Here is a 56,007-nt window from a genome sequence, read left to right as displayed (position 1 = left end):
TCGTCGGCCGCAACGGGGCGGGCAAGACGACCCTGCTGTCGATGGCCACCGGGCTGCTGCGCCCGACCGCCGGCACGGTGCGGGTCGCCGGGGCGGACGTGTGGCGGGAGCCGCGGCGGGCCAAGCAGCTGATGGGCGTGCTCCCGGACGGGGTGCACCTGTTCGACCGCCTCACCGGCCGCCAGCTCGTCACCTACTCCGGGCTGCTGCGCGGGATGGACCGGGCGACCGTGGCCGAGCGCACCGAGGACCTGCTGCGGGCCATGGACCTCCTCGGCGACGCCGGCACCCAGGTGCAGGACTACTCCGCGGGCATGACCAAGAAGATCGCCCTGGCCGGTGCGCTGATCCACGCCCCGAGCCTGCTCGTGCTCGACGAGCCGTTCGAGTCGGTGGACCCCGTCTCGGCCGCCAACATCCGCGCGATCCTGCACGGGTTCGTCGACGGCGGCGGGACCGTCGTCGTCTCCAGCCACGTCATGGACCTCGTCCAGCGGATGTGCGACCACGTGGCCGTGCTCGACCGCGGCCGGGTGCTCGCCGCCGGCACCGTCGACGAGGTCCGGGCCGGGGCCTCCCTCGAGGACCGCTTCGTGGACCTCGTCGGCGGGCGCGCCGACGGGGGAGAGGGGCTGTCGTGGCTGCGCCCGGAGTGAGCCCCGCCCCCGCCCCCGCCCCCGTGCCGGAGCCCGGCCCCGCGGCCGGGAGCCGGCCGGCGCTGCGCCTGGTCGGGCTCAAGGCCCGCATCCTCGTCAACACCATGACCCGCAGCACGTGGGTGCTCGTGGGCACGGTCCTCGGCGCCGCCTACTTCCTGTTCCTGCTCGGCACGGTCGTGGTCGGTCTGGTCGTGCTGGGCGGACAGCCCGCCGAGCTCGTGCGCACGGTGCTCGTGCTGGCCGGCTCCGCGCTCGTGGCCGCCTGGTGGCTGGTCCCCGTGCTCTCCTCCCGCGCCGACGCGACCCTGGACCCGGCCCGGCTGGCCCTGTTCCCGCTGAGCACCGGCCAGGTCCAGTGGGGCCAGGCCCTGGGCGCCCTCGTCGGGGTACCCGGGGTGCTGACCGTCGTGGCGCTGCTCGCCGCGACGGCCTCCTGGCGCTCCTCGCCCGCCGCGCTCGCCGCCGCGCTGCTGTGCCTGCCCCTCGCCCTGGCCCTGCTCGTCGCGGGCTCCCGCTGCGTGACCGCCCTGGCCGTGGGGCTGGGCCGGCGCCGCCGGGTCACCGAGGCGCTGTCCCTGGCCGCGCTGCTGGGCCTGGTCCTGCTGGGCCCGGTGTTCTCCGGGCTGATGAGCGGGCTCGAGCAGGTCTGGGACCGGCTGCCGCAGTGGGCCGGGGTGCTCGCCTGGACCCCGGTCGGCGCCGTGTGGGCCGTGCCCGCCGACGCCGCCGCCGGGCGCTGGGCCGACGCGGGACTGCGCGCCGGGCTCACGGCGCTCACCGTCGCCGCCCTCGTGCTCGCGTGGCGGGCCGTGCAGCAGCGCGCCCTGACCTCCGTGGTGACCGAGCGCACCGCCGCCGGGCGCGCCGGGTCCGGGGCCGGCCTGCTGGACCGGGTGCCCGAGCGTGCCTGGGCGGCGGTGGCCGCCCGCTGCCTGGTCTACTGGGTCCGCGACCCCCGCTACTCCGGGGCCCTCGTCGTCGTGCCCGCCATCGCCGCGGTCGTGTGGTTCTCCAGCGCCCAGACCGGCGCCGGGTTCCTCTTCTACGCCCTCGGACCGATGTTCGCGGCCCTGCTCGCCTACCAGATCTCGGGGGACGTCTCCTTCGACAACACCGCGGTCTGCCTGCACCTGCTCACCGGCGTGCGCGGGCGCGACGACCGCGCCGGGCGGGTGCTCGCGCTGCTGGTGATCGCCGTGCCGCTGTCCGCGTTCGGGCTGCTGCTGCCCTTCGCCCTCCAGGGCCGGTGGGAGCTGCTGCCCGGCCTGGCCGGGACCACGCTGCTGGCGCTGCTCGGCGGGGCGGGGCTGTCCTCGGTGATGTCGGCCCGCTACACCTACCCCGTGGCCGCCCCCGGGCAGTCGCCGTTCAAGACCCCGCAGGGCTTCACGGTGCTCAACGTGCTCGTCCAGTTCGTGGCCCTGGGCCTGATCGTCGTGCTGGTGCTGCCCGCGGCCGTCCCGGTCCTCGTGCAGGTCTACACCGGCGAGCCCGCGTGGGGCTGGGCCGCGCTCGCCGTGGGCGCCGTCCTGGGGCCGCTGCTGTGCTGGGGCGGGATCGTCCTCGGCGGGCGCTGGTACGACCGGCGCGCCCCGGAGCTGCTGCAGGAGGTCGCGCAGTTCCGCTGAGCCGCGGCACCGGGACGCCGGGTCCGGCGCGGGCCGGCGCCGGGCGGGGGTAAACTGGCCCGCATGGACCTCATCCCAGCGTCGACCACCGGCACCCCGACCAGCGGGCTGGACGACAGCCCCTACGGCACCGATCCGGCACGTCCCGCGGGCGGCACCTCGACCATCGAGCGCGAGGAGACCCGGGAGCTGCAGGAGCCCGGGGACCACGAGCGGTTCGCGCACTACGTGCGCAAGGAGAAGATCATGGAGTCCGCCCTCTCGGGCGAGCCCGTGATCGCGCTGTGCGGCAAGGTCTGGCTGCCCGGGCGCGACCCGAGCCGCTTCCCGGTCTGCCCCACCTGCAAGGAGATCTACGAGGGCCTGCGCCCCGGCAAGGACGACGACGAGGGCTGAGCCGGGTCCGCCCGCCGAAGCGCCCGCCGCCGGCGGGCGCTTTTGCGTGGCCCCCGGCGCTGCGGCCCCGCGGGTCCCGTCCGGCGGCCCCGTCCGACGGCGCCGCCCCGGGGCCGCCCGCACCGCCCCCGGCCTGCCCCCCCCGGCGCTCCCGGACCCGGGTCCCCGGCGCCGGGAACCTTGCGCCGGGAACCTTGCGCCGGGAACCTTGCGCCGGGAACCTTGCGCCGGGACCCCCGCGCCGGGCCCCTCCCGGAACCCCCGCACCGGCCCCCAGCGCGCGGCCCCGCCGCGCGACGACGAACGAGCGAGAGGACGTCGCAGCGTGTCCCACGACGACCAGCTGTCCCTGTTCGGCGGCACCGCCGCCGCCGACCTGCCCCCGGCCTACCCCGACCGCGCCGCGTGGGGCACCGCCCCGAAGCTGCGCGCCTGGCAGGCCGAGGCCCTCCAGCGCTACTTCGACACCCAGCCCCGGGACTTCATGGCCGTGGCGACCCCCGGGGCCGGCAAGACCACCTTCGCGCTGCGGGTCGCGAAGGAGCTCTTCGACCGGGGCACCGTCAACCGGATCACCGTGGTGACCCCCACCGACCACCTCAAGCGCCAGTGGGCGGACGCCGCCGCCCGGGTGGGGCTGGCCATCGACCCGAGCTTCAAGAACGCGGACGGCTCCCACGGTCGCGACTACGTGGGCGCGGCCGTGACGTACTCGCAGGTCGCGATGAAGCCGCTGCTGCACCGGGCCCGCACCGAGGCCGGGCGCACGCTCGTGATCATGGACGAGATCCACCACGCCGGGGACTCCCTGACCTGGGGCGACGGGCTGCGGGAGGCGTTCGACCCGGCGGTGCGCCGGCTCGCGCTCACCGGCACCCCGTTCCGCTCCGACACCGCGCCGATCCCGTTCGTGCGCTACCGGGAGGACGCCGACGGGGTCCGCCGCTCGACCTCCGACTACACCTACGGCTACGGCGACGCGCTCAAGGACCACGTGGTGCGCCCGGTGATCTTCCTGGCCTACTCCGGGCAGATGCGCTGGCGCACGAGCGCGGGCGAGGAGATGGCCGCCGAGCTGGGGGAGGGCTTCACGAAGGACATCACCGCCCAGGCCTGGCGCACCGCGCTGGACCCGGAGGGGCAGTGGATCCCCTCCGTCCTGCAGGCCGCCGACCAGCGGCTGACCGAGGTGCGCCGCACCGTCCCGGACGCGGGGGCCCTGGTCATCGCGACCGACCACCAGGACGCCAAGGCCTACGCCGCGCAGCTGCGGCGGATCACGGGCTCGAGCCCCACCGTGGTGCTCTCCGACGACAAGGCCGCCTCGGACAAGATCGACGAGTTCGCCGCGGGCGAGGACCGGTGGATGGTCGCCGTGCGGATGGTCTCCGAGGGCGTCGACGTCCCGCGCCTGGCCGTGGGCGTCTACGCGACCTCGACCTCGACCCCGCTGTTCTTCGCCCAGGCGGTGGGCCGCTTCGTGCGCGCCCGCAGGCGCGGGGAGACGGCCTCCGTCTTCCTGCCCTCGGTGCCCGCCCTCATGGGCCTGGCCAACGAGATGGAGGCCGAGCGGGACCACGCCCTCGACCGCCCCGCCGCCGAGCCGGAGGGGCTGCCGGCCGACCTCACGGAGGAGGGCTGGGACGACGACCTGCTCGAGGCCGCCAACCGGGAGGAGAAGGCCTCCGCGTCCCTGGCCCAGGGCCGCTTCGAGGCGATCGGCTCGGACGCCTCCTTCCACGGGGTGCTCTTCGACGGCGGCGCCTTCGGCGGCGGGGTCGCGGTGGGCTCCGAGGAGGAGGCCGACTTCCTCGGCATCCCCGGGCTGCTCGACGCCGACCAGGTCTCCGAGCTGCTGCGCGAGCGCCAGCGCGAGCACGCGCGGCGCCGCTCCGCCCGGGGTCCCGCCGCCCCGGAGCCGGCCGTCCCGGACCACCGCCGGCTCAAGGAGCTGCGCGCGACGCTGTCCAAGAACGTCTCGGCCTGGGCGTCCCGGACCGGGACCCCGCACGGGGTCGTCCACAACGAGCTGCGCCGCGTGTGCGGGGGCCCGCCCGTGGCCCAGGCCAACGAGGCCCAGCTGCAGGCGCGCGTGCAGAAGCTGCAGGACTGGTTCATCGGGCGCAAGTGAGCCGCCCGCCCGGGCGCGGCCGGGACGGGTGGTGCGGGCCGCGCGGGGGATCGCTCAGGGGCCGACGAGCTCCACGCCGGCCGCGGCGAGCTCCTCGAGGGCACGCTCCGTGGTCCCCGGGGCCACGCCCGCGGTGAGGCCCACGAGCACCCGGGTCTCGTAGCCGGCCTCGACGGCGTCGAGGGCGGTGGCGCGCACGCAGTGGTCCGTGGCCAGGCCCACGATCTCCACCGCCTCGATCTCCTGCTCCCGCAGCCAGTCGTCGAGGCTGACGTCCTCCTCCTCGACGTCCTCGTCGTCGCCCATCGGCACGTCGGCGTCGGGGGCGAGCAGGCCCTCGAAGCCCGAGTACGCGGCGGCGTGCTCGCCCTTGCGGAACCACGCCCCGATCCAGTCGGTGTCCAGGTCCGGGTGCGGCTGGGCCCCGCGGGTCCCGGCCACGCAGTGCACGGGCCACGAGCGCACGAAGTCCGGCGTCTGCGAGAAGTGCTCCCCGGGGTCCACGTGCCAGTCCTGCGTGGCGGCCACGGCGGCGTAGTCGGGGTGGTGGTCCTCGAGGTGCTCGGAGATCGCGGCGGCGACCTCGGCCCCGCCCTCGACGGGCAGGGAGCCACCCTCGCAGAAGTCGTTCTGCACGTCGACGACGATCAGTGCGGTCCTCATGGCGTTCCTCCTCTGTGCGGTGCTGGTGCGGCGGGGTCGCTCAGGCCCCCGCGCCGGGGCCGAGGACGGTGGGCAGGACGGGCTCGCCCTCGCTGAGCCGGCAGGCCGCCGGGGGCAGCTCCGCGACGGAGGCCGCGTGGCGCTCCCGCGCGCGCACGACGCCCTCCGGGCCGGTCCAGCCCTCGAGCAGCTCGCCGTCGCGCACGAACTCCTGCAGCAGCGGCCGGTCGTCGCCGTCGTCCTCGGGCATGGCCCCGATGCCGACCAGCTCGTGGGTGGCGCGCCCGTGCTCGTCGCGGCGGCGCAGGGCGTGCTTGCGCCCGCCCACCGAGGCCTTGCCCTTCGCGGCCTTCGCGACCGGGCGCAGCCGCCCGGAGCCGTCCTCGCGCGCCACGAGCTTGTAGACCATCGACGACGTCGGGGCGCCCGAGCCCGTCACGACCCGGGTGCCCACGCCGAACGCGTCGACGGGGGCGGCGTTGAGCGAGGCGATCGCGTACTCGTCGAGGTCCGAGGTGACCGTGATGCGCGTGCGGTGGTTGCCCAGGGAGTCGAGCAGCTCGCGCACCCAGGCGGCCTGGGCGACCAGGTCGCCCGAGTCCAGGCGCACCCCGCCCAGCTCGGGCCCGGCCAGCTCCACGGCCCGGCGCACGGCGGTCTCGACGTCGTAGGTGTCCACGAGCAGCGTCGTGCCGAGGCCCATCGACTGCAGCTGGGCGCGGAAGGCGTCCTCCTCGGAGTCGTGCAGCAGCGTGAAGGAGTGCGCGGCCGTGCCCACGGTGCGCAGTCCGTAGCGCAGCCCCGCCTCGAGGTTCGAGGTCGAGTCGAAGCCGCCGATCACGGCCGCCCGCGCCGCCGCGACCGCGGCCTCCTCGTGCGCCCGGCGCGAGCCCATCTCGATGCAGGGCCGCCCGGCGGCGGCCCCGACCATGCGGGAGGCGGCGGAGGCGACCGCGCTGTCGTAGTTGAGCACCGACAGGAAGTAGGTCTCCAGCACGCAGGCCTCCGCGAACGTGGCCTCGACCACGAGCAGGGGGGAGTGCGGGAAGTAGGCCTCGCCCTCGGCGTAGCCGGAGATCGAGCCCGTGAAGCGGAAGTCGGCGAGGAAGCCCAGGGTGGCGTCGTTGACCACACCCGTGCCGGCCAGGAAGCGCAGCTGCTCGTCGCCGAAGCGGAAGGAGGACAGCCCCTCCAGCAGCCGGCCCGTGCCCGCGACGACCCCGTAGCGGCGACCGGCGGGCAGGCGGCGGGCGAAGACCTCGAACACGCTCCGGCGGTGGGCGGTGCCCGAGTGCAGGGCGGCCTGGAGCATGGTCAGCTCGTAGTGGTCGGTCATCAGGGCCGTGGGCGGCGGGGCCCACGCGTGGGTGCGCTGGTTCACGGGGACCACTCTAGCCACGCCCGGTGCCCGCCCCGCCCGTTGTGGCTACGATGGGACCACCATGCCTGAGCTCCGCACCCCGCCCGCCCCCGTCCTCCGGGCGCCCGCCGCCGCCGCGGCCACCGTCCTGCCGGGCACCGAGACCGAGGGGACCACCGGGCTCGCCCCCGACCTGCCCTGGAACGTGGTGGTGTGGGACGACCCGGTGAACCTCATGAGCTACGTCACCTGGGTGTTCCGCTCCTACTTCGGCTACCCGGAGGAGCGGGCCCGGGCGCTGATGCTGGAGGTCCACCACAGCGGCCGCTCCGTCGTCGCCAGCGGCTCCCTCGAGGAGGCGGAGACCCACACCGCGGCGCTGCACGGGTTCGGGCTGTGGGCGACGTTCGAGCAGGCGGGGGGCCGCTGAGATGGCCCAGGGCTTCCGCGCGACCCGCCGGGGCATCACCGCGCGCCTCGAGCCGGCCGAGAAGCAGGTGCTCGGCAAGCTCTTCGCCGACGTCGCCGAGGCGCTGGCCCCCGACGAGCACCCGCAGGACCCCCTCGAGCGCATGCTCGGGGTCTCCGCGGACGCCTCGGCCCCCGAGGACCCCGCCGTCCGCCGGCTGCTGCCCGACGCCAGCACCGAGCCCGAGCGGGCCGCGGAGTTCCGCCGCTACACCGAGCGCGGGCTGCGCGAGGCCAAGATCGGTGCGCTGCGCCAGGCGGCGCTCGCCCTCGAGGCGGAACCGGTGCGGCTGGACCCCGAGCAGGCCGGGGCCTTCGGGCGGGCCCTCAACGACGTCCGCCTGGTCCTCGCCGACCGGCTCGGGATCCGCAGCGAGGCCGACGCCGAGCGGATCGGCGCGCACGACGACTGGTCGGCGGTCGAGGACGTCGAGACGTACATGTCGCTGCTGTACAACTTCGTCTCGTGGCTGCAGGAGACCCTCGTCCAGGCCCTGCTCCAGGAGCTGCCGCGCGAGTGACCCCCTCCCGACCAGCGCCGACGCGGGGGGCCGCGCCGGATCCGCCGCGCGGTGACCGGCATCACGCCCGCCGGTGCGCCGCGGGGTTTGGGCCGGGGGTCCGGGCGGGACTACCCTCTTGTCGATATGCAGGATGACGACGTCTCGGGGGCCGGCGCCCCCACCGCGGCCGGGCCCAACCCGGGCTCGCCCATCGGAGTGTTCGACTCGGGCGTCGGCGGGCTGACCGTCGCCCGCGCCATCATCGACCAGCTGCCCCACGAGCGGATCGTCTACGTGGGGGACACCGCCCACGGCCCGTACGGCCCCCTGCCCCTGGCGGAGGTGCGCGCCCACGCGCTGCGGATCATGGACGAGCTCGTCGACTCCGGGGTGAAGCTGCTCGTCATCGCCTGCAACACCGCCTCGGCCGCCGTGCTGCGCGACGCCCGCGAGCGCTACACGCGCGTCTACGGGATCCCGGTCGTGGAGGTGATCCAGCCCGCCGTGCGCCGGGCCGTGGCCTCCACCCGCAACGGGCGGATCGGGGTGATCGGGACGGAGGCCACCGTCGGCTCCCGCGCCTACGACGACACCTTCGCCGCGGCCCCCCACCTGCGGCTGCACTCCGTGGCCTGCCCCGCGTTCGTCGACTACGTCGAGGCCGGGGTGACGACCGGCCCCGAGCTGCTGGCCACCGCCCAGGGCTACCTCGACCCGCTGCGGGACGCGGAGGTGGACACCCTCGTGCTCGGCTGCACCCACTACCCGCTGCTGACCGGCGTGATCTCCTACGTGATGGGGGACGCGGTCACCCTCGTCTCCAGCGCCGAGGAGACCGCCAAGGACGTCTACCGGGCGCTCGTGGGCCACGGCCTCGAGCGCGAGCCCGGGCTGCCCGCCGAGCACGAGTTCCTCGCCACGGGCGACGCCGAGGCCTTCGAGGTCCTGGCCCGCCGGTTCCTGGGGCCCGAGGTCGCCCGGGTGCGGCACACCAGCTCCGTGGCCGAGCAGTACCCCACCGGCTCCCTGGCCCGGATCACCCCGGAGATGGCCGCCGGCCCGCACCGCCCCTGAGCCCCCGGCGGCAGCCGCCGCCCTCCCACCGGTCCCCTGGAAGGCACCCCGCCCATGAAACTGACGATCATCGGCTGCACCGGCTCCTTCGCCGGCCCGGACTCGCCGGCGTCCTGCTACCTGGTCAGCGGCGAGGACGCCGGGGGCCGGATCTGGCGGGTGCTGCTGGACATGGGCAACGGCGCCCTCGGGGTCCTGCAGCGCCACATCGACCTGCACCAGATCGACGCCGTGCTCGTCAGCCACCTGCACCCGGACCACTGCATCGACCTCGCCGGCCTGCACGTGGCCGTCAAGTGGGACCCGCGCGGGTGGGACGCCCCCCGGATCCCGCTGTGGGCCCCCGAGGGCGCCGACCGGTACCTGGCCTCCACCCACGGCCTGCCGGCCGACCCCGGCATGCACGGCGAGTTCGACTTCCACGCCTGGCGGCCCGAGCGGCCCGTGCGGATCGGGCCGTTCACCGTGACCCCCTACCTCGTGGAGCACCCGACCCCCGAGCCCTACGCCCTGCGCATCGACTACGACGGGGTCATGGGCCCGAGCACCCTGGCCTACTCCGGGGACACCGACGCGTGCGAGGGGCTCGTGCGGGCGGCGCGCGACGCCGACGTCTTCCTGTGCGAGGCCGCCTACCACGAGGGCCGCGACGACGCCCTGCGCGGCATCCACCTCACGGGCCGCCGTGCGGGGGAGGCCGCCCGGGACGCCGGGGCCCGGAAGCTGCTGCTGACGCACCTGCCGGTGTGGAACTCGCCGACCCGCGCCGTCGAGGAGGCCGAGGCCGTCTTCGCCGGGCCGATCGGGGTGGCCGAGCCCGCCTACACCTACCGCGTCGTCCGCCGCACCCCGCCCCGCACCGGACGCGCCGGCGGGGCCGCAGCGGCGGGCGCCGCCGGGCAGGGTGCGGGGTAAGGTGGGGGGCATGCAGAACCCCGCCGAGTCCGCCGCGCCGGAGCCCACGACCCCCGGGACGGCCAGGGCCGACGGCCGCACCCCCGACCAGCTGCGCCCCATCACGATCACCCGCGGCTGGTCCCAGCAGGCGGAGGGCTCCGCGCTCATCGAGTTCGGCAGCACCCGGGTGCTGTGCACCGCCTCCGTGACCGAGGGCGTCCCGCGCTGGCTCAAGGGCGAGGGCCGCGGCTGGGTGACCGCCGAGTACGCCATGCTCCCGCGCGCCACCTCCACCCGCTCGGCCCGCGAGTCCGTCAAGGGCCGGATCGGCGGGCGCACCCACGAGATCTCCCGGCTCATCGGCCGCTCCCTGCGCTCCGTGATCGACCTCACCGCCCTGGGCGAGAACACCGTGGTGCTGGACTGCGACGTCCTCCAGGCCGACGGCGGGACCCGCACCGCGGCGATCACCGGCGCCTACGTGGCTCTCGCCGAGGCCGTGGGCTGGGCGCAGGCCGAGGGGCTCGTGGCCCGCCGGGCCCGCCCGCTGACCGACACCGTCGCGGCCGTGTCGGTCGGGATCATCGACGGCGTGCCGATGCTGGACCTGCCCTACGTGGAGGACGTGCGCGCCGAGACCGACATGAACGTGGTCGTCACCGGCTCCGGCGACTTCGTCGAGGTGCAGGGCACCGCCGAGGGCGCCCCGTTCGACCGCGCCGAGCTCGACGCCCTGCTCGACCTGGCGCTCGCGGGGTGCGCCGAGCTCACCCAGATCCAGCAGCGCACCCTCCGGGAGGCCGGCGGTGCCTGAGCCCGACGGCGCCCGTGTGGTGCTGGCCACCCGCAACCCCGGAAAGCTCGCCGAGCTGCGGGCCCTGCTCGCCGAGGCGCTGCCCGGCGCCGACGTCGAGCGGCTCGTGGTCGACGCCGCGGCCGTGGGGGCCCCCGACGTGGTCGAGGACGGGGTCAGCTTCGAGGCCAACGCCCTGCTCAAGGCCCGCTCCGCGGCCGCCGCCTCCGGGCTGGTTGCCGTGGCCGACGACTCCGGGCTCGCCGTGGACGTCCTGGGCGGGGCGCCCGGGATCTTCTCCGCCCGCTGGGCGGGCGGCCACGGCGACGACGCCGCGAACCTGCGGCTGCTGCTGGACCAGCTCGCCGACGTGCCCGACGCCCACCGCGGGGCCGGGTTCGTCTGCGCGGCGGCGCTCGCGACCCCGGACGGTCACGAGCACGTCGAGCGGGGCGAGCTGCGCGGCACCCTGCTGCGCGAGCCCGTGGGCGAGCACGGCTTCGGCTACGACCCGGTGCTGCGCCCCGAGGGGGAGCAGCGCTCCCTCGCCCAGCTCGAGCAGGCCGAGAAGAACGCCATCAGCCACCGCGGGCGGGCCCTGCGGGCGCTGCTGCCCCACCTGCTGGCGGTCCTCGACCCCGTGCCGCGCGCCGCCGCGGACCCCGACTGAGCCCCGAGCCGAGACGATCCCGATGCCCTGGTCCTCCCTCCAGCACCTGCCGTTCGCCCGAGCGGTCGAGGCCGTCCTGGCGGAGGCGGGGATCACCGCCGACCGCGGGGACTGGGAGGTGCACGCGGGCGGCTCCGCCCACGTGGTCGTCAACGTCGGGCACGTGATCTCGGTGCGGATCGCCAAGAACCCCACCTCGTGCGCCCACGTCGAGCGGCGCACCGAGGTGCTGCGGCGCCTGCCGCGGTTCTCGTTCGCCACGCCCCGCCCGCTCACCGGGGTGGTGCGCTCCGACGGGTACACCGGTGTGGGCCTGACCTGGGTGCCCGGGGTGCCCCACCCGCCGGGGCACGTGGACCCCGCCGTCCTGCACCGGGTGCTCACCGAGCTCGCCGGGGTGGACGCCTCCGGCTTCGCCCGCCACCTCGACCGCCCCGGCCAGCACTGGGGCGGGCACCGGCGCCGGCACGTGCTCCTGGACGAGGTGATCCCGCGGCTGCTGCCCCGCAACCGGGACGCGGCCCGGCACGCCGTCGCCGAGCTGGCGGCCCTGCCGACCGTGGCCCCCACGCTGGTGCACGGGGACCTCATGGGCCACAACATGCTCTGGAACGGGACCGAGCTGACGGGCGTGATCGACTGGGACCACGCGTGCCTCTACGACCCGGCCCACGACGCCGCCTCGCTGGGGCTGTGGTACGGGTGGGACGCCCTGCGCGCGGCCGTGTCCGAGGGCGTCTACGAGCGCGCTCGCCTGCACGCCCGCACCTTCCCGCTGCAGGCGGTCGCCTACGCCCTGCACCACGACCTCGACACCGCCCAGGTCAACCAGGCCGTGGCCCGGGCCGACGACTGGATCGAGGCGAACCTGCGCGTGCCCTCCGCCTGAGGCGGGCCCAGTAGGCTGGTGCGGTGCCTTCCCCCACGACCGCCCCCGCCGCCGCGCCCGCCCGCACCGCGGGCGGACCGTCCTTCACCGCGATCGACTTCGAGACCGCCAACCGGTTCCCCGGCTCCCCGTGCGCGGTGGGCCTGGTCCGGGTGCGCGGCGGGGTCGTCGTCGAGGAGCGCTCCGCGTACATGCGCCCGCCCCGGACCCGCGACGGGTTCGACCCCGGCAACGTGCGCGTGCACGGGATCACCGCCCGCACCGTCGCCGGGCACCCCCGCTTCGAGCAGCTGTGGCCGCGGATCGAGGCGTGGATCCTCGCGGAGGACCCGGCGGAGCTGCTCGTGGCCCACAACGCCCGCTTCGACATGGGCGTGATCCGGGCCGCGTGCGCCGAGACGGGCACCCCGCACGCGCCGCTGTCCTACGCGTGCAGCCTGGCCCTGGCCCGGCGGGGCTACGAGCTGACCTCCTACGCCCTGCCCCGGGCGGCCGAGGCCGCGGGGGTCCCGCTGGGCCGTCACCACGACGCCCTCGAGGACGCCCGGGCCTGCGCGGGGGTCGTCGTGGACCTGGTCCGCCGGGCCGGGGCGGTCACGGTGGCCGAGGCGCTGTCGGGGGCCGGGCTGGCCGTCAGGCGGCTGGAGCCGCTCCCACGGTCCTGAGCCAGCGGCCGGCGAGGTCCTCGACGGCCTCCCGGGCGTCGAGCCGGGCGAGCAGGTCCGGGGGCAGCGCGGCCGTGCCGTGCGCGGCCGCGAGGACCGTCCCGGCCACCGCGCCCGCCGCGGACGGGGCGCCGGTGCGCGACGCGGCGGCCACGGCCCGGCGCCACGCGTCCTGCGGTCCGTCCGCCCGACGCTCCGCGTCCAGGGCCGCCCGCAGCCCGGCCGCCAGCACGGCCGGGGCCGCGTCGCCGTCCCCGGGCGGGGAACCGGCCGCGGTGGCCACCGCCTCGTCGAGCAGGCGGCGGGTCGTGCCCGCCGGGCGGGTCAGGTGCCCGGCCGTGGTCCGGGCGGCCTCCACCGCGGCGGCGACCGGGCGGGCGAGGCCCTCCTGCCGGGCGCGCACGGCGGCCTGGACCGCGAACGCGTGGACGGCGGCCGCGGACTGCTCCTCCGCTTCGCCGTGGGTGAGCGCGGCGCCGTCGACGGCCAGCTGCGCCAGCGTGCGCCACCCCACGTGGGGCAGCAGACCGAGCGGCGCCGAGCGGGGCACGCTGCCCGCGTCCCCGGCCCCGGGCAGCACGGGCCGGCGCACCTCGCCCATCCGCCCCGTGCGCAGCGCGGCCAGGGCCGTGGTGGCCGTGTCCCGGCGCTCCAGGAGCACCGGGTGGTCCTCGAGGGGCCGGGCCGGCGGCTGCGGTGCCTCGGCGGGAAGGGCCCCGTCCTGGCCGCGCAGCCAGCGCAGGTAGGACAGCCACAGGCAGGCCGTGCCGTCGGCCGCGAGGCCGTCGGCGGCCCACTCGAGCACCTCCAGCAGGCCGTCGAGGGTGCCCAGGGTCAGCTGGGTGGTGGAGGAGATCCGCAGCTGCCCGGCGTCGTCGGCGCTCCCGGCGGGGGCCGCCGGGCGGACCGCGGCGCCGAGGGCATCGCCGAGGGCTCCGCCGAGCAGGGCGGCGCGCACGGAGTCGGCGTAGCCGGGGTGCATCGGGTCCGGGCCGGCGTCGGGCTGCAGCAGAGGTGCGGACATGCCGCCAGTCTAGGCCGCGTCCGCGCCAGCGCCGCCGGGCGGGCGCCGCACCCCCCCCGCGCCCGCCCGTGCGTCGCATCGTGACGGGCCCGGCCGCCGGCGCGGTCTACCCTGGGTACCGCGTCCCACCCCACCCGAGGACCCGGAGGAGGCCCGTGCCCAGCACGTCCGCGCCCCAGCTGCTCGGGCGGCTCTCCACCGCCGCCCGCAGCCCGCTCGCCGACTCCCGGCGGCTGGCCGCTGCCGGCGGCGCCCTGTACCCGGTGCTGACCCTGCTCGTGCGCCTGCCCCAGACCATGGTCCCGCTGGGCGTGCTCACCACGGTCGCGCTGGCCTCCGGATCCCCGGCGCTGGGCGCGCTGTGCGCCGCGGCCGTGACGGTCGGCTCGGCCCTGTGCGGGCTGGCCATGGGGGCGGCGGCGACCTGGCGGCGGCGCTGGCCCGGGCTGCTGCTGGTCGGGGTGCTCAACCCCCTCGCGGTCTGGTGGCTGCTGCGCGTGCTGGACGCCCAGGGCGCGGAGCCGGCCGCGCTCCTCCCGGCGTGCCTGCTCACCGGCCTCGTGCTGCCCCAGATGGGGGTGGTGTGCCGGCTGCGCTGGCAGTCCCTCCTGGCGGGCTCCGACCGGGGGGACCTGCTGGAGCCATCCCAGCGGCACGAGAGCGTGATGGACGCCGTGGGCACGGTCCTGGCCGCCGGGCTCGCGGGGCTGCTCGCGGAGCGCCTGGGCCCGGCCGCGGTGCTGGCCGTGGCCGCGGCGCTCACCGTGGTCTCCGTCGCGGTGCTGCTGATGCACCCCTCCGCGCGGCTGCCGCCCGTCCTGGTCCCGTGGGCCCCGGGCACACCGCCCGCACCGACGCACGCCGCGCGGCAGCGCCGCCGCCGGCAGAGCGAGCTGCGGCTGCTGCCCGTCGTGGGGGCGGTGGGCCTGGGCGCGCTGGTGGGGTCGGTGCTGGGCGCCGTCGTCGTCTTCGCGTCCTCGGTGGACGCCGTCGTGTCCGTGAGCTGGCTGTACGCGGTCGCGGGGCTGACCTCGGCGGCGGCGGCCGTGCTGGCCTCCGCGCCGGTGGGCGCGGGACGGCTGCGCAACCGGTGGGTGGTCACCGCCGCGGCCTCCGTGCTGGCCGCGATGCTGCTCTCCGTCCCGGACGACGCCGCCGGGATGGTGCTCGTGCTCGCCCTGGTGGGGCCGACGGTCGGCCCCGTCCTCGTGGCCGTCCACGGCATCGCGGACCGGGCCGCGCAGCGGCCGCGGGCCACGGTGCTCACGACGGTGACGACCTCGGCGATGAGCGTGGGGATCGCCGCCGGACTCGTGCTCTCGGCCTGGTCGGGGGAGCAGTGGGGCTACCGCACGGCCGCCCTGTGGCCCGTGCTCTCCGCCTCGGTCGTGCTCGCCGCCGCCCTGCGCTACGTGCACCGGTGGCAGCGCACCGCCCCCGGGGCGGGGCGCTGACCGGACCCGGCCGGCAGCGCGCGGGACACGGCGACGCCCCCGAGGCGACCGGGTGGGCCGGCTCCCTCGGGGGGCGTCGCCGCGGTGGTGCCGGCGGCTCAGTGGCCGCGGTCGATCCACTCCTGCAGGTGCGGGGCCTCGGCCCCGATCGTGGTGGTCTCCCCGTGGCCCGTGAGCACCTCGGCGCCCTCGGGCAGCACCAGCAGCTTCTCCCGGATCGAGTCGATGATTGTGGGGAAGTCGCTGTAGGACCGGCCCGTGGCCCCGGGCCCGCCGGCGAAGAGGGTGTCCCCGGAGAACAGGATCCCGTGCTCGCCCAGGTCCGCGGCCCAGAAGCACACCGAGCCGGGGGAGTGGCCGGGGGTGTGCAGCACGGTCAGGGCCGTGCCGGCGGCCTGGATCCGCTGCCCGTCGGCGAGCTCGCGGTCGAAGCCGGTCTCGGGGTAGACCTGCTGCCACAGCACGGTGTCGGCCGGGTGCAGGTGCACCGGGGCGCCGACCTGGCCGGCGACCTCGCGCACGGCGCGGATGTGGTCGTCGTGGGCGTGGGTGAGCAGGATCGCGGTGACCTCCCGCCCGCCCACGGCCTCCACGACCGCGGCCGGGTCGTGGGCGGGGTCGACGACCACGACCTGCTCGTCGTCGCCGATCAGCCAGACGTTGTTGTCGACCTCCCAGGTGCCCCCGTCCAGGGAGAACGTCCCGGAGGTGACCAGGTGCTCCACGCGCACCCGCCCGCCGTCGCCGCCGCGCAGCGGCTCGGCGCTCATCGGGCGGCCCCCGTGGACGCGGCGCCGGGGGCGGGGGCGATCTCGACGACGGAGCGCAGGACCTTCCCGGCGAGCATCTTCGCGAAGGCGGGCTCGACGTCCTCGAGCCCGATCCGCTCGGAGACGAAGCCGTCGAGGTCCAGCCGGCCCAGCCGGTACTGGTCCACGAGCATGGGGAAGTCCCGCGAGGGCAGGGTGTCGCCGTACCAGGCGGACTTGATGGCCCCGCCGCGGCCGAAGACCTGGTCCAGCGGGGCCTCCCAGGTGGTGCCCGGGGCCGGGACCCCGACCAGGACCAGGCGCCCGGCCAGGTCGCGGGCCTCGAAGGCCTGGGCGAAGGTGGGGGCGATCCCCACCGCGTCGACCACGACGTCGGCGCCGTGCCCGCCGGTGAGCTCGCGGATCGCGGCCACCGGGTCGGTGTCCTTCGAGTTGACGGTGTGGGTGGCGCCGAACCGCCGGGCGGTGGCGAGCTTGTCGTCGTCGAGGTCCACGGCGACGATCGTGGTGGCCCCGGCCAGGGCGGCCCCGGCCACGGCGGCGGTGCCGACCCCGCCGCAGCCGATCACGGCCACGGACTCCCCGCGCCGGAGGGCCCCGGTGTTGAGGACCGCGCCGATGCCGGCCATGACCCCGCAGCCGAGCAGGCCCACGGCCGCGTACTGCTCCGGGGCCAGCTCGGCCTCGATCTTCGTGCACTGCCCGGCGGCCACCAGGGTCTTCTCGGCGAAGGCGCCGATGCCCAGGGCGGGGGTCAGCTCGGTGCCGTCCTCGAGGGTCATCTTCTGGGTGGCATTGTGGGTGTCGAAGCAGTACCAGGGCTCGCCCTTGCGGCAGGCCCGGCACTGCCCGCACACCGCCCGCCAGTTCAGGATCACGGTGTCGCCGGGGGCGAGGTCGGTCACCCCCTCGCCGACGGCGGAGACGACCCCGGTGGCCTCGTGGCCGAGCAGGAACGGGAAGTCGTCGCCCACGGCACCGACCTGGTAGTGGTGGTCGGTCTGGCACACCCCGCAGGTGATGACGTCGACCAGGGCCTCCCCGGGCCCCGGGTCGGGGACCAGGATCGTCTCGACCACGGCCGGTTCGTTCTTCGCCTTCACGACGACGGCTCTGACCTCGTGCACGGGAAACCCCTTCCGTTGAGCTTCTTCGGTGGCGGCCGCCGGTGGGCCGGCGGCCGTGCCCGGCCCGCGGGCCCGGCTCCGGGGCCAGTCTAGGCATGCCCGCAGGGCGCCCCGGGCCCGGCCGGGCGGGCGGCGCGGCGGGCGGTGCTCAGGAGCCGGGGCCGCGGGCGAAGAAGGCCGCGGCCGCGCGGCGGGCCGCCCCGGCCGTGAGGACGTCCACGTGCCCGCGCCCCGGCACGAGGAGCACCTCGGTGGGGGCCCCGCTCGTGCGGCGCAGCCGCGCCAGGGCCTGCGGGTCCGCCCACGGGTCGGTCCCACCGGCCAGCAGCAGCGCCGGCTGCGGCGGCACGGCGGCGGCCGGGTCGAAGGGCTCGGCGCCCACGGCCCCGGCCAGCGCCGCCCACCGGGAGGCGGCGGAGGGGTCGGGGGCCGTGTGCAGCAGGAGGGCGGCCAGGGCGGCGGCGGAGTCCGGGGCGTGCGCCGGCCCGCCCGCACGCCCGGGCGCGTGCTCGGGGACGGCGGCACGCCCGGGACCGGCCGCCGCGGGGGTGTCCGCGGGTCCGCCCCGGCCGGGCGGAGGGGCCCGGAGGGCGTCGGCGAGCGCCGGCAGGCGGTCGCGCACGCCCAGGCCGCCGAGCACGAGCGGGCCGACCGCGGGGGAGGCGGCGGCCGCCGCCCAGACGAGCTGGGCGCCCAGGGAGTAGCCGGCGAGGGGCACCGGTGCGCCCTGCGCGCGGGCGAGCGGCTCCACGAGGCGGACCAGCTCGGCCACGAGCCCCGAGCGCGTGGTGCCGGGGACGGGGCCGGGGGCGGCGCCGTGGCCGGGCAGGTCGGGGCCCAGGGGCCGCAGGCCGGCCCGCTCCAGCTCCCGCACCCAGCCGGTGCGCGCCCAGCCCGCACGCGCGGCGGCGGCGAGGCCGTGGACGAGGACCACGGGCCGGCCGCCGCCGCCCTCGCCGAGCTCGAGCAGCTCCACGCGGGGCGCCGGGCTCAGGAGGTGCGGTCCGCCCGGGCGTCGTCGTGGTCGTCCCCGCCGCCGGAGTAGTCCAGGTGCTCGTGGCGCAGGCGCAGCTTCCGGCCCTGGTCGACGAGCTTCTCGGTCCTCTCCTCCAGCTTGTCGATCTGGCGGGTGTCGCGCGGCGGGAGCTGGATGGACTCCTCGGCGCGCAGCCCGCCCTGCAGCTCCCGGCCGCGCTCGAGCTCGGCGTCGATCTCCGCCCCGAGCAGCAGCACGTTGTTCATGATCCACAGCCCGAGCAGCAGCACGATCACCGAGCCGATGATGCCGTAGGTGGCGTTGTAGGAGGCGAAGTTGCTGACGTACCAGGCGAAGCCGAGGCCGGCCACGGCCATCACGACGAGCGCGATGATCGAGCCGAGGCTGATCCAGCGGAACTTGGGCTGCTGGACGTTGGGCGTGAAGTAGTACAGGACGGCGATGAGCACGACGGCCAGGGCGACGACGACGGGCCACTTGGCGATGTTCCACACGGTCACCGCGGTGCTGCCGAGGCCGATGAGGTCCCCGACGATGCGGGCGAGGTCGCCAGAGACGACGACCATGACCATGATCAGGGCGACGATGACGACCAGCATCAGGGTCACGAGCACGTTCATGGGCCGCAGCTTCCAGATCGGCCGGCCCTCCTCGACCTCGTAGATGCGGTTCATGGCCCGGCCGAAGGCGCCCGTGTAGCCGGAGGCCGTCCACAGCGCACCGAGGATGCCCGTGAACAGGGCGAGCCCGGCGCCGGTGCTCGTGGTGAGGTTGGCGATCGGCCCCTCGAGGAGGGTCACCAGCTCGGCGGGGGCGTACTGGTCGAGGAAGTCGGTGATGGCCTGCGCGGTCGCCTCGCCCTGGCCGAAGACGCCCAGCAGGGACACGAGGGCGAGCAGCGCCGGGAAGAGGGAGAGGACGGCGAAGTAGGTCAGCGACGCCGCGAGGTCGGTGCAGTCGTCCTTCGAGAACTCCGCGACGGAGCGCTTGAGCACGTACCCCCACGAGGGCTTGCTGATCTCCGTGATGCTGTCGGGCTTGCGGTCGCTCTCCGGGTGCGGTGCGGTGCGCTCCTTGGAGCGGGTGTCCTGGTCGGTGTCCTGGCTCATCGGTCGTCCTTCGGGTCGGCCGGCGGGCCGGGTGCGGCCGGCGCCGCCGGGGGGAACGTGCGGGCGAACTCTCAGGCATCAGTGTACTGATGGAATGCGCCGGCCGGGGACGCCGGCCCGGGACGACCACCGGGCGGCGGGGGAGCGGCCCCGTGCGGGCCGGGCGGCTCAGAGCTCGCCGACGGCCTCGCGGAGCCGGTCGGCCAGTCGGGTGAGGATCTTCAGCTCGTCGGCGTCGAGGCCGGCGGACATCAGCTCGTGGACGTGCCGGCGGAACTGCTCGGCGATCTGGCCCTGCATCGCCCGGCCGCGGTCGGTGAGCCGGATCCGCAGCCCGCGCAGGTCCTGCGGGTCCTGCCAGCGGTGCACGAGGCCCTTGAGCTCGAGCCGCTCCAGCATGCGGCTGAGGCTCGACTGGGTGAGCAGCACGTACTCGTTGAGCTCGTTCAGCCGCATCCCCGCCTCGTCGGCGCGGGAGAGGTTGAAGAGCACGTCGTACTCGCGGGCGGAGAGCTCCGCGAACTCGGGGTGTCGCTGCAGACGCCGCATCACCGCCACCTGGGCCCTGTAGAGGGCCTCCCAGGCGTCGGCGCTGATCTGCACTCGATCTGTCTCTCTGCGGGGCACACTCACATGCTACGGGTGCGTTTCATGGACGTGTTCGCCCCCGGTGTCCCCCCTTCGGGGGCCCCTCCCGGCCCGTGCGCCGGTGCCCGGCGGGCACCGGGGGCCGGATCCCGGGGTGACCAGGAGCGACACCGCCGCGGGGGCCGCGGGCCGGCCGGGGGGGACGGTGGTCACGTCCACGAAAGAGCGCACGGAGCGCCGGCCTTCCCTCCTGCGCCCCGGCCCGGACCGGAGGCCCCGACGGCGGCGCCGGACGGGGCGACCCCCGACGGCGGCGCCGGACCGGCGCGGTGTGCGGGGGCTCAGCGGCCCTGCCGGGCGGCGGCCAGCCGGGTGATGCGCTCCTCGCGGCGGGCGGCCCGGCGCTGCTTGCCGGCCTCCACGAGGCGGTAGAGCACGGGCACGAGCACGAGGGTCAGCAGCGTCGAGGAGACGAGCCCGCCGATCACGACGACGGCGAGGGGCTGGGAGATGAAGCTGCCCCGGCCGGTGAGCCCGAGCGCCATGGGGATCATGGCCAGGACGGTCGCCAGGGCGGTCATCACGATCGGGCGCAGGCGCCGGGCGGCGCCCTTCTCGATCGCCTCCTCGAGGCCCATCCCGTGCTCCGGGCCGCGGTACCGGTTGATGAGGTCGATGAGCACGACCGCGTTGGTCACCACGATGCCCACGAGCATGAGCACGCCCACGAGCGAGGCCAGGCCCAGGGGCACCCCGGTGGCCAGCAGCGCCAGGACGGCGCCGGTGGCCGCGAAGGGGATGGACACGAGCAGGATCAGGGGCTGGACCAGCGACTTGAACGCGGCCACGAGCACCACGTAGACGATGGCGACGGCGGCGAGCACGGCCAGGCCGAGCTGGCGGAACGTGGTCTCCTGCTCGGAGGCGGCCCCGCCGAGCTCCGCGGCGGCCCCCTCGGGCAGCCGCGCGCCGGCGAGGGCCTCCGCCACGGCGGCGCTCGTCGCGCCGAGGTCGTCGCCGGCGGGGGTGACGGACACGGTGGCGGTGCGCCGGTCGCCGCTCGAGGTGATCTCCTCCACGGAGAGGACCTCCTCGACGTCGGCCACCTCCTCGAGCGGGACGGCGCCGCCGCCGGCGGGCACGGGCAGGCGCCGCAGCTCTGCCACGTCCTCGACGTCGCGGCCCTCCCCGACGGTCACGGGCACGGTGTCCGCGTCCAGCTCGACCGAACCGGCGGGCAGGGGGTTGACGGTGCCGGCCAGCGCGCCGGTGACCTGCTCCTCGCTCAGCCCGCGCGCGGCGGCGGCCGCGCGGTCGACGGTGACGACCACGGTGGGCTGGGTCGCGGCCAGGTTGGAGGAGACCTGGGCGGCGGCGTCCACGCCCTGCACGGCCTCGACCACGGCCCGGTCGGCGGCCTCGAGGCCCGCGCGGTCGGGCGCCGTGACCTCGATCTCCACGTCGCTGCTCGTGAAGCCCTGGGCCCCGCGCACGGTGAACTCCCCGGCGCCCTCGAGGGCCGCCAGCCGCTCGCCCACGGTGCGGCGCAGCTGCTCCTGGTCGCGCTCGGCGTCGGTGGTGATCGAGTACGTGGCGGAGTTCGGGCCGCCGCCGGGCAGGAAGGCGGAGAGCCCGCCGCCGGTGCCCATCGTGACCTGGACGTCCTCGATCCCCGCCGTGTCCGCGAGCACCTGCTCGGCGCGGGCGGCCTGCTCGGAGGTGACCTCCAGCGCCGTACCGGCGGGCAGGTCCTGGTCGACCGTCATGGTGTTCTGGCCGGTGTCGCCGAGGAGGTTGGTGGGCAGCACCGGGAGCAGGGCCGCGGTGCCGGCCAGCAGCAGCACGGAGACCGCGAGCGTGGCCCACGGCCGGCGCTGGGTGGCCCGCAGCACCGGCAGGTAGCCGCGGGCCAGGCGGGTGGGGGCCTCGGCCGTGCTCCCGGCCCAGGGGGCGGGTCGGGGGACGGCGCGGCGGCGGGCCAGCCGGGGGTCGCGCAGGAACCAGTAGGCGAGCACGGGCACGATCGTCAGGGAGACGACGAGGGAGGACAGCAGCGCGATGGTCGTGGTCAGGGCGAACGGGCGGAAGAGCTCCCCGGTGACGTCGCCCACGAACGCGATGGGGACGAACACGGCCACGGTGATCAGCGTCGAGGCGGTGATCGCCCCGGCGACCTCCCGCACCGCGGTCAGGATCGCCGCCCGCTTCGCCCCGGCCCCGGCCGTGAGGTCCACGAGGCCGTAGTGGCGCTTGATGTTCTCGATCACCACGATCGAGTCGTCCACGACGCGCCCGACCGACAGGGTGATCGCGGCGAGGGTCAGCAGGTTGAGGGAGTAGCCCAGCGCACCGATCCCGATGAACGTCGCGAGCAGGGACAGGGGGATCGACACGGCGGTGACGAGGGTCGAGCGCAGCGACGCGAGGAAGACCAGGATGACGAGCACGGCGAAGCCCAGGCCGAGCAGGCCCTCGACCGTCAGGTCGTGGATGGACTGCTCGATGTAGGGCGCCTGGTCGAAGACCACGGTGATTCGCGCGCCCGCCCCGAGCTGCTCCTCCAGCCGCGGGATCATCTCCCGCACCGCGCGGGAGATCGTCACCGTGTCCCCGTCCGGGGTCTTGGTCACGGAGATCGCGAGGGTGGGGGCGCCGTTGGTGCGGGTGATCGAGGTCGCCTCGCGGTCCTCGAGGCGGACCTCGGCCACCGCGCCGACGGTCGCCGGGGCGGCGTCCTGCGGGGCCTCCGGCGAGCGCGGCAGCGGCACCGCCGCCACCGCATCGAGGGAGTCCAGGGGCGAGCCGGCCTGTACGGGGACGCTCGTGCGACCGTCCTCGACCGTGCCCACCGGCACCAGCCCGCCGCTCTCCTCGAGGGCGGTGCGGATGTCCGCGGGCCCGGCGCCGGCGCGGGCCAGCGCGGCCGGGTCCGGCAGGATCGAGACGACCTGCTCCGGGGCGCCGCTGACCTCCGCCGAGCGCACGCCCTCGATCTCCTGCAGGTCCGGGACGGTGAGCCGCTCGAGGTCGGCGCCCAGGGCGCTGAGGCCCTCGTCGGAGGCGACGGCGAGGTAGACGATCGGCAGGTCCGCGACGGACCCGGCGAACGCGGTCGGCTCGACGTCCTCGGGCAGCTGCGGCCGGACGTTGGCGATGGCCCGCTCGACCTGGTTGCGGGCCCGGTCCAGGTCGGTGCCGTACTCGAAGCCGAGCCGGAGGCTCGAGAGCCCGCCGCGGGAGGTCGAGCTCGAGCTCTCCAGCCCCTCGACGATGCTCAGGGCGCGCTCGAGCGGGCGGCCCACCTGCTCGTCGACGACCTCGGCGGAGGCGCCGGGCATGGCGGCCACCACGCTGATCGCGGGGATCTCGAGGGAGGGGATCAGCTCCTGCTTCATGGACCGCAGGCTGAGCACCCCGAAGAGGGCGACGAACAGCGTGATGAGCACGATCAGGGCGCGGTTGGCCATGGACGTGCGGGCGAGCTGGAACACGCGGGCTCCTCGGCGGCAGGCAGGGCGCCCGGTGCGGGACCGGGCGCGGACGCGTCCCAGCGTAGCGCTCCGCCCCGACAGCCCCGCGGCCGGGGAGGCTCCCGGGGACGACGACGGGGCCCGGACCGCGCGGCCCGGGCCCCGTCGGGCACCCGCCGCGGGCGCGGCGGGGCGGGGCGGTCAGCCGATGCCGAGCACCCGGGCGGTGTGGCCCGTGACCTCGTCGGCCAGCTGCGGGTTCTCGTCGAGCTTGACCCCGTAGGAGGGCACGAGCTCCTTGAGGCGGGTCTCCCAGCCGGGCATGCGCGCCGGGAAGGCCTTGGCGAGCAGGTTGAGCATGATCGGCACGGCCGTCGAGGCGCCGGGGGAGGCCCCCAGCAGGCCGGCGATGGAGCCGTCGGCGGCGGTGATCAGCTCGGTGCCGAACTGCAGCACCCCGCCCTTCTTCGGGTCGCGCTTCATCACCTGCACGCGCTGGCCGGCCTCCACGAGCTCCCACTGGGAGCCGTCGGCGGTGGGGTAGAACTGCTGCAGCGCCTCGACGCGGTCGTTCTTGGACTTCGCGAGCTCGCTCAGCAGGTACTTGACGAGGTCGAGGTTGGCCAGGCCCGCCCGGGTCATGGGGTAGAGGTTGTGGGCCTTCACGGAGCGGGGCAGGTCCAGGAACGAGCCCTGCTTGAGGAAGTTCGGCTTGAACCCGCCGTAGGGGCCGAAGAGCAGGGCCCGGCGGCCGTGCTCGAAGCGGGTGTCCAGGTGCGGGACGGACATGGGCGGGGCGCCCACGGAGGCCTGCCCGTAGACCTTGGCGTTGTGCTGGGAGGCCACCGCCTCGTCGGTGTTGCGCAGCCACAGCCCGGAGACGGGGAAGCCGCCGAAGCCGCGGACCTCGGGGATGCCCGACTTCTGCAGCAGCGGCAGGGCGCCGCCGCCGGCGCCCACGAAGACGAACCGGGCCCGCACCAGGCGGTCGTCCTCCTTGTTGAGCCGGTTGCGCACCCGAGCGATCCAGGTGCCGTCGCCCTGGCGGTCGAGGTCCACGACCTGCTGCCCGTACCGGACCTGCCCGCCGCGGGAGACCAGGTGGGCGACCTGCTGGCGGGTGAGCTCGCCGAAGTCCACGTCCGTGCCCTCGGGGGACCACGAGGCGGCCACGCGGCCGGCGCCGCGGCCGTGCATGGTCAGCGGCGCCCACTCGGCGATGCGCTCGCGGTCCTCGGTGAACTCCATGCGCTCGAAGAGCTTGTGCGGCTTGAACGCCTCGTGGCGGCGGCGCAGGTACTCGGCGTGGTCGTCGCCGAAGACGAGCGACATGTGCGGGACGGGGTTGAGGAAGGTGCGCGGGTCCTGCAGCTTGCCCTCGGAGACGAGGGTGGCCCAGAACTGGCGGGAGACCTGGAACTGCTCGTTGATGCTCAGGGCCTTGGCCGGGTCCACCGAGCCGTCGGCGGCCTGCGGGGCGTAGTTGAGCTCGCACAGGGCGGAGTGACCGGTGCCGGCGTTGTTCCACACGTTCGAGCTCTCGGCGCCGACCTGGTCGAGGCGCTCCAGCAGGGTGATGTCCCACTCCGGCTCGAGCTCCTTGAGGAACACGCCGAGGGTGGCGCTCATGATCCCGCCGCCGATGAGCAGGACGTCGGTCGATTCCGTGGTCTGAGGTGAAGTCACAGTTCGTTGCTCCCGTTGAACGACCGGCGCCGCGGTGCGCCGGTGGTGGTCGGCACTCACCCTAGCGCCCGGCCCGGACGATTCCCGAATGCGCGCCGCCCGCCGCCCGGGGGCGCTCAGCCGCCGTCCCCGGCCGGCTCCGCCGGGGAGGCGCTCCCGGTGCCGTCGGGGCCCGCCGGGTGCAGGCGCACGTCGTTGAACTCCTCGTAGCCCGTGGAGGTCAGCGGGAACGAGGCCACCGAGCCGGCCACGGCCACGGCGGAGACCGGGTGGGCCAGGGGGACGGCCGGCAGCAGCCGCGTCACGCGGTCGTTGAGCCGGGCGTAGGCGCGGGCCCGGGCCTCGCCGTCGGGCATCGCCGCGGCGTCGTCCACGGCGGCGAACAGGGAGGGCCGGTCCAGGCCGAACTCGCCGTGGGCGGCGCCGAAGAGCGGGGCCATGAAGTAGTCGGGGTCGCGGTGCCCGCCGTTCCAGCCCAGCAGGTGCAGGGCGTGGTCGCCGTCGGGGTTCTGGACCTTCTCGACGTAGCCGTCCGACCACGCCACGGGAACGGGCTCGACCGTGAACCCGGCCCGCACCAGCTGCGCGGCGATGTCGGCGTAGACCTTCTCCGGCTCCTGCATGTAGGGCCGGGAGGTCTCGCGCGGGTAGTAGAACCGCAGCGGCTCGCCGTCGTAGCCGGACTCGGCCAGCAGCTCCCGGGCCCGCTGCGGGTCGTAGGCGGGCAGGGCGGCCTCGGTGCCGTCCATGGCGAAGCGGGCCGGGAGGAAGTCGTCGGCCACCCGGGTGCCGTCGGGGTAGTGCTCGCGCACGATCATCGACCGGTCCACGGCGGCCGCGAGCGCGGTGCGCACCTGCGGGTCGTCGAGCGGCGGGACGGCCTGGTTGATGCCGAGGTAGGAGACCGAGTAGGGGTCGCGCTGCAGCACCTGGATCCCGTGGCGGGCGAGGGGGACGAAGGACTCCAGCCCGACCTGGTCGTAGCCGTCGACCTCTCCCCGCCGCAGGGCCACGTAGCGCAGCTGCGCCTCGGGGACGGTGCGGAACTCGAGCGTGCCGATCTCGCCGAGCTCGCCCCAGTACCCGTCGTGCGCGCGCAGCACCAGGTGCCGCCCGTCCCCGGACTCGTAGCGGAACGGTCCCGTGCCCACCGGGTGGGTGCCCTGGGTGCCCGCGGCCAGGGCCGCGGGGGAGGCGATGCCGAAGGCGGGCTGGGTCAGCGCCCGCAGCGTCGGGGTGTGCCGCCGGGCCAGGTCCAGGGCCACGGTGCCGGGGTCCTCCGCGGTGCAGCCCTCGTACACCGGGTCCGTGCCGGGGGTGTTGGTGCGGAAGACCGTGTCGAAGGTCGTGCGCCCGGCCCCGGCGCCCAGGCCGGCCCACCGCTCGAAGTTGGCGCACACGGCAGCGGCGTCGAGCACGGTGCCGTCGTGGAAGCGCACGTCCCGGCGCAGCTCGAAGACGTAGCTGCGCCCGTCCTCGGAGACCTCCCACGAGGTCGCCAGCGCGGGCACCGGTTCGCCGGTGGACGGGTCGGCCCCCACGAGCCCCTCGAGGACCTGGGCGGCGATCCGCGAGGTCTCCAGGGTGCTCGGCAGGGCGGGGTCCAGCGTGGGGGCGGCGGCGGCGTTGGCGAAGACGAAGCGGCGCTCGGGGACGGCGGCCGCGTCGTCGGGCTCCTCCGCCCCGGCGCAGCCCGCGAGCGTGCCCAGCGCCGCGACGAGGAGCAGGGCGGCCGGGCCGCGGGGGGAACGCCAGGGGATCATCGGGTGCTTCGCCGCCTCGCGGGAACTCGGTGGTGGGACGGTGCCGGGCGCCGCGGGCCCGGCGGGCCCGCGGCGGTGGTGCGCGAGGCGGGACTCGAACCCGCACGCCGGTCAGGGCACAGGAACCTAAATCCTGCGTGTCTGCCAGTTCCACCACTCGCGCCGGGGCCCCGGCGGGCCCCCGTCATCCTAGCGCCCGTGCCCGGCTCAGGGCTGGAGGCCGAGGTCCCGGCGCAGCTTCGCGACGTGGCCGGTGGCGCGCACGTTGTACTGGGCGAGCTCGACGGTGCCGTCGGGACCGACCACGACCGTGGAGCGGATGAGCCCCTCGTAGGTCTTCCCGTAGTTCTTCTTCTCCCCCCACGCCCCCCAGGCCTCGGCCACGGCGTGGTCGGGGTCGGAGAGCAGCGGGAAGTCCAGGGACTGCTCCTCGGCGAAGCGGGCCAGGGCCTCGGGGGCGTCCGGCGACACGCCGAGCACCGCGAAGCCCTCGGCGGTGAAGCGGGCGAGGCTGTCGCGGAAGTCGCAGGCCTGGGTGGTGCACCCCGGGGTGGAGGCGCGCGGGTAGAAGTAGACGATGGTGCGCCGGCCGTGGTGCTCGGCCAGCGAGACGGGCCTGCCCGTGGCGTCGGGCAGGGTGAAGTCGGGGGCCGGCCGGCCGGGTTCGAGGCGTGCTGCCAAGGGGGTCCTCCGCGGGGTCTCGGGCGGCGTGCGGCGCCGCGCAACGGGTCGTGCTCCGCACCCTACCGGCCCCGCGGCTGCCCCGGCGCGCCCACCGCGGGCGCCCCGGGGCGGCCCCGGCGCCCCTCCTCCGGTGCGCCGCGGCGGGGGAGCGGGGGAGGTCCGCCCGCGCCCCGGGACGCGGGCCGGACGGCCCGCCCGGGAGCCCGGGTCGGCGGGGCCGGGGCGTTCACGGGCGGTGAAACAATCCTAAGGTTGCTTAGCAGGGTGCTGATTTGCGACTGATGAATCGGTAGACTGCTGGCCATGCCTTTCACCACTCAATGGCCGACCAACCGACTGCTCTCCACCGCGGCCCGGCTCGTGGAGCACGCGTGGAACGAGCGGCTGGCCTCCCTCGGCGTCACGCACGCCGGGGTCATGGCCCTCGACGTCCTGCGGACGGCGGGGAGCATGACCCAGGCCCAGCTGGCCCACCGCGTGCGCGTCCAGGCCCAGACCATGGGCAAGACGCTCCACCGCCTCGAGCTGCACGGGCACGTGACGCGCTCGAAGAACGTGCGCGACCGGCGCAGCCACCTCGTGTCCATCACCCCCGAGGGCCAGCGGGTCCTGGAGGCCGCCACCCAGCTCGAGGACGAGCTCGTGGGCGACGGCCTGCTGACCGACGAGGACCTGCGGCGCACGCTCGCCGACATCATCACGACGCTGGGCGGGGCCCGCTGGAAGCTGCGCGTGCAGCCGGACGGGACCGTCACCGACGCCGGCTCGCCCGACGCGACGACCCCCGAGGAGGTCCGCGGGGCCGCGGCCGACCCGGCCTCCTGAGCGCGGCCCGCCGCCCCGTGGCCGCCCCGCGGGCGGGGCCGGGGCGGGCCGGCGGCGTGGTGGGGGACCTCCGCGGTCCCGAAGGGCAGCCCGGGGCGCCACAGGCGTCCCGGGTTCTTCTGCGCCCCGGGTCGGTCGGGGGCTGCGCGGCGACGGCCCTCCCGTCCGGGTCCGGGCGACCCCCGGGGCGGAGCGGGATCCTGGCTGCAGCGGGGCCCTGCTCGGGGCCGGGCCGGGGGCTCGGCCGGCTGCGGGCACGACGACGACGGGCCCCTCACCGATCTCGGTGAGGGGCCCGTCCGGCGGGTGCGCCCCCTGGGACTCGAACCCAGAACCCATTGATTAAGAGTCAATTGCTCTGCCAATTGAGCTAGAGGCGCTCTCTCGTGCGGCAAGAAGACTAGCACGCCCCGGTCCCGGACCGAAATCCGGGCGGGTGCCGTGCCGGGCGGCCGTGACCGCCGCTGCCTGCGCAACGAGAGACCACTCTACGCACGCCCGCCGCGGCTGTCCACCCGGGGCCCGTCCCGGCGGGGGCGGGCCCGCGGTGGCCGCATGCCGGGTGGCCCGTCTCACATCCTGGGACGGGGCGTCCGGCAATTGACACGCCCGTCCGCGCCGCGGAGCATGGGACCATGCAGCTCAGCCACGGTGTCGTCCAGCTCACGGTACGCGTCCTCGTCGGACGCGGGGCCTGAGCCGGCGCACGGCCGAGCGCACGGGCCCCGTCGCACCCCCGGTGCAGCGAGGGCCCTTTTTCCTGCCCGACCGCTCCGGGACCCAGGTGCCGGAGCCGGGACGGAACCGCCGAGAACACGAAGGACTGCTGACATGAGCAAGGGACAGCCGATCAGCCCGGCGCTGATGGCCACCAAGCGCGCGGAGACCGCCGCGGACCACCGGCCCCCCGGGGCCCCGGAGCCGGCCGTCCCCGCCGCCCCGTCCGTCATGGGGCCGGGCAACACCGTGGCGCCCGTGGAGATGACCGGCTCGCAGGCCGTCGTCCGCGCCCTCGAGGAGCTGGGCGTCACCGACGTCTTCGGCATCCCGGGCGGGGCGATCCTGCCGACCTACGACCCCCTGATGGACACGGAGCGGATCAACCACATCCTGGTCCGGCACGAGCAGGGCGCCGGCCACGCCGCCGAGGGCTACGCCCTGGCCTCCGGCCGGGTGGGCGTGTGCATCGCAACCTCCGGCCCGGGGGCGACGAACCTCGTGACCGCCATCGCCGACGCCCACATGGACTCGATCCCCGTGGTGGCCATCACCGGGCAGGTCTCCTCCAAGGTCATCGGCTCGGACGCCTTCCAGGAGGCGGACATCGTCGGCATGACGATGCCGATCACCAAGCACTCCTACCTCGTGACCCGCGCCCAGGACATCCCGCGCGTGCTCGCCGAGGCGTTCCACCTGGCCTCCACCGGCCGGCCCGGCCCGGTGCTCGTGGACATCGCCAAGGACGCCCAGCAGGACACCATGACGTTCTCCTGGCCCCCGCGCATGGAGCTGCCCGGCTACCGGCCCGTCACCCGCGGGCACGCCAAGCAGGTCCGCGAGGCCGCCCGGCTCATCGCCGCGGCGCAGCGGCCCGTGCTCTACGTGGGCGGCGGGACCGTGCGCGCCGAGGCCGCCGCCGAGCTCAAGGAGCTCGCCGAGCTCACGGGCGCCCCGGTCGTGACCACGCTGACCGCCCTCGGCGTCTTCCCCGAGTCCCACGAGCAGCACCTGGGCATGCCCGGGATGCACGGCACGGTCCCGGCCGTCTACGCCCTGCAGCAGGCCGACCTGCTCGTGACCCTCGGCGCCCGCTTCGACGACCGCGTCACCGGGCACCTGCCGACCTTCGCACCGACCGCCAAGGTGATCCACGCGGACATCGACCCGGCCGAGATCTCCAAGAACCGCACCGCCGACGTCCCGATCGTGGGCGACGTCAAGGAGATCATCCCCGACCTGGTCGAGGCCGTGCGCCAGGAGACCGAGCGTGCCGGGACCCCGGACCTCTCCGCCTGGTGGAGCACCCTCAGCAGCCTGCAGGCCACCTACCCCCTGGGCCACACCCGGCCCGCCGACGGCCTCGGCTCCCCGCAGCACGTCATCGAGCGGCTCTCCGCGCTCACCGGCCCCGAGGCCGTGTACGTGGCCGGGGTGGGCCAGCACCAGATGTGGAGCGCCCACTTCGTGGACTACGAGCGGCCCCGCCAGTGGCTGAACTCCGCCGGCCTGGGCACGATGGGCTTCGCCGTGCCGGCCGCGATGGGCGCCAAGGTCTCCCAGCCCGACCGCGTGGTGTGGGCCATCGACGGCGACGGCTGCTTCCAGATGACCAACCAGGAGCTCGCCACCTGCGTGATCAACCGGATCCCCATCAAGGTGGCGGTGATCAACAACTCCTCGCTGGGCATGGTCCGCCAGTGGCAGACCCTGTTCTACGACGGCCGGTACTCGAACACCGACCTCAACACGGGCCACGACACCGTGCGCGTGCCCGACTTCGTCAAGCTCGCCGAGGCCTACGGCTGCGCCGCCCTGCGCTGCGAGCGCGACGAGGACGTCGACGACGTCATCCGCCGTGCCCTCGAGATCGACGACCGCCCCGTGGTGATCGACTTCGTGGTCTCCGCCGACGCGATGGTGTGGCCCATGGTGCCCGCCGGCGTGTCCAACAGCCAGATCCAGATCGCCCGCAACATGACTCCCGACTGGGACGAGGAGGACTGACCCGTGAGCCGACACACCCTCTCCGTGCTGGTCGAGGACAAGCCCGGCGTGCTGACCCGCGTCGCGGGCCTGTTCGCCCGGCGCGCCTTCAACATCGACTCGCTCGCCGTGGGCCCCACCGAGCTCGACGGCGTCTCCCGCATCACCGTGGTGGTGGACGCCGAGGGCGAGCTGCTCGAGCAGGTGACCAAGCAGCTGAACAAGCTGATCAACGTCATCAAGATCGTCGAGCTCACCCCCGAGTCCTCGGTGCAGCGCGACCACATCATGGTCAAGGTGCGCGCCGACGCCGCGACCCGGCTGCAGGTCAACCAGGCCGCAGACCTGTTCCGTGCCACCGTTGTCGACGTCTCCACCGAGTCGCTCGTCATCGAGGCCACCGGCGCCCCCGACAAGCTCCGCGCGCTGCTGGACGTCCTGGAGCCCTTCGGGGTCCGGGAGATCGTCCGGGCCGGTACGCTGGCCCTCGGACGCGGACCGAAGTCGATGAGCGACCGCGCCCTGCGCCACTGACCGCCCCGCGGTCGGCGCGGGCGCCGGACCGCACGTTCCCACCCCACCCGCGGCGGAGGACCCGCCGCGCCCACCTGCTCCAAGGAGACAACCCCATGGCAGAGATCTTCTACGACGACGACGCCGACCTGTCGATCATCCAGGACCGCTCCGTGGCCGTCATCGGCTACGGCTCGCAGGGCCACGCCCACGCGCTGAACCTGCGCGACTCCGGCGTGGACGTGCGCATCGGCCTGGCCGAGGGCTCGACGTCGCGCGCCAAGGCCGAGGCCGAGGGCCTGCGCGTGCTCACGGTCGCGGAGGCCGTCGAGGAGTCCGACGTCGTCATGATCCTCACCCCCGACCAGGTCCAGCGCCACGTCTACGCCGAGTCGATCGCCCCGAACCTCAAGGACGGCGACGCGATCTTCTTCGCCCACGGCTTCAACATCCGCTACGGCTACATCGAGGCCCCCGAGGGCGTCGACGTCGTCATGGTCGCCCCCAAGGGCCCGGGCCACACCGTGCGCCGCGAGTTCGAGGCCGGCCGGGCCGTGCCCGCGCTCGTCGCCGTGGAGAAGGACGCCTCCGGCCAGGCCCTCGCCCTCGGCCTGTCCTACGCCAAGGCCATCGGCGGCACCCGCGCCGGCGTCATCAGGACCACCTTCACCGAGGAGACCGAGTCCGACCTCTTCGGCGAGCAGGCCGTGCTGTGCGGCGGCATGTCCCACCTGGTCCAGTACGGCTTCGAGACCCTCGTCGAGGCGGGCTACCAGCCGGAGATCGCCTACTTCGAGGTGCTGCACGAGCTCAAGCTCATCGTCGACCTCATGGTCGAGGGCGGGATCGCCAAGCAGCGCTGGTCCATCTCCGACACCGCCGAGTACGGCGACTACGTCTCCGGCCCCCGCGTGATCAGCCCGGCCGTGAAGGAGAACATGAAGGCCGTGCTGGCCGACATCCAGGACGGCACCTTCGCCAAGCGCTTCATCGAGGACCAGGACGCCGGGGCGCCCGAGTTCCGGAAGCTGCGCGAGAAGGAGGAGCAGCACCCGATCGAGGTCACCGGCCGCGAGCTGCGCAAGCTCTTCGCCTGGACCTCGCCCGACGCCGACTACGTCGAGGGCACCGCGGCCCGCTGAGCCGCCCGTCCCGCCCCGAGGGGCCGCGGAGGGCACGGGACGCCCCGTGCCCGCCGCGGCCCCTCGCCGCGTCCGGGCCCGGACGGGCCCGGCGCCCGCGCGTCGCGGCGGATCGGTAGAGTGGAGGCCGTGACTTCCTCCGACCGCACCCCGTACTACATCACCACGGCCATCTCGTACCCCAACGGCGCCCCGCACATCGGCCACGCCTACGAGGTCATCGCGACGGACGTGCTGGCCCGGTTCAAGCGGCTGGACGGCCACGACGTCCGCTTCCTCACCGGCACGGACGAGCACGGGCAGAAGATGCAGCAGACCGCGGAGCGGGAGGGGCTCACCGCCCGGGAGCTCGCCGACCGCAACGCCGCCCGCTTCCGGGCGATGGACGACGCCCTGAACATCTCCTACGACCGGTTCATCCGCACCACCGATCCCGACCACTACGCCGCGTCCGCGGCGATCTGGAAGCGCATGGAGCAGGCCGGGGACATCTACCTCGGCACCTACGCCGGCTGGTACTCGGTGCGCGACGAGGCCTACTACGCCGAGGAGGAGACGGAGGTCGGCGAGGACGGTGTCCGCCGCTCGACCGGCACGGGCACCGAGGTCACCTGGACGGAGGAGCAGTCCTACTTCTTCCGCCTCTCCGCCTACCAGGACCGGCTGCTGGAGCTCTACGAGCGCGAGGGCTTCGTCTTCCCCGAGACCCGGCGCAACGAGGTCGCCTCGTTCGTGCGCTCGGGGCTGTCCGACCTCTCCGTCTCGCGCACGACCTTCGACTGGGGCGTGCCCGTGCCCGGCGACCCGGACCACGTGATGTACGTGTGGGTCGACGCCCTGACGAACTACCTCACCGGTGTGGGCTTCCCCGACACCGACGGCGAGCTGTTCCGCACCTACTGGCCCGCCGACGCCCACGTGATCGGCAAGGACATCGCCCGCTTCCACGCCGTGTACTGGCCGGCGTTCCTCATGTCCGCCGGGCTGCCGCTGCCCCGGAGGGTCTTCGCCCACGGGTTCCTGTTCAACCAGGGCGAGAAGATGTCGAAGTCCGTCGGCAACGTCATCGACCCGCACGCCCTCGTGGCCGAGTACGGTCTCGACCAGCTGCGCTTCTTCCTGCTGCGCGAGGTGCCCTTCGGCCAGGACGGCAGCTACTCCCACGACGCGATCCGCAACCGGATCAACTCCGACCTCGCCAACGACCTCGGCAACCTCGCCCAGCGCTCGCTGTCGATGGTCGCCAAGAACTGCGCCGGGCGGGTCCCCGGGCCGGGGGCGCCCACGGCCGAGGACCGGGAGCTGCTCGACGCGGCCGCCGGGCTGCTCGAGCCGGTGCGCGCCGCCTTCGACGAGCAGCAGTTCCACCGCGCGCTCGAGCTGATCTGGCGCACCGTCGCCGACGCCAACCGCTACTTCACCGCCATGGAGCCGTGGAAGCTGCGCAAGACCGACCCGGAGCGGATGGCCACGGTCCTGTGGACCACCCTCGAGGTGGTCCGCACCGTGGGCGTGCTGGTCCAGCCGGTCATGCCGGACTCCGCCGCGCGCCTGCTGGACCTGCTCGGCCTGCCCCAGGGCCCGGCCCGCGACTTCGCCGCCCTCGGCGAGCGACTGGCGCCGGGCACCGAGCTGCCGGCCCCGCAGGGCGTCTTCCCGCGCTACGAGGAGCCCGCCGCGCTGCGCTCCTGACCCGCCACCGGCGCCCGCCGGTGTCCGCCATGCGAGACGACCGTCCGCACCGTGGAGGAAGGGGGCCGGGCGCTCCTATCCTGGCGGCATGACCGAACAGCGCGCCGCAGCAGCCCCCGACCACCTGAGCATCGCCGTCGTCCCCGGCGACGGCATCGGCCCGGAGGTCGTGGCCGAGGCCGAGAAGGTCCTCGACGCCGTGACCTCCGCCGCGGGCGTCACCGTGGCCAAGGAGCGCTTCGGCCTCGGCGCCGAGCACTGGCTCGCGACGGGGGAGACCCTCACGGACGAGACCCTCGATCGGCTGCGCTCCTTCGACGCCATCCTCTTCGGCGCCGTCGGCGCCGCGCCGGGCGACCCCCGCGTGCCCTCCGGGATCCTGGAGCGCGACGTCCTGCTGCGGCTGCGCTTCGCGCTCGACCACTACGTCAACCTGCGCCCCTCGAAGCTCTACCCCGGCACCACGAGCCCGCTGGCCCGGCCCGGGGAGATCGACTTCGTCGTGGTGCGCGAGGGCACCGAGGGCCCCTACGCGGGCAACGGCGGCACGCTGCGCGCCGGCACGGACGCGGAGATCGCCACCGAGGTCTCCCTCAACACCGCCCACGGCGTGCGCCGGCTCGTGCGCTACGCCTTCGAGCTCGCCGCGCGCCGCGAGCGCAAGAAGCTCACGCTCGTGCACAAGCACAACGTGCTGGTCAACGCCGGACGGCTCTACGCCCGGCTCGTCGAGGAGGTCGGCGCGCAGTTCCCGCAGGTCGAGGTGGACTACCTGCACGTGGACGCGGCGACGATCTTCCTGACCACCGATCCGGCCCGCTTCGACGTGATCGTCACCGACAACCTCTTCGGCGACATCCTCACCGACCTGGCCGGGGCGGTCACCGGCGGGATCGGCCTGGCCCCGGCCGGCAACATCAACGCCGACCGCACCGCCCCGTCGATGTTCGAGCCCGTCCACGGCTCCGCGCCGGACATCGCCGGGCAGCAGAGGGCGAACCCGGTGGCCGCGATCCTGGCCACCGCGATGATGCTCGACCACCTCGGCCACCCCGCGCTGGCCGCCAGGGTGGAGGCCGCCGTCGAGCGGGACCTCGCCGCCCACGGGAACGAGCAGCGCACCACGGCCCAGGTGGGCGACGCGGTCGTCGCCGCCCTGGGCTGAGCCCCGCGCCCCGCCGCACCGCCGCCGGCGCGGCGGGGGATAGGCTGGGGGCGAACGACAAGCTACGCCCCGCGTGCCGGTCGCCACGGGGTCGACCTCGCAGGGAGACGCAGTGACCACTCAGCCCACGACCTTCGCCCACCACCTCACCCAGGACCCCGTCCCGGAGGAGGTCCGGGCGGCGATCCTCGCCGACCCGGGCTTCGGCACGAACTTCACCGACCACATGGTCAAGATCGACTGGTTCGGCGACGTCGTGGCGGGCACCGGCCGCTGGAACGACCCGCGGATCGAGCCCTACGGGCCCCTCGTGCTGGACCCCGCGGCCGCCGTGCTCCACTACGGCCAGGAGATCTTCGAGGGGCTGAAGGCCTACCGGCACGCGGACGGGTCCGTGTGGACCTTCCGCCCCGAGGCCAACGCCGCCCGCCTCAACCGCTCCGCCCGCCGCCTCGCCCTGCCCGAGCTGCCCGAGCAGCTCTTCCTCGACTCCCTCCGGGAGCTCGTGGCCGTGGACGAGCAGTGGGTGCCGGACGGCGAGGGCGAGTCGCTCTACCTGCGCCCGTTCATGATCGCCACCGAGGCGTTCCTGGGCGTGCGCCCTTCCCGGCAGGTGCTCTACTCGGTCATCGCCTCCCCGGCCGGCAACTACTTCGGCGGGCCCGTGCAGCCGGTCGACATCTGGCTCTCCCGCGACTGGGCCCGCGCCGGCCGCGGCGGCACCGGCGCCGCCAAGTGCGGCGGCAACTACGCGGCCTCGCTGATCGCGCAGATCGAGGGGGAGGCCCACGGGTGCCAGCAGGTGCTCTTCCTCGACCGCGACCGCGGGGACGCCGTCGAGGAGCTCGGCGGGATGAACGTGTTCTTCGTCCACGACGACGGCACCCTCGTGACCCCCGAGCTCACCGGCACGATCCTCGAGGGCGTCACCCGCAGCTCGATCCTCCAGCTCGCCCGCGACCGCGGGCTCACGGTCGAGGAGCGGCGCTTCACCCTCGACGAGTGGCGCGAGGGCTGGCGCAGCGGGCGGATCACCGAGGCCTTCGCCTGCGGCACCGCCGCCGTCATCACCCCCATCGGCCGGCTGGTCAGCACGGAGGGCGCCATCGGCGACGACGACGCCCGGCCCGGGCCCGTCACCATGGACATCCGCCGGCAGCTGCTGGAGATCCAGACCGGCCGCGCCGAGGACCCCCACGGCTGGCTCACCCGCCTCGTCTGAGCCCTGCCCCCGGTGCGGGCCCGCACCCGCACCGGGGGCCGGGACACGGGGCGGCCGTGGGATAGCCTGGGGGACATGCGCATTGCCAGGTTCACGGTCGACAACGAGATCCACTTCGGCACCGTCCAGGGGGAGCCCGGCGACGAGACGGTCACGGCCCTCGCGGGGGACCCCTTCTACACGGGGATCCACCCGACCGGCCGGACCCACCGCCTGGCCGACGTCCGGCTCCTGGCCCCGGTGATCCCCCGCTCCAAGATCGTGTGCGTGGGCCGCAACTACGCCGACCACGCCGCGGAGCTGGGCAACGAGGTGCCGGCCTCGCCGATGCTCTTCCTCAAGCCCAACACCTCGGTGGCCGGCCCCGGCGATCCCGTCACCCTCCCACCGTGGACCGAGGAGGTCTCCTACGAGGCCGAGCTCGCCGTGGTCATCGGGCGGATGTGCAAGGACGTCCCCGTGGAGCGCGTGCCCGAGGTCGTCTTCGGCTACACCTGCGCCAACGACCTCACCGCACGGGACGTCCAGCGCACCGACGGACAGTGGGCCCGCGCCAAGGGCTTCGACGGCGCCTGCCCGCTCGGGCCGTGGATCGAGACCGACCTCGACACCTCCGCCGTGGCCGTGCGCAGCCGCGTCAACGGCACGACGAAGCAGGACGGCAGCACCCGCGACATGGTCTTCGACGTCCCGGCCCTCGTCTCCTACGCCTCCCAGGCGTTCACGCTGCTGCCCGGGGACGTGCTCCTCACCGGCACCCCCGCCGGCGTCGGCCTCGTCGACGAGGGCGACCGCCTCGAGGTCGAGGTCGAGGGCATCGGCGTCCTGCCCACCCTCCTGCGCCGCTGAGGACCCCGGTCCCGCCCCACCCGCTCCCGCCCGCCGATCCCACCGAAAGAGCCATGACTGCACAGCCCCTGACCCCGGCCGTCCCCGATCCCGCCGCCACCCCGGTGCGCGTGCGCTTCTGCCCGTCGCCGACGGGCACGCCCCACGTGGGGCTGATCCGCACCGCCCTGTTCAACTGGGCCCACGCCCGCCACACCGGCGGCACCATGGTGTTCCGGGTCGAGGACACCGACACCCTGCGGGACTCCGAGGAGAGCTACCAGCAGCTGCTCGAGGCGCTGCACTGGCTCGGCATCGACTGGGACGAGGGCGTCGAGACCGGCGGCCCGCACGGGCCCTACCGGCAGTCCGAGCGCCTGGGGATCTACGCGGACGTCACCGCGCGGCTGCGCGAGCACGGCGCCGTCTACGAGTGCTACTCGACCCCCGAGGAGGTCGAGGCCCGCCACCGCGCCGCCGGGCGCGACCCCAAGCTGGGCTACGACAACTTCGACCGGGACCTCACCCCCGAGCAGGTCGCGGCCTACCGGGCCGAGGGCCGCGAGCCGGTGCTGCGCTTCCGGATGCCCGACGAGGACATCGTCGTGACCGACATGATCCGCGGGGAGATCGTGTTCCGGGCCGGGTCCATCCCCGACTTCGTGGTGGTCCGCGCCAACGGCCAGCCCCTCTACACCCTCACCAACCCCGTCGACGACGCCCTCATGGAGATCACCCAGGTGCTGCGCGGGGAGGACCTGCTCTCCTCCACGCCCCGGCAGATCGCCCTGTTCCGGGTGCTCGTGGAGCTCGGCATCGCCACCTGCGTGCCCGAGTACGGCCACCTGCCCTACGTCATGGGGGAGGGCAACAAGAAGCTGTCCAAGCGCGACCCCGAGTCCAGCCTCTTCCACCTCAAGGACAGCGGCTTCGTCCCCGAGGGGCTGCTCAACTACCTGGCCCTGCTCGGCTGGTCGCTGTCCGCCGACGAGGACGTGTTCACCGTCGAGCAGCTCGTGGCCCACTTCGACGTCCACGACGTGCTGGCCAACCCGGCCCGCTTCGACCTCAAGAAGGCCACGGCCATCAACGGCACGCACGTGCGCATGCTCGACCCGCAGGACTTCCGCGACCGTCTCGTCCCGTACCTGCGGGCCGCCGGCGTGGTGGGGGAGAGCCTCGACGAGCGCGAGAACGAGATCCTCGACCGGGCCGCGCCGCTGGTCCAGGAGCGGATGAACCTGCTCGGGGAGGCCCCCGAGCTGCTGTCCTTCCTCTTCGCCGGCGACGACGGGATCGAGATCGCCGACGACGCCCGCAAGCAGCTCAAGGACTCCGCCGGCGAGGTCCTGCGGGCCGCGCTGGCCGCCCTCGAGCCGCTGACGGAGTGGACCGCTCCCGCGCTGGAGACCGCCCTGCGGGAGGCCATCGTGGACGGGCTGGGCATCAAGCCGCGCCTGGCCTTCGGGCCGGTCCGCACCGCGGTGTCCGGACGGCGGATCTCCCCGCCGCTGTTCGAGTCGATGGAGATCCTCGGCCGGGAGTCCTCCCTGACCCGGCTGCGCGCGCTGGCCGCCGAGCTCGGCTGAGCCGTTCCCGGTCCGCGGCGCCCCCGAGTTGCCGAGTGCCCGGCAGCCCGGTATAGTCTTCTTGCGTTGCGCCGGTCGGTGCGGGAAGCCGCAGGACCGGGGACAGCAGTGGGATATGGTGTAATTGGCAACACTACGGTTTCTGGTACCGTCATTCTAGGTTCGAGTCCTGGTATCCCAGCTCTGCTCCGCCAGGAGCAGGACGGCCCCATCGTATAGCGGCCTAGTACGCCGCCCTCTCACGGCGGTAACGCGGGTTCGAATCCCGCTGGGGTCACCGTCCCGAGAACCCCCGGACCACCACGTGGTCCGGGGGTTCTCGCGCGTCCGGGCCCGGCTCGGGCGGGCGGGCCTCCCGTCCGGCAGGGCCGGCCGGATTCGGCGGCCCGCCGCGGGTCTGCTACAGTGTTCCAGGCCGGTGCGGGGGAACCCCGGGACCGGCACGGCACGGCCCCATCGTATAGCGGCCTAGTACGCCGCCCTCTCACGGCGGTAACGCGGGTTCGAATCCCGCTGGGGTCACCACCACGAGCCCCCGGACCACCAGGTCCGGGGGCTCGTCCCGTTGCCGGGCCGCCCTGCCGGGACGCGGCGGACGCTCAGGCCAGCGCCGCGTCCAGGGTGATGTCCACGGACAGCGCCTGCGAGACCGGGCAGCCGGCCTTGGCCTCCTCCGCGATCCGGGCGAAGTCCTCGGCGTCCAGGCCGGCGACCTCCGCCCGCACCACGAGCCGGATCCCCGTGATGCCCTCCCCGGCCACGAACGTGACCTCGGCGGAGGAGTCCAGGCGGGTCGGCGGGGTGTCGTTGCCCGCGAGCATGTTCGACAGCGCCATCGAGAAGCACGTGGCGTGGGCGGCCGCCAGGAGCTCCTCGGGGCTCGTGCGCTCGCCCGCGCCCTCCTCGGCGCGGGTCTTCCAGTCGACGTCGAACGGGCCCAGGCCCGAGCCCTCCAGGCGCGTGCTGCCCGAGCCGGAGAAGAGGTCTCCGTTCCAGACGGTGCTGGCCGTGCTGACGACGGGTTTCGGCATGGTTCCTCCTGTGGGTCCACGGCACGCGGGCGCTCCGCCTGCCGGCGCCGGTGGCGCTGCCTGTCACGCTAGCCGATGACCGCCCGCCACGCCGGGGCGATGCGGCTCCGCGGCGGGCGCGCAGGACCCGGATCGGCTATCGTGGTGTTCGAACACATGTTCGACGACGGGCGGCGTGGCACCCGCACCGGACCGGCACCGGGTGCTCTGACGGGAACCGGGCACCGGGGGCGCCGGGCCCCGCCGCGAGGATCCAGGAAGGAGGGCGCCGTGGGCCGATCCCTGCGCGTCCCCGCGATCGGGCTGGCCGTGGCCGGACTCCTCCTGGCCGCCGTGCTGTCCGTGGGCACCACCTGGCTCCTGGTGGCCACGGGACGCTGGGACGCGGCCGCCTGGGGCGTGCTGGCGGAGGCCTGGCGGGCGGTCGCGGCGTTCATCCCGGCCGCCGTGGTCCTCGTGGCCTTCCAGGTCTACCGGGCCGACCAGTGGTGGAAGCGGGTCGAGTGGGCCCTCGACGCCGCCTCCGACGACGAGCACCCGGTGCGGCAGCTGGCCGGCCTCACGGCCCTCAACGAGCTGCGCCGCCCCGGGTCGTGGCGCCCGCCGCGGCAGGACGACCGGATGTTCCGCGCCGTGGGGGCGGCGCTGAGCCGCCACCTGGCGCGGCGCTGGGACGAGGACGGCGGCCCGGGCGCGGACACGCGCGGCGGCGCGGAGTAGAGTGGGGGCACAGTCCGTTCCCGTCGGGCTGCCGCCGGAGAGGAGCCTGCCGATGAGCGAGTTCGCGCAGCGAACCGTTCCCGGCGCCGCCTCCCACCGGGCGGCCAAGAAGCGACGGCGCCGGGAGGCCCAGGACGCTCCCTCGCGGGCGGCCGGGGCGGTGCCCGGGGCCGGCCGGGACGGGGCCGTCGAGGTCGGCGGCCGGACGCTCTACCGGGTCACCACCGCGGACGGCCGCGAGGTGCTCGTGGGCTCGAGGCTGCGCCGGGAGATCCTCGAGCAGGCCGCCCGGCTGGCCTCCGGGGACTGAGCCGGCCCGTCACCGGCGGGCCCCGGTGCGGCCGCCGCGCCGTCCGCCGCGGGGCCGGGTGCAGCGGGCACGGGACGGTGCATCACCACGGACTCCAGCGGCCCCGCCGTGCGCTCCCCGCGGGCCGTCAGCAGGCGGAACCCCCTCCGGTCCCAGTGGGCGCGGGCCTCGTGGTGGCGGGCCACGACGGAGAGCATCAGCTGACGGCAGCCGCCGTCCCGCGCCTCCTGCTCGGCGTGCGCCAGCAGGGCGGCGCCGACGCCGGCCCGCCGCCGCCGCGGGTGCACGTGCACCAGCCCGAGGTAGGCCGTCTGCGGCGTGGGCCAGCCCAGCACGCGGTCGAGCAGTCCCACCAGCACGCCGTCGTCGAAGGCCCCGACGAGGGCGTGGCGGTGGCGGCCCGGCCCGTAGCCGGCCGAGGAGAGCAGGTCGTCCGCGTCCGCGGGCACGGGGTCGCGGTCGAAGCACGTGCGGGCGTGGGCGGGGTCGGCCAGCAGGAAGGCCACGACCGCCGCCCGGTCGCCGGGGTCCAGGGCGCGCAGGGTCAGCACCGGGACAGGATAGGGAGCGTTCCTGGGAGCCCCCCGGGGGGCTCAGGCGGTGCCGTCCGCCGCGCCCCGGGCGAGGACCCTCCGGCGGGCGGCTCCGGCGGCGCCCGAGACGACGCGCTCGAGCGGGCCCTGGCCGAAGGCGTGGCGCCACGCGAGGGCGAACAGCACCGAGAGCGCCAGCACGGCCAGGCACCACAGCAGCGGGTAGGCGTAGTGCACCTCGAAGGACAGGAGCACGAGCTGGCCGGTGTAGAGGGTGAGGGTCATCGCGCCCACGGCCGCCAGCGGGTTCAGCCACGCGCCGTAGCGCCGGGCGATCAGCAGCAGCGCGCCCACGGCCGCCACCGCGACCCCGAGGCTCCACAGCACGGAGAAGGGCGTGTTGGCGTGCGGGGCGGAGAGCACCTGCCACCACAGGGAGTTCGTCGGCAGGGCCTCGGAGGGGCCGAAGACGATCATGTCGTCGAGCTGCTGCCGGGTCAGCTCGGGGATGCTGTAGAGCAGCGTCATGTACCCGCTCGTGGCGTAGAGCAGCAGCCACGAGACCAGCTTCGCCACCGCCGCCAGGCCCGCGCCCGCGGCCAGCAGCCCGCCCTGGACGCGCCGGCTGTTGAGGTTGAGCCGGCCGACGGCGAGGCCCGTGAGCAGGTAGGCCAGGTACGGCAGGGCGGGGTAGGTGCCCGTCAGCAGCAGCTGGGAGAGCAGGGCGGCCGGCTCGGTCACGAGGTGGGCGAAGGTGGGGTTGTGGGAGGAGTACTCCGGCAGCCGCCCGCCCACGGCGTGGACCAGCAGCGGGGCGAGGACCGCGGCCGCCCCCGCGCAGATCAGCAGCGTGCGCACCTGCAGGCCCAGGAACGGCAGGGAGAGCAGGAAGAAGACGCCGTAGGCGGGCAGGATGGAGATCGCCGGCGGGAACTCCTGCGGCAGCAGGTAGCCGATGCTCAGGCCCAGCGCCGCGATGAGCAGGGCCCGCACCGCGATCCCGGCCCGCACGGCCCGCATCTCCCGGCCGGTCCGGGGGCGGCGGCCCCCGGAGGACAGGGCCAGTCCCACCCCGGCGACCAGGGCGAACAGCGCCGCGGAGTCCCCCGCGAACAGCAGCCAGGACAGCGTGGGGGTGCTCGTGCCCTCGTAGGCGGCGGGCAGGAAGTGGATGGCCGTCAGCCCGACGAGGGCCAGGCCGCGGGCCGCGTCCACGGCCTGCACCCGGCCGGTCGGGCGGCGGGCCGCCCGGCCGGCCGCGGGGGCCTGGGCCCGGCGGGGCGTGGATCGGTCGTCCATGGGGATGCGTGGTCCTCCTGCGTCCGGGGCGGCCTGGTCCGGCCCTGCTCCCGTCGATCTTCGCATCCGGGGCGGTTCGTTCCCGCATCGTGTCGCGGCGCGACCGGCGCGCCGTGCGCTCAGCGGCGGGGCCGCCGCCACAGCGGCTCCGCCGCGGCCACCTCGGCCGCGGAGGCGGCCCGGAAGGGCGGGTGCTCCGGGCGCTCGGCCGGGCGCCGGCCCTGCCCGCGCGTGGCGTGCAGGCTCGTGAGGACGGAGGTCCCCACGAGCGCCGCGATCACCGCCAGGGACAGCCCCGTGGGGATCTCCACGACGTGGACCTTCAGCGCCATCTTCACCCCCACCCACACCAGCACGGCGGCCAGGCCCAGGCGCAGGTGGACGAAGCGGTGCATGAGGTCGGCGAGCAGGAAGTACATCGCGCGCAGCCCGAGCACCGCGAAGGCGTTGGCGGTGAACACCAGGAACGGCTCGTCCGTGACGGCGAAGACCGCCGGGATGGAGTCGAGGGCGAAGAGCAGGTCCGTGGCCTCGACGAGCACGAGCACGGCCAGCAGGGGGGTGGCCCGCAGCGCGCCGCCGGTGCGCACGAGCAGGCGCTGGCCGTAGTAGGCGTCGGTCATGGGCACCACCCGCCGGAACAGGCGCAGCACCGCGGACTGGTCCGGGTTCAGCTGCGCCTCCCGCTGGCGGGCCATCCGCCAGCCGGTCCACAGCAGGAAGGCCGCGAAGACGTAGAGGACGCCCTCGAAGGCGTGGATCAGCGCGGCCCCGGCGGCGATGAACGCGCCGCGCAGCACGAGCGCCCCGACCACCCCGAGGAACAGCACCCGGTGCTGGTAGCGGGGCGGCACGGCGAACCAGGACAGGAGCACGGCCCACACGAAGACGTTGTCCACCGACAGGGACTTCTCGACCAGGTAGCCCGAGAAGTACTCCTGGCCGGCCCGCGCCCCCCACAGCGCCCAGACGAGCACGCCGAAGCCGGTCCCGCAGGCGACCCACACCGCCGTCCAGGCCGCCGCCTCCCGCACCGCGATGGCGTGGGGGCGGCGGTGGGCGAGCAGGTCGACGGCGAGCATCGCCGCGATCCCGGCGAGCACGGCCGCCCACCCCCAGACCGGGACGTCCATCGCGCTCCCTCCGGGGCCCGGTCTGCGCGCGGCGCGCCCGCCGGACCCCTCCCGGGACCCAGCGAACCCCGCCCGGGTCCACGCGTCAAGGTCCCGCCGGTCCCCGGGCAGGGCGGGGGTGCGGTGCTACGCTCGCCGTGCGCCGACGCGTCCCGCGCGGCGACGACGGCGGAGCGTCCCGCGCCCGCCCCGGCGGCCCGACCGGTCCCGATGGTGGTGACGTCCGTGACCCCGACCCCCGGCCCCCTCCGCACCTTCGGCGTCGAGGAGGAGCTGCTGCTCGTCGACGCCGACTCGTTCGTCCCGGCCCCGGCCGGTCCGGAGGCCGTGCGGCGGCACGCCGAGCGGGCCGCGCCGGGGCCCGGCAGCGGCCACCACGTCACCACGGAGCTGCAGCAGGAGCAGATCGAGGTCGCGGGCCCCCCGGTCCGGGGCCTGGCCGAGCAGCTCGAGGCCGTGCGCCGGGGCCGCGAGCTGGCCGACGCCGCCGCCCGCCGGGTGGGCGCCCGCGCCGTGGCCCTCGCCGCACCGGTGGCCCCGCAGCAGCCCCACCCCGCCCCGGACCCGCGCTACGCGTGGCTGCGGGAGCACTACGGCCTCGTGGCCCGCGAGCAGCTCACGTGCGGGCTGCACGTGCACGTGGGCGTCACCGGCGCCGCCGAGGGCGTGGCCGTGCTCGACCGCGTCCGCGTCTGGCTGCCCGCGCTGCTCGCCCTCAGCGCCAACTCCCCGCTGTGGTACGGGCGCGACACCGGGTTCGCCAGCTTCCGCTACCAGACCTGGGCCCGGTGGCCCACGTCCGGGCCCCGCGACGTGCTCGGCTCCGCGGCGGCCTACGAGGAGCACTGCGCGGCGCTGCTGCGCAGCGGCGTCGCCCGCGACCGCGGGATGCTCTACTTCGACGCCCGCCTCTCGGCCCGCTACCCGACCGTGGAGGTGCGCATCGCCGACGTGTGCCTCGACGCGGGGCACACCGCGGTGCTCGCCGCCCTGGTGCGGGCCCTCGTGGAGACCGCCGCCCGGCAGGCCAGGGCAGGGGTGCCCGCCCCGGACGTGGACACCGGCGTGCTGCGGGCGTGGTCGTGGCAGGCGAGCGCCTCGGGCACCGAGGGGCCGCTGGTCTCGCCCGCCACGGGCGCACCGGCCCCGGCCGCCGAGGTGGTGGGCGAGCTGCTCGCGCACGTGGGCCCCGTGCTCGAGGACCAGGGGGAGCTCGCCGCGGTCGAGGACGGCACGGCGGCCGTGCTGCGCGGGGGCACCGGCGCCCGGCACCAGCGCGCGGCCTGGGCGGCCCGGGCCGACCCGGCCGACGTCGTCCGCACCGCGCTGGCCGCCACCCACGGCTGAGCGTCGCGGGCGGGACCGTGGCGGGCTCGCCCGCACCCGCGGGCGGTACCGTGGCAGCAGCGCCCGCACCCGCGGGCGGCCGCACCCCCCTCGACCGCGGAGGAGACCCCCGTGCCCGCAGCCCGGCCCGCGCCCCTGACGCACCGGCGCCTCGTCGTCGACGGCCGCGCGGTCGAGGTGCGCGGCACCTTCGACCGCGGGCGCCCGGCGGTCGTGCTCGTGCACGGGATCGGCGTCTCGGGGGAGTACTTCCTGCCCCTGGCCGCCGCGCTCGCGGCCGACCGGGACGTCTACGCCCTGGACCTGCCCGGCTACGGCACCGCGCCCGGGCCGCGGCGGCCCCTGTCCGTGCCCGAGCTCGCCCGGGTGCTCGCCGGCACGGTGCGCGCCCTGGAGCTGCGCGCCCCCGTGCTCGTGGGCCACTCCATGGGCTGCCAGGTCGTCGTCGACGCGGTCGCCGGCGACCCCGGCCTGTGCGCGGGCTGGGTGCTGCTGGGGCCGACCGTGGACGCCTCCGCCCGCGGGCCCCTGCGGCAGGCGTGGCGGCTGCTGCGCGACACCCTGCGGGAGCCGCCGGCCACCAACCGGGTGATCCTGCGCAACTACCTGCGCATGGGCCCGGTGCGCTACCTGCGCACCGTGCGCACCATGCTCGCCGACCGGATCGAGGCGGACCTGCCCCGCTGCGCCGCCCCCGGCCTCGTCGTCAGGGGGGCCCGCGACCCCATCGCGCCCCGCCGGTGGGCCGAGCAGCTCGCCCGCCTCGCACCCCGGGCCGGCTGCCTCGAGATCCCGGCAGCCGCCCACGCCGTCCAGCACACCCGACCCCAGGAGCTCGCCGCCGCATGCGCCCCCTTCCTCGACGCCCTCGCCGGCCGGACCGTCCCGCCGGGGAGCTGAGCGAGCTCGCCGCCGACGCCGCGGCCTGGGCACTGGACTACGCCTGGGCGGTGCGCTGGCAGGCCGCCGGGCTGCTGCGCCGGGCCGATCCGCACGCCTTCCGCCGCCGCACGCCCGGACGGCCGTCGGTGGTGCTCATCCCGGGCATCTGGGAGCGCTGGACCTTCCTGCTGCCCGTGGCGCGGGTGCTCCACGAGCACGGCTGGGACGTGGTCCCCGTGCCCGGACTGGCCCACAACTCCGGCACGATCGAGGAGATGGCCCGCGTCGTCGACGACCACGTGCGGCGGGAGGGGCTGGAGCGGTGCGTGCTCGTGGCCCACAGCAAGGGCGGGCTGATCGGCAAGCAGCTGCTCGCCCACCACAACGGGACCACGACGATCCGGGGGCTCGTGGCCGTGAACACGCCGTTCACCGGCTCGGCGCTGGCCCGCCTGCTGCCCCTGCCGGCCCTGCGCGTGTTCCTGCCCCGCTCCCCGGAGCTGACCGCGCTGGCGGCGAGCCGGCACGTGGACCGGCACATCGTCTCCGTCCACGGCCGCTTCGACCCCCACATCCCGGGCGGCAGCCACCTGGAGGGGGCGCGCAACGTGCGGCTGGGCACGCGCGGGCACTTCCGCCCGCTGGGGGACCCCAGGGTCCACGCGGTGATCCTGGCCGCCCTCGAGGACCTCGCCGCGTCCCGGGACCCGCAGGGGGCTGACGAACCGGAAGCCTGCTGACAGACTGGGAGCGTCCGCATCCCGCCGGCCGGCGGGAGCGACCGACCCCGAGAGGAGCGAGCGTGTCCGAGAACCCGAACCCCATCGAGCTGCAGAAGCACCTCGGCGGCCTGGACTACCCCGTCAGCAAGGAGGACGTGGTCCGGCGCGCCGAGGAGTCCGGCGCCGACGGCACCGTCCTGGAGGCTTTGCGCGGGCTGCCGGAGAGGACCTTCGAGAAGCCCACCGACGTGACCGAGGCGGTCTTCGGCGGCTGAGCCGGCGGCCCCGGGCAGCGCGCGGACGGCGCCCGGGGCCGCCCGCCCCGGCACCCGTTCCCCGCCCGTCCCGGCGGGCGGGCGGAATAGCCGCGGGGGAGGGGGCCGTTGCGCCGGGCATGAGAGCACTGACCTACTCCCGCTACGGCGGCCCCGACGTCCTCGAGCTCACCGACCTGCCGCAGCCCAAGGTCCCCCCGGGGTGGGTGCTCGTGGACGTGCGCGCCGCCGCCGTGAACCCCGTCGACTGGAAGATCATGTCCGGGGGCCTCGACGCGCTGATGGACGTGCAGTTCCCGGTGGTCCCCGGCTGGGACGTCTCCGGGGTCGTGGCAGCGACCGGCATCGACGTGCCCGAGTGGTCCCCCGGCGACGAGGTGGTCGCCTACGCCCGCACCGACTGGGTGCACGGCGGCACGATGACCCAGCAGGTCGCCCTGCCCGCCCGCCTGCTCGCCCCGAAGCCCGCCACCGCGACCTGGGAGGAGGCGGCGGCCCTGCCGCTGGCCGGGCTGAGTGCGCTGCAGGTCGTCGACCGGCTCGGGGTCGCCGCCGGGGAGACCGTGCTGGTGCACAACGCCTCCGGCGGCGTGGGCGGTTTCGCCGTCCAGCTCGCGGCCGCCCGCGGCGCGCGCGTGATCGGCACGGCCTCGCCCGCCAACCACGAGCGCGTGCGGGCGCTCGGCGCCGAGCCCGTGGCCCACGGCGACGGGCTGCCCGCCCGCGTGCGCGAGCTCGCCCCCGGGGGCGCCGACGTCGTGGTCGACCTCGTCGGCGGGGTCGTGGAGCAGACCCTGGCGGTGCTCGCCGAGGGCGGGCGCCACGCCTCGATCGCCGACGACGCCGTCGAGGCGCACGGCGGCACGTGGATGTGGGTCCGCCCCTCCGCCGAGGACCTCGCCGAGCTCGTGCGGACCGTGGACCGCGGCGGACTGCGCATCGAGCTCGACCGCACCGTGGAGCTGGCGGACGCGGTGGCGGCCTACCGGCTCAGCGCCGAGGGCCACGCCCGCGGCAAGATCGTCGTGCGCATGCCCTGAGCCGGCGCCCGGGGACGGGCCGCACACGCCGCGGTCCGTCCCCGGGCGATGCTCAGCACGCTGACTGGCACAATGGGGACCGTGAACGACCAGACGGAGCTCCTGAGGGCCCTCGAGGACGCGCGGGCGCTGCTCGCCGGCGCGGACCTGCCCCTGTCCACGGCCGGCGCCGCGCACGGACGGGAGGAGATCGGGCGCGCCGTCGCGCAGCTCGACGACTACGTCCTGCCCCGCGTCCGGTCCCTCGACGCCCCGCTGCTCGCGGTGGTCGGCGGGTCGACGGGCGCCGGCAAGTCCACGCTCGTCAACGCGCTCGTGGGCCACCCGGTCACCCGGGCCGGCGCGATCCGCCCGACCACCCGCCAGCCCATCCTGGTGCACCACCCGCGCGACGCCGAGGCCTTCGCGACCCAGCGGGTGCTGCCGCACCTGAGCAGGATCCACGCGCGCAAGGTCACCCCGGCCGGCTCGACCGCCGCGGACACCGCCTCCCCGCACGCCCTGCCGGGCACCGCCGACGGCCAGGCCCTCGTCCTGCTCGCCGAACCGCGCATCCCCGAGGGCGTCGCCCTGCTCGACGCCCCCGACGTCGACTCCATCTCCGACGAGAACCGCCGGCTCGCCGGGCAGCTGCTGGCCGCGGCCGACCTGTGGCTGTTCGTCACGACCGCCAACCGCTACGCCGACGCCGTCCCGTGGCGGCTGCTCGTCGAGGCCGCGCAGCGGCGGATCACCGTGGCCGTGGTCCTGGACCGGGTGCCCCCCGGGCTCGAGACCGAGATCGAGGAGGACCTGCGGCGGATGCTGGGCGAGCAGGGCCTCGCCGAGGCCCCGGTCTTCACCGTCCCCGAGTCCCCGCTCAACGAGACCGGGATGCTGCCCCCGCACGTCGTCGCCCCCGTGGCGGACTACCTCGCCGCGCTCGGCCGCGACGCCGCGGCCCGCTCCGGGATCGCCCGCCGCACCCTCGGCGGCGCCGTGGGCTCGGTCGCCGACCGTGCCCGGGCCGCCGGGGAGGCCGTGGCCGCCCAGCACCGCGTCGGGGAGCAGCTGCGCAGCGACGTGGAGCGGGCCTTCGACGAGGCCCTCGCCGCCGTCGTCGACTCGACCCGGGACGGGACCCTGCTGCGCGGGGAGGTCCTCGCCCGGTGGCAGGACTTCGTCGGCACCGGCGAGTTCTTCCGCGGCCTCGAGGCCGGCATCGGACGGCTGCGCGACCGCGTCACCGCCTTCCTCACGGGCCGCCCGGCCCCCGAGGTCCAGGTCGAGGAGGCCATCGAGTCCGGGCTGCAGACCGTCGTCGTCGAGGAGGCCGCCCGCGCCGCGGAGACCGCCGAGCGCCGCTGGCAGGACGAGCCCGCCGGCCGGGCCCTGCTGGGCGGGTCCGACCTCGGGAGCCTCCCGGCGGACTTCCCGGCCCGCACCGCCGCGCAGATCCGCGCCTGGCAGGGCGACCTCATGGACCTGATCCAGCGCGAGGGCGCCGACAAGCGCACGAAGGCGCGCGCGATGTCCCTGGGCGTCAACGCCCTGACCGTCGTGCTGATGATCGCCGTGTTCTCCACCACCGGCGGGCTCACGGGACTGGAGGTCGGCATCGCCGGCGGCTCCGGGGTGGTCGGCACCAAGCTGCTCGAGGCCGTCTTCGGCGAGGACGCCGTGCGCCGCATGGCCGAGGAGGCCCGCCGCAACCTGGAGACCCGCATCCGCGCGCTGCTCGACGAGCAGGCCGCGGTGTTCCTGGACCGGCTCGACGTCCTCGCGGGCGGGTCTGCCGCCGAGGAGCTCACGGCCGCGGCCGATCGCGTGCGCGCGGCCGCGGCGCGGCTGGGAGCGGGACAGTGAGCCCGGCGGCGCGCGGGGCGCCCACGCTCTCCGACCGGCTCACCGCGCTGGCCCGGGCCACCGACCTCGCCGAGGGCCGCCTCGACGACGCGGCCGTGGCCGCCGCCCGCACGGTCCTCGACCGCGCGGCCGAGCGCCGGTCGCTGTCGGCCGACCACACGGTCGTCGGCTTCTTCGGCGCCACCGGCTCCGGGAAGTCCAGCCTGTTCAACGCGGTGCTCGGCCGCGACGTCGCCCGCACCGCCGCCCGCCGGCCCACGACCGCGGAACCGCTCGCCGCCGTGTGGGGCGAGGCCGGCAGCGAGCCCCTGCTGGACTGGCTCGGCGTCGCCCAGCGCCACCACGCCGAGACCCCCCTGCCCGCGCCCGCGGCAGGCGGGGGCCGGTGGACCCGGGTGCGGGAACGGCTCACCGGCCCCGGGGCCCCCGAGCAGCCCGGCGGGCTGATCCTGCTGGACCTGCCCGACTTCGACTCCGTCAGCCTCCACCACCGCACGATCGTGCAGCGGCTCGTGGGCATGGTCGACGTCGTCGTGTGGGTCGTGGACCCCCAGAAGTACGCCGACGCCCTCATCCACCAGGAGTTCATCACCCCGCTGGCCCGGCACGGGGCCGTGACCATGGTCGTGCTCAACCAGGCGGACCGGCTGCCCGCCGCGGAGGTGCCCGCCGTGCTGCGCTCCCTCGAGGACCTGCTCGTGCAGGACGGGCTGCCCGTCACGGGCCTGTCGAAACCCGTGGCCGTCTCCGCGGCGACGGGGCAGGGCGTCGAGGACCTGCGCGCCCGCATCCGGGAGGTCGCCGACACCCGCGCCGCGGCCTCGGCGCGCCTGGACGCCGACGTCGACGACGCCGCCGCCCGGCTCGCCGAGGCCTCCGGGGAGGGCGAGCCCGCCGGCATCACCGCCGAGGCGGAGGACCGGCTGACCGACGGGCTGGAGCGAGCCGCCAACACCGCCGGCATCGCCCGCGCCGCCGGGAGGTCCTACACCCTCCACGCCACCGCGCACACCGGGTGGATCGCCACCCGCTGGCTGCAGCGGTTCCGCAAGGACCCGCTGCGCCGGCTCAACCTCGACCGGGGGGAGACCGTGAACCCCGAGGTCAACCGCACGTCGCTGCCGCCCATGGGCCCGGCCCAGCGGGCGGCCGCGGACGCCGCCGTGCGCACCTTCGCCCACGACGCCGCCGCCGGGGCGCCCGAGCCCTGGACGCGCTCGCTGCGCCAGGCCGCCCGCACCCACGAGCAGCACCTGCCGGACGAGCTCGACCAGGCCGTGGCCCGCACCGACTTCCGCGCCCGCCGCCGCTCCTGGTGGTGGCTCGTCCTCGACGCCCTGCAGTGGCTCGCGATGGCCGCCCTCGTCGCCGGGCTGCTGTGGCTGCTCGGGCTGTTCCTGCTCGAGTGGTTCCAGGTCCCCGTGCCGCCACCACCGGTCGTCGAGGGCCTCCCGCTGCCGGTGCCCACCCTGCTCGTGCTCGCCGGCGTGGTGACCGGGCTCTTCACGGCCCTCACCGGCCGGGTCCTGGCCGGGCTCGGCGCCCGGCTGCGGGAGCGGGCGGTGCGGCGCAGGCTGCGGGCCTCGGTCGCCGACGCCGGCCGGCGCACCGTCGTCGAGCCCGTCGAGGACGAGCTGGCGGCCCACGGCGCCTTCCGCGAGGCGCTGGGCGTGCTCGGCCGCTGAGCGGTCCCCGCCGCCCGCGCGGGAACGGCCGGCAGGGCCGTCCCGGCGGCTCCCCGCGCCGCGGCGTCCCCGCCCAGCGGCAGCCGCAGCCGGCCCGGCGGGCCCGCAGCCGGAGCGCCGCCGCCGCGCCGGTGGTGCCGGTCAGGCGCCGGCCCGCACCGCCTCCGTGAGCTGGCGGGCCGCCTGCACGACCACCTCGGCGTGCAGCCGGCCCGGCTGCCGGGTCAGCCGCTCGATCGGGCCGGAGATGGACACCGCCGCGATCACCCGCCCCGAGGGCCCGCGCACGGGCGCGGAGACCGAGGCGATGCCCGGCTCCCGCTCGCCCAGGGACTGGGCCCAGCCGCGGCGGCGCACCCCGGCCAGCACGGTCGCCGAGAAGCGGGCGCTGCGCAGCCCCTCCAGCAGCCGGTCGTGGTCCTCCCAGGCCACGAGCACCTGGGCCGCGGAGCCTGCCTTCATCGACAGCTGGGTGCCCACGGGAATGGTGTCGCGCAGCCCGATGGGGCGCTCGGCCGAGGCGACGCACACGCGCCACTCGCCCTGCCGCCGGAAGATCTGGGCCGACTCGCCGGTGGCGTCGCGCAGCTGGACCAGCACCGGGCCCGCCGCCGCGATCAGGCGGTCCTCGCCGGCGGCCGAGGCGAGCTCGGCGAGCCGGGAGCCCAGGACGAAGCGGCCCTGGACGTCGCGGCCGACGAAGCGGTGGTGGGCGAGGGCCACCGCCAGCCGGTGCACCGTCGGGCGCGCGAGGCCCGTGGCCGTCACCAGCTGGGCGAGCGTGGCGGGGCCGGCCTCGAGGGCGTCGAGGATCATCGAGGCCTTGTCGACCACGCCCACGCCGCTGGGGGAGCTGTTCGGGCGCAGGTCCAGGCCGCCGCCGCTGCCGTGCCCGCCGAGCGGGCTGCCCAGGGGCGCGCCCGTCGGGTCCAGATGTCCGGAGATGTCCATGCACTGATACTAACGTCTCAGAATGTGAGAAGCACGTCCGAGGACTGGCCACCGCGCGGGCGCACGCCGGACCATGGAGGAGCACCCTCGACAGGCAGCACGGAAGGATCCGCCATGCCGGACACCCAGTCCACGACCCCTCGTTCCCCCAGCACGGCCCCGCGGGGGCGCACCCTCGCCGAGAAGGTCTGGGCGGACCACCTCGTGCGCCAGGGCGAGGACGGCCGGCCGGACCTGCTCTACATCGACCTGCACCTGCTCCACGAGGTGACCTCCCCGCAGGCCTTCGAGGGGCTGCGCCTGGCGGGTCGCGCGCTGCGCCGCCCGGACCTGACGATCGCCACCGAGGACCACAACACCCCGACGCAGGACATCTTCTCCCGCATCGCCGACGACACCTCGCGCAAGCAGATCGAGACGCTGCGGGCCAACTGCGCCGAGTTCGGGGTGCGCCTGCACCCCCTCGGCGACGCCGAGCAGGGCATCGTCCACGTGGTGGGCCCGCAGCTGGGCCTGACCCAGCCGGGCATGACGGTGGTGTGCGGGGACTCGCACACCTCGACCCACGGCGCGTTCGGCGCCCTGGCCTTCGGCATCGGCACCTCCGAGGTCGAGCACGTCATGGCCACCCAGACCCTGCCGCTGGCCCCGTTCCGGACCATGGCGATCACCGTGGAGGGCACGCTGCGCCCGGGCGTCACGGCGAAGGACATCATCCTGGCCGTGATCGCCAAGATCGGCACCGGCGGCGGGCAGGGCTACGTCCTGGAGTACCGCGGCTCCGCGATCCGCGCCCTGTCCATGGAGGCCCGGATGACCATCTGCAACATGTCCATCGAGGCCGGGGCCCGCGCCGGGATGATCGCCCCGGACCAGACCACGTTCGACTACGTCCAGGGCCGCCCGCACGCGCCCACCGGCGCCGACTGGGACGCCGCGGTCCGGTACTGGCGGACCCTGCGCACCGACGACGACGCCGTCTTCGACGCCGAGGTCTTCCTGGACGCCGACGAGCTCGAGCCCTTCGTCACGTGGGGCACGAACCCCGGCCAGGGCGTCCCCCTGTCCGCGGCGGTGCCGGACCCGGAGGAGATGGGCGACGAGAACGACAGGGCCAACGCCCGCCGCGCCCTGGACTACATGGCCCTGGAGCCCGGCACCCCGATGAAGGAGATCCCGGTCGACACCGTCTTCCTCGGCTCCTGCACCAACTCCCGGATCGAGGACCTGCGGGCCGCCGCCGAGATCGTCAGGGGCCGCACGAAGGCCGAGAACGTGCGCATGATGGTCGTGCCCGGCTCCGCGAAGGTCCGCCTGCAGGCCGAGGCCGAGGGCCTGGACAGGGTCTTCACCGACTTCGGCGCGGACTGGCGCTTCGCCGGGTGCTCGATGTGCCTGGGCATGAACCCGGACCAGCTGGCCCCGGGGGAGCGGTGCGCCTCCACGTCCAACCGCAACTTCGAGGGCCGCCAGGGCAAGGGCGGGCGCACCCACCTCGTCTCGCCCGTGGTGGCCGCCGCCACCGCGGTGCGCGGCACGCTGTCCTCCCCCTCGGACCTCGCCCCGGTCGGCGCCGGCCTGGCCGTCGCCTGAGCCGCCCGCACCCACCCAAGGAGCACCCCATGGAGAAGTTCACCACCCACCGCGGTGTCGGCGTCCCGCTGAAGCAGTCCAACGTCGACACCGACCAGATCATCCCCGCCGTCTACCTCAAGCGGATCACCAAGACCGGCTTCGACGACGCGCTGTTCGCGGCCTGGCGCAAGGACCCGGACTTCGTGCTCAACCGCGAGCCATACCGCCACGGCTCCGTGCTCGTGGCCGGGCCCGACTTCGGGACCGGCTCCTCGCGCGAGCACGCGGTGTGGGCGCTGCGCGACTACGGCTTCCAGGTCGTGATCTCGGCCCGCTTCGCCGACATCTTCCGCGGCAACTCGGGCAAGCAGGGCCTGCTGGCGGCGCAGGTCGACCAGTCCGACGTCGAGCTGCTGTGGAAGCTGCTGGAGGAGCACCCCGGCACGGAGGTCGAGGTGGACCTCGAGGCCCGCACCGTGACGTGCGACACCGTGACCGTGCCGTTCACGATCGACGACTACACCCGCTGGCGGCTGATGGAGGGCCTCGACGACATCGGGCTCACCCTCCAGCAGGAGGACGCGATCACCGCCTACGAGGCCTCGCGGCCCGCGTTCAAGCCGACGACGCTGCCCGCGCGCACCTGACGGACGCGCACGTCCGCCGGGCCCCGCGCGGGGCCCGGCGGGACGGCGGCCAGGGCCCGGCCCGGACACGGCCGGGCCCTCGCGTGTCCGGGGGCCCGGTCCGGGGAACCTACACTGTACGGGTGCCGCCCCCGCCCGGGGGGCGGTCCGGCAACCCAAGGATCGGAAGGTCATGAGCAGCGCACTGCACATCACGGGCGGAGTCCCCCTCTCCGGGCAGGTCACCGTGCGAGGTGCCAAGAACCTCGTCCCCAAGGCCATGGTGGCCGCCCTCCTGGGGTCGACGCCGTCCACGCTCGCCAACGTGCCGGAGATCAAGGACGTCGAGGTCGTCACCAACCTGCTCTCCCTGCACGGCGTGCAGGTCTCCCGCACGGACGGGGTGCTCGAGCTCGACCCCTCGGCGGTCACCACCGCCCACCACGCGGACATCGACGCCCACGCCGGCGACTCCCGGATCCCGATCCTGCTGTGCGGGCCGCTGCTGCACGCCCTGGGCGAGGCCTTCATCCCCGACCTCGGCGGCTGCCGAATCGGCGACCGCCCCATCAACTACCACCTCGACGTCCTGCGCCACTTCGGGGCCCGGGTCGAGAAGGTCGAGAGCGGCATCCGGATGAGCGCCCCGTACGGGCTCACCGGCGCGAAGGTCGAGCTGCCCTACCCCTCCGTCGGCGCCACCGAGCAGGTGCTGCTGACCGCCACCCGCGCCGAGGGCCACACGGAGCTGCGCGGGGCCGCGACCGAGCCCGAGATCATGGACCTCATCGCGATCCTGCAGAAGATGGGCGCGATCATCACCGTCCAGACCGACCGGGTGATCCGCATCGAGGGCGTCCCCGAGCTGACCGGCTACCGGCACCGG

51 protein-coding genes and 5 tRNA genes (2 of these 56 only partly in view) are annotated in these 56,007 nt (G+C 75.6%); 37 read left to right on the top strand and 19 right to left on the bottom strand.

From position 1 onward, the window contains the following. The 4 genes from LQU92_RS10500 to LQU92_RS10485 all read left to right on the top strand — a co-directional run. Positions 1-656, top strand: the 3' portion of a protein-coding gene (locus tag LQU92_RS10500) for an ABC transporter ATP-binding protein (protein ID WP_230780551.1). The gene continues 202 nt to the left of window position 1, outside the view; the window shows 656 of its 858 coding nt (coding positions 203-858); its start codon lies beyond the left edge, outside the window; its stop codon occupies positions 654-656. After that, positions 638-2,287, top strand: coding sequence for a hypothetical protein (locus LQU92_RS10495; RefSeq protein ID WP_230780548.1), 1,650 nt, complete (start codon positions 638-640; stop codon positions 2,285-2,287). The genes LQU92_RS10500 and LQU92_RS10495 overlap by 19 nt, the downstream gene beginning before the upstream one ends. 63 nt (positions 2,288-2,350) lie before the next feature. Beyond that, complete coding sequence (locus LQU92_RS10490) at positions 2,351-2,683, top strand: DUF3039 domain-containing protein (RefSeq protein WP_101852075.1); 333 nt, start codon at positions 2,351-2,353, stop codon at positions 2,681-2,683. Positions 2,684-3,008: 325 nt separating this feature from the next. Next, on the top strand, positions 3,009-4,814 hold the full coding sequence (locus LQU92_RS10485) for a DEAD/DEAH box helicase (RefSeq protein WP_230780545.1): 1,806 nt from the start codon (positions 3,009-3,011) through the stop codon (positions 4,812-4,814). A 54-nt stretch (positions 4,815-4,868) separates the two neighbouring features. Here LQU92_RS10485 and LQU92_RS10480 read toward each other — a convergent pair whose 3' ends face one another. Together LQU92_RS10480 and LQU92_RS10475 are read right to left on the bottom strand one after the other, a co-directional pair. Next, positions 4,869-5,477, bottom strand: coding sequence for an isochorismatase family protein (locus LQU92_RS10480; RefSeq protein ID WP_101852077.1), 609 nt, complete (start codon positions 5,475-5,477; stop codon positions 4,869-4,871). A gap of 40 nt (positions 5,478-5,517) precedes the next feature. Continuing rightward, positions 5,518-6,867: a nicotinate phosphoribosyltransferase gene (locus LQU92_RS10475; RefSeq protein ID WP_372490426.1), complete on the bottom strand. Its 1,350-nt coding sequence runs from the start codon at positions 6,865-6,867 to the stop codon at positions 5,518-5,520. A 52-nt stretch (positions 6,868-6,919) separates the two neighbouring features. Between LQU92_RS10475 and clpS the strand changes: the two genes are divergently transcribed. The 8 genes from clpS (at position 6,920) to LQU92_RS15165 (ending at position 12,796) form a co-directional block, all read left to right on the top strand. Further along, on the top strand, positions 6,920-7,267 hold the full coding sequence (gene clpS / locus LQU92_RS10470) for an ATP-dependent Clp protease adapter ClpS (protein ID WP_101852079.1): 348 nt from the start codon (positions 6,920-6,922) through the stop codon (positions 7,265-7,267). 1 nt (position 7,268) lies between these two features. After that, positions 7,269-7,826 (top strand): DUF2017 domain-containing protein, encoded by a 558-nt coding sequence (locus LQU92_RS10465; protein WP_058859151.1) that lies wholly within the window; start codon positions 7,269-7,271, stop codon positions 7,824-7,826. Positions 7,827-7,952: 126 nt separating this feature from the next. Continuing rightward, a complete protein-coding gene (gene murI / locus LQU92_RS10460) occupies positions 7,953-8,882 on the top strand; it encodes a glutamate racemase (protein WP_101852080.1) in 930 nt (309 codons plus the stop codon). Positions 8,883-8,936: 54 nt separating this feature from the next. Next, positions 8,937-9,797 carry an MBL fold metallo-hydrolase gene (locus LQU92_RS10455; protein ID WP_230780542.1) on the top strand — a complete coding sequence of 287 codons (861 nt, stop codon included), beginning with the start codon at positions 8,937-8,939 and terminating at the stop codon, positions 9,795-9,797. A 10-nt stretch (positions 9,798-9,807) separates the two neighbouring features. Beyond that, positions 9,808-10,593, top strand: a complete 786-nt coding sequence (gene rph, locus LQU92_RS10450; RefSeq protein WP_230780539.1) for a ribonuclease PH — start codon at positions 9,808-9,810, stop codon at positions 10,591-10,593. Continuing rightward, on the top strand, positions 10,586-11,242 hold the full coding sequence (rdgB, locus tag LQU92_RS10445) for an RdgB/HAM1 family non-canonical purine NTP pyrophosphatase (RefSeq protein ID WP_230780536.1): 657 nt from the start codon (positions 10,586-10,588) through the stop codon (positions 11,240-11,242). Before rph ends, rdgB begins: the two co-directional genes overlap by 8 nt. Positions 11,243-11,264: 22 nt before the next feature. Beyond that, positions 11,265-12,131 carry a phosphotransferase family protein gene (locus tag LQU92_RS10440; protein WP_230780533.1) on the top strand — a complete coding sequence of 289 codons (867 nt, stop codon included), beginning with the start codon at positions 11,265-11,267 and terminating at the stop codon, positions 12,129-12,131. Between the two features lie 23 nt (positions 12,132-12,154). Continuing rightward, entirely contained in the window at positions 12,155-12,796 is a 642-nt protein-coding gene (locus LQU92_RS15165; protein ID WP_308071617.1) for an exonuclease domain-containing protein, read from the top strand. Here the strand turns inward: LQU92_RS15165 and LQU92_RS10430 are convergent. Then, complete coding sequence (locus LQU92_RS10430) at positions 12,765-13,820, bottom strand: ADP-ribosylglycohydrolase family protein (RefSeq protein WP_305067878.1); 1,056 nt, start codon at positions 13,818-13,820, stop codon at positions 12,765-12,767. The two genes, LQU92_RS15165 and LQU92_RS10430, sit on opposite strands and share 32 nt — an antisense overlap. 155 nt (positions 13,821-13,975) lie before the next feature. Between LQU92_RS10430 and LQU92_RS10425 the strand changes: the two genes are divergently transcribed. After that, positions 13,976-15,274 (top strand): hypothetical protein, encoded by a 1,299-nt coding sequence (locus LQU92_RS10425; RefSeq protein ID WP_230780530.1) that lies wholly within the window; start codon positions 13,976-13,978, stop codon positions 15,272-15,274. Between the two features lie 98 nt (positions 15,275-15,372). On the opposite strand, the gene LQU92_RS10420 is transcribed toward LQU92_RS10425, so the two are convergent. The 10 genes from LQU92_RS10420 to bcp form a co-directional block, all read right to left on the bottom strand. Continuing rightward, the gene (locus tag LQU92_RS10420) at positions 15,373-16,044 is read right to left on the bottom strand and encodes an MBL fold metallo-hydrolase (protein WP_230780529.1); all 672 of its coding nucleotides are present in this window, start codon (positions 16,042-16,044) and stop codon (positions 15,373-15,375) included. Further along, positions 16,041-17,171: an S-(hydroxymethyl)mycothiol dehydrogenase gene (locus tag LQU92_RS10415; protein WP_230780526.1), complete on the bottom strand. Its 1,131-nt coding sequence runs from the start codon at positions 17,169-17,171 to the stop codon at positions 16,041-16,043. The genes LQU92_RS10420 and LQU92_RS10415 overlap by 4 nt, the downstream gene beginning before the upstream one ends. Positions 17,172-17,319: 148 nt before the next feature. Beyond that, complete coding sequence (locus LQU92_RS10410; RefSeq protein ID WP_230780522.1) at positions 17,320-18,147, bottom strand: alpha/beta fold hydrolase; 828 nt, start codon at positions 18,145-18,147, stop codon at positions 17,320-17,322. Positions 18,148-18,161: 14 nt separating this feature from the next. After that, entirely contained in the window at positions 18,162-19,277 is a 1,116-nt protein-coding gene (locus tag LQU92_RS10405; protein ID WP_230780519.1) for a YihY/virulence factor BrkB family protein, read from the bottom strand. A 168-nt stretch (positions 19,278-19,445) separates the two neighbouring features. Then, a complete protein-coding gene (locus tag LQU92_RS10400; protein ID WP_058859139.1) occupies positions 19,446-19,880 on the bottom strand; it encodes a MarR family winged helix-turn-helix transcriptional regulator in 435 nt (144 codons plus the stop codon). 326 nt (positions 19,881-20,206) lie between these two features. Beyond that, complete coding sequence (locus LQU92_RS10395; RefSeq protein ID WP_230780516.1) at positions 20,207-23,356, bottom strand: efflux RND transporter permease subunit; 3,150 nt, start codon at positions 23,354-23,356, stop codon at positions 20,207-20,209. A 180-nt stretch (positions 23,357-23,536) separates the two neighbouring features. Continuing rightward, complete coding sequence (locus tag LQU92_RS10390; RefSeq protein WP_230780514.1) at positions 23,537-25,021, bottom strand: malate:quinone oxidoreductase; 1,485 nt, start codon at positions 25,019-25,021, stop codon at positions 23,537-23,539. 116 nt (positions 25,022-25,137) lie between these two features. Then, the gene (locus LQU92_RS10385) at positions 25,138-26,784 is read right to left on the bottom strand and encodes an ABC transporter substrate-binding protein (RefSeq protein ID WP_230780511.1); all 1,647 of its coding nucleotides are present in this window, start codon (positions 26,782-26,784) and stop codon (positions 25,138-25,140) included. Positions 26,785-26,860: 76 nt separating this feature from the next. Continuing rightward, positions 26,861-26,947 (bottom strand) — tRNA-Leu (locus tag LQU92_RS10380). Between the two features lie 44 nt (positions 26,948-26,991). Next, the gene (gene bcp, locus LQU92_RS10375) at positions 26,992-27,465 is read right to left on the bottom strand and encodes a thioredoxin-dependent thiol peroxidase (RefSeq protein WP_058859137.1); all 474 of its coding nucleotides are present in this window, start codon (positions 27,463-27,465) and stop codon (positions 26,992-26,994) included. A gap of 306 nt (positions 27,466-27,771) precedes the next feature. On the opposite strand from bcp, the gene LQU92_RS10370 reads away from it, so the two are divergent. Then, the gene (locus tag LQU92_RS10370; protein WP_101852095.1) at positions 27,772-28,293 is read left to right on the top strand and encodes a MarR family winged helix-turn-helix transcriptional regulator; all 522 of its coding nucleotides are present in this window, start codon (positions 27,772-27,774) and stop codon (positions 28,291-28,293) included. Between the two features lie 307 nt (positions 28,294-28,600). On the opposite strand, the gene LQU92_RS10365 is transcribed toward LQU92_RS10370, so the two are convergent. Then, positions 28,601-28,673, bottom strand: a tRNA-Lys gene (locus LQU92_RS10365). 451 nt (positions 28,674-29,124) lie between these two features. Between LQU92_RS10365 and LQU92_RS10360 the strand changes: the two genes are divergently transcribed. The 11 genes from LQU92_RS10360 (at position 29,125) to LQU92_RS10310 (ending at position 39,672) form a co-directional block, all read left to right on the top strand. Then, positions 29,125-31,017: an acetolactate synthase large subunit gene (locus tag LQU92_RS10360; protein ID WP_230780509.1), complete on the top strand. Its 1,893-nt coding sequence runs from the start codon at positions 29,125-29,127 to the stop codon at positions 31,015-31,017. A 3-nt stretch (positions 31,018-31,020) separates the two neighbouring features. Next, positions 31,021-31,530, top strand: a complete 510-nt coding sequence (gene ilvN / locus LQU92_RS10355) for an acetolactate synthase small subunit (protein ID WP_058859134.1) — start codon at positions 31,021-31,023, stop codon at positions 31,528-31,530. Positions 31,531-31,625: 95 nt separating this feature from the next. Continuing rightward, positions 31,626-32,651: a ketol-acid reductoisomerase gene (gene ilvC, locus LQU92_RS10350; RefSeq protein WP_058859133.1), complete on the top strand. Its 1,026-nt coding sequence runs from the start codon at positions 31,626-31,628 to the stop codon at positions 32,649-32,651. 129 nt (positions 32,652-32,780) lie between these two features. Further along, positions 32,781-34,343: a methionine--tRNA ligase gene (gene metG / locus LQU92_RS10345; RefSeq protein WP_230780507.1), complete on the top strand. Its 1,563-nt coding sequence runs from the start codon at positions 32,781-32,783 to the stop codon at positions 34,341-34,343. 88 nt (positions 34,344-34,431) lie between these two features. Further along, positions 34,432-35,508: a 3-isopropylmalate dehydrogenase gene (locus tag LQU92_RS10340; protein ID WP_230780505.1), complete on the top strand. Its 1,077-nt coding sequence runs from the start codon at positions 34,432-34,434 to the stop codon at positions 35,506-35,508. Positions 35,509-35,620: 112 nt separating this feature from the next. Further along, positions 35,621-36,730: a branched-chain amino acid aminotransferase gene (locus tag LQU92_RS10335; RefSeq protein ID WP_112254918.1), complete on the top strand. Its 1,110-nt coding sequence runs from the start codon at positions 35,621-35,623 to the stop codon at positions 36,728-36,730. A 75-nt stretch (positions 36,731-36,805) separates the two neighbouring features. After that, positions 36,806-37,579, top strand: coding sequence for a fumarylacetoacetate hydrolase family protein (locus LQU92_RS10330; RefSeq protein WP_058859129.1), 774 nt, complete (start codon positions 36,806-36,808; stop codon positions 37,577-37,579). A gap of 53 nt (positions 37,580-37,632) precedes the next feature. Further along, a complete protein-coding gene (gene gltX / locus LQU92_RS10325) occupies positions 37,633-39,147 on the top strand; it encodes a glutamate--tRNA ligase (RefSeq protein WP_230780503.1) in 1,515 nt (504 codons plus the stop codon). Between the two features lie 109 nt (positions 39,148-39,256). Next, positions 39,257-39,328: transfer RNA gene (locus LQU92_RS10320), tRNA-Gln, on the top strand. Between the two features lie 23 nt (positions 39,329-39,351). After that, positions 39,352-39,424, top strand: a tRNA-Glu gene (locus tag LQU92_RS10315). A 172-nt stretch (positions 39,425-39,596) separates the two neighbouring features. After that, positions 39,597-39,672, top strand: a tRNA-Glu gene (locus LQU92_RS10310). 74 nt (positions 39,673-39,746) lie between these two features. On the opposite strand, the gene LQU92_RS10305 is transcribed toward LQU92_RS10310, so the two are convergent. Beyond that, a complete protein-coding gene (locus LQU92_RS10305) occupies positions 39,747-40,178 on the bottom strand; it encodes an OsmC family peroxiredoxin (protein WP_112255433.1) in 432 nt (143 codons plus the stop codon). 270 nt (positions 40,179-40,448) lie between these two features. On the opposite strand from LQU92_RS10305, the gene LQU92_RS10300 reads away from it, so the two are divergent. Both LQU92_RS10300 and LQU92_RS10295 read left to right on the top strand, forming a co-directional pair. Next, entirely contained in the window at positions 40,449-40,898 is a 450-nt protein-coding gene (locus LQU92_RS10300) for a hypothetical protein (RefSeq protein ID WP_101852101.1), read from the top strand. 52 nt (positions 40,899-40,950) lie between these two features. Then, positions 40,951-41,208, top strand: coding sequence for a hypothetical protein (locus LQU92_RS10295; RefSeq protein ID WP_058859125.1), 258 nt, complete (start codon positions 40,951-40,953; stop codon positions 41,206-41,208). Here the strand turns inward: LQU92_RS10295 and LQU92_RS10290 are convergent. From LQU92_RS10290 to LQU92_RS10280, 3 genes are all read right to left on the bottom strand, one after another. Continuing rightward, complete coding sequence (locus LQU92_RS10290; RefSeq protein ID WP_058859124.1) at positions 41,109-41,759, bottom strand: GNAT family N-acetyltransferase; 651 nt, start codon at positions 41,757-41,759, stop codon at positions 41,109-41,111. The genes LQU92_RS10295 and LQU92_RS10290 overlap by 100 nt on opposite strands. Before the next feature lie 42 nt (positions 41,760-41,801). Beyond that, positions 41,802-43,040, bottom strand: a complete 1,239-nt coding sequence (locus LQU92_RS10285) for a heparan-alpha-glucosaminide N-acetyltransferase domain-containing protein (RefSeq protein ID WP_230780500.1) — start codon at positions 43,038-43,040, stop codon at positions 41,802-41,804. A 119-nt stretch (positions 43,041-43,159) separates the two neighbouring features. Then, positions 43,160-44,173, bottom strand: coding sequence for a TerC family protein (locus LQU92_RS10280; protein WP_112255431.1), 1,014 nt, complete (start codon positions 44,171-44,173; stop codon positions 43,160-43,162). 225 nt (positions 44,174-44,398) lie between these two features. Here LQU92_RS10280 and LQU92_RS10275 point away from each other — a divergent pair, with 225 nt between their 5' ends. From LQU92_RS10275 to LQU92_RS10245, 7 genes are all read left to right on the top strand, one after another. Then, on the top strand, positions 44,399-45,520 hold the full coding sequence (locus LQU92_RS10275) for a glutamate--cysteine ligase (protein ID WP_230780497.1): 1,122 nt from the start codon (positions 44,399-44,401) through the stop codon (positions 45,518-45,520). Positions 45,521-45,631: 111 nt separating this feature from the next. Then, on the top strand, positions 45,632-46,420 hold the full coding sequence (locus tag LQU92_RS10270; protein WP_230780495.1) for an alpha/beta fold hydrolase: 789 nt from the start codon (positions 45,632-45,634) through the stop codon (positions 46,418-46,420). Further along, on the top strand, positions 46,366-47,142 hold the full coding sequence (locus LQU92_RS10265) for a triacylglycerol lipase (RefSeq protein ID WP_230780494.1): 777 nt from the start codon (positions 46,366-46,368) through the stop codon (positions 47,140-47,142). The genes LQU92_RS10270 and LQU92_RS10265 overlap by 55 nt, the downstream gene beginning before the upstream one ends. Positions 47,143-47,204: 62 nt before the next feature. After that, the gene (locus LQU92_RS10260; protein ID WP_058859118.1) at positions 47,205-47,399 is read left to right on the top strand and encodes a DUF2795 domain-containing protein; all 195 of its coding nucleotides are present in this window, start codon (positions 47,205-47,207) and stop codon (positions 47,397-47,399) included. A 119-nt stretch (positions 47,400-47,518) separates the two neighbouring features. After that, positions 47,519-48,439: an NADP-dependent oxidoreductase gene (locus tag LQU92_RS10255; protein WP_230780492.1), complete on the top strand. Its 921-nt coding sequence runs from the start codon at positions 47,519-47,521 to the stop codon at positions 48,437-48,439. Between the two features lie 72 nt (positions 48,440-48,511). Next, entirely contained in the window at positions 48,512-50,284 is a 1,773-nt protein-coding gene (locus tag LQU92_RS10250) for a dynamin family protein (protein WP_374229688.1), read from the top strand. Then, entirely contained in the window at positions 50,281-51,969 is a 1,689-nt protein-coding gene (locus tag LQU92_RS10245) for a GTPase (RefSeq protein ID WP_230780488.1), read from the top strand. Before LQU92_RS10250 ends, LQU92_RS10245 begins: the two co-directional genes overlap by 4 nt. A gap of 141 nt (positions 51,970-52,110) precedes the next feature. On the opposite strand, the gene LQU92_RS10240 is transcribed toward LQU92_RS10245, so the two are convergent. Beyond that, positions 52,111-52,920 carry an IclR family transcriptional regulator gene (locus LQU92_RS10240; protein WP_255667404.1) on the bottom strand — a complete coding sequence of 270 codons (810 nt, stop codon included), beginning with the start codon at positions 52,918-52,920 and terminating at the stop codon, positions 52,111-52,113. A 114-nt stretch (positions 52,921-53,034) separates the two neighbouring features. Between LQU92_RS10240 and leuC the strand changes: the two genes are divergently transcribed. The 3 genes from leuC to murA all read left to right on the top strand — a co-directional run. Then, on the top strand, positions 53,035-54,513 hold the full coding sequence (gene leuC / locus LQU92_RS10235) for a 3-isopropylmalate dehydratase large subunit (RefSeq protein ID WP_230780486.1): 1,479 nt from the start codon (positions 53,035-53,037) through the stop codon (positions 54,511-54,513). A gap of 29 nt (positions 54,514-54,542) precedes the next feature. After that, the gene (gene leuD / locus LQU92_RS10230; RefSeq protein WP_230780485.1) at positions 54,543-55,142 is read left to right on the top strand and encodes a 3-isopropylmalate dehydratase small subunit; all 600 of its coding nucleotides are present in this window, start codon (positions 54,543-54,545) and stop codon (positions 55,140-55,142) included. 172 nt (positions 55,143-55,314) lie between these two features. Beyond that, positions 55,315-56,007, top strand: partial view of a UDP-N-acetylglucosamine 1-carboxyvinyltransferase gene (gene murA / locus LQU92_RS10225; protein ID WP_230780482.1) — the 5' portion only. It continues 624 nt past the right edge of the window; the window shows 693 of its 1,317 coding nt (coding positions 1-693); the start codon lies at positions 55,315-55,317; its stop codon lies off the right edge, out of view.

Source organism: Kocuria sp. LUK (genome assembly GCF_021012935.1).
Lineage (GTDB): Bacteria > Actinomycetota > Actinomycetes > Actinomycetales > Micrococcaceae > Kocuria > Kocuria flava.
The sequence above is the reverse complement of the archived record's forward strand: the minus strand, read 5'-3'. Positions and strand labels throughout refer to the sequence as shown.

What these genes read in the sequence shown, in the direction of transcription:
- LQU92_RS10490 (WP_101852075.1), top strand. Translation starts at nt 2,351, where the DNA reads ATGGACCTCATCCCAGCGTCGACCACCGGCACCCCGACCAGCGGGCTG.
- LQU92_RS10480 (WP_101852077.1), bottom strand. Translation starts at nt 5,477, where the DNA reads ATGAGGACCGCACTGATCGTCGTCGACGTGCAGAACGACTTCTGCGAG.
- clpS (WP_101852079.1), top strand. Translation starts at nt 6,920, where the DNA reads ATGCCTGAGCTCCGCACCCCGCCCGCCCCCGTCCTCCGGGCGCCCGCC.
- LQU92_RS10465 (WP_058859151.1), top strand. Translation starts at nt 7,269, where the DNA reads ATGGCCCAGGGCTTCCGCGCGACCCGCCGGGGCATCACCGCGCGCCTC.
- murI (WP_101852080.1), top strand. Translation starts at nt 7,953, where the DNA reads ATGCAGGATGACGACGTCTCGGGGGCCGGCGCCCCCACCGCGGCCGGG.
- LQU92_RS10455 (WP_230780542.1), top strand. Translation starts at nt 8,937, where the DNA reads ATGAAACTGACGATCATCGGCTGCACCGGCTCCTTCGCCGGCCCGGAC.
- rph (WP_230780539.1), top strand. Translation starts at nt 9,808, where the DNA reads ATGCAGAACCCCGCCGAGTCCGCCGCGCCGGAGCCCACGACCCCCGGG.
- LQU92_RS10440 (WP_230780533.1), top strand. Translation starts at nt 11,265, where the DNA reads ATGCCCTGGTCCTCCCTCCAGCACCTGCCGTTCGCCCGAGCGGTCGAG.
- LQU92_RS10430 (WP_305067878.1), bottom strand. Translation starts at nt 13,820, where the DNA reads ATGTCCGCACCTCTGCTGCAGCCCGACGCCGGCCCGGACCCGATGCAC.
- LQU92_RS10420 (WP_230780529.1), bottom strand. Translation starts at nt 16,044, where the DNA reads ATGAGCGCCGAGCCGCTGCGCGGCGGCGACGGCGGGCGGGTGCGCGTG.
- LQU92_RS10405 (WP_230780519.1), bottom strand. Translation starts at nt 19,277, where the DNA reads ATGAGCCAGGACACCGACCAGGACACCCGCTCCAAGGAGCGCACCGCA.
- LQU92_RS10385 (WP_230780511.1), bottom strand. Translation starts at nt 26,784, where the DNA reads ATGATCCCCTGGCGTTCCCCCCGCGGCCCGGCCGCCCTGCTCCTCGTC.
- LQU92_RS10370 (WP_101852095.1), top strand. Translation starts at nt 27,772, where the DNA reads ATGCCTTTCACCACTCAATGGCCGACCAACCGACTGCTCTCCACCGCG.
- LQU92_RS10360 (WP_230780509.1), top strand. Translation starts at nt 29,125, where the DNA reads ATGAGCAAGGGACAGCCGATCAGCCCGGCGCTGATGGCCACCAAGCGC.
- ilvC (WP_058859133.1), top strand. Translation starts at nt 31,626, where the DNA reads ATGGCAGAGATCTTCTACGACGACGACGCCGACCTGTCGATCATCCAG.
- LQU92_RS10340 (WP_230780505.1), top strand. Translation starts at nt 34,432, where the DNA reads ATGACCGAACAGCGCGCCGCAGCAGCCCCCGACCACCTGAGCATCGCC.
- LQU92_RS10330 (WP_058859129.1), top strand. Translation starts at nt 36,806, where the DNA reads ATGCGCATTGCCAGGTTCACGGTCGACAACGAGATCCACTTCGGCACC.
- gltX (WP_230780503.1), top strand. Translation starts at nt 37,633, where the DNA reads ATGACTGCACAGCCCCTGACCCCGGCCGTCCCCGATCCCGCCGCCACC.
- LQU92_RS10305 (WP_112255433.1), bottom strand. Translation starts at nt 40,178, where the DNA reads ATGCCGAAACCCGTCGTCAGCACGGCCAGCACCGTCTGGAACGGAGAC.
- LQU92_RS10295 (WP_058859125.1), top strand. Translation starts at nt 40,951, where the DNA reads ATGAGCGAGTTCGCGCAGCGAACCGTTCCCGGCGCCGCCTCCCACCGG.
- LQU92_RS10285 (WP_230780500.1), bottom strand. Translation starts at nt 43,040, where the DNA reads ATGGACGACCGATCCACGCCCCGCCGGGCCCAGGCCCCCGCGGCCGGC.
- LQU92_RS10280 (WP_112255431.1), bottom strand. Translation starts at nt 44,173, where the DNA reads ATGGACGTCCCGGTCTGGGGGTGGGCGGCCGTGCTCGCCGGGATCGCG.
- LQU92_RS10265 (WP_230780494.1), top strand. Translation starts at nt 46,366, where the DNA reads ATGCGCCCCCTTCCTCGACGCCCTCGCCGGCCGGACCGTCCCGCCGGG.
- LQU92_RS10255 (WP_230780492.1), top strand. Translation starts at nt 47,519, where the DNA reads ATGAGAGCACTGACCTACTCCCGCTACGGCGGCCCCGACGTCCTCGAG.
- LQU92_RS10250 (WP_374229688.1), top strand. Translation starts at nt 48,512, where the DNA reads ATGGGGACCGTGAACGACCAGACGGAGCTCCTGAGGGCCCTCGAGGAC.
- LQU92_RS10240 (WP_255667404.1), bottom strand. Translation starts at nt 52,920, where the DNA reads ATGGACATCTCCGGACATCTGGACCCGACGGGCGCGCCCCTGGGCAGC.
- leuC (WP_230780486.1), top strand. Translation starts at nt 53,035, where the DNA reads ATGCCGGACACCCAGTCCACGACCCCTCGTTCCCCCAGCACGGCCCCG.
- leuD (WP_230780485.1), top strand. Translation starts at nt 54,543, where the DNA reads ATGGAGAAGTTCACCACCCACCGCGGTGTCGGCGTCCCGCTGAAGCAG.